This is a genomic window from Algoriphagus aurantiacus (assembly GCF_035156405.1).
Classification (GTDB): Bacteria; Bacteroidota; Bacteroidia; order Cytophagales; family Cyclobacteriaceae; genus Algoriphagus; species Algoriphagus aurantiacus.
Map to the genome: position 1 here is coordinate 1 of NZ_JAXRUT010000026.1, position 57,671 is coordinate 57,671.

Sequence of the window (57,671 nt, forward strand, 5' to 3'; positions counted from 1 at the left end):
CTGCTTGTATATGTTTGAATTTCAGATACTTAAATATACTCAAGTACACTGGTTCTATCTATATTCACCTCCCAATAATTCTACATTTTATTAATCGAACTCAGGTTCGTAATAATTCCGGTATTTTTTTGAGAATTGAATCATCAACCCCTTTATTCTTCCAGAAATTTCCCCATTTTCCGGTATACCATCTTTAGATTCTTTAATTATTCCTACAAAATCAATTGCTCCTGAAGTTTGTGAAATTTGGGCGGTAAAACTTATCCGTTTACTATTTAAGAACTCAGAATCAGATTCATTGTACCAATAAAAGCCATACCATATCCCTTCAATTTCAATATGTTGGGTTCGAAAAAATGAATGAGTTTTTTTAAAGAGACTTCTCACATTATTATAAGGTAAATTAAACAGAATGTTTCTATTTATGGAGTTAATGTCAACTGTGGAATTCACCATATTTCTTCAAGAGTTCTACGATTAGCTGATTCGAAACTCTGAAATTTGTTTCTAGCAATTTTTCAAGAACGGGTTTTAACGCTGGAATAAGACCTTCACTTTTGGCTTTTGCTAGTATTCCAAGAGTTCCTGTGAATTTCAATTTTAGCAATTTGGCTATTTTCCTCCCTTTTAAATCATCAAGAATTAAAGTTGAATCAGGGATTTCATGAGCTAAAGCGATTGCACTTGCCTCTCCTAGATCTAACTGAAGTTCAAGGGATTTTTTCAGATCTAGATTTTTCACTTTGATTACTTGAATCCAATCTGGCAAAGGATTACCAAATTCATAAACAATTTCAGGGGGCGTAATTATTTGGGAGTATAATTGACGTAGAAGGTCAAGTTGACCAATTTTGGTGAGGACAATTAGGCTGCTTGTGTCTGATATCACAATGCTGCTAGGCATTTGCAATATCAGAGTTTAAATCATCTATCGATTCACTAAAAAGTGAGACATTGTATTTGCCAAGAGTTTCGATGAAGGTTTGCTTAGACACACCAACCAACTCGGCAGCCTGTCCAGCAGAGAATTTTCCGTCCTCATATAGCTTTGATGCCAAAGCCATTAGATAATCATGTTCTGACAATTCAAAGCTTTCCGGCACTCTCAGTGTTATCGTCTTCATAGTGAAATTTACATAAAAATGTTCTTAAAAGTTTCAAAGATGTTAATATGGCCTTTCAGATTAGTTAGTTTCTTAAAAACTGATCTGACCACAATTTGTAATTCTAATTTGTTTTTACCTTAATCTCTTTAAACATCACCTCATTTTCACTCACTCTCAATTCTTTTCCACTCGAAGTAGTCACATTCTTTAGACTTACTTCCTTTGTCAGCACGTAAGGAAACTTTTCTTGGTAAGAATCATCTTTCATTTCTGGATTGAAATTTCCGAAAATAGCAGGGCCCTGATAGTCCTCAGGATGATTGGAATCGTCGATATGAAGATTTTCGATAGTGATCTGTTCTGGCATATAGCAGGTGTAGCCGAAATCATGCTGACCAGAATTGGAACCACTGATCAGTGATGCGCTGATTGGTCTGCTACCTGCAGGTACGAAGGTACAATCCCGGATAATTAACTTTCCTTGCCAAGTACTGCCATAGTCGGGGCGTAGATTGATAAGGCTTCTGCCACTGATGATACTATTCTCTACAGTAAATGTCCCACTGCCAATGGCATTGATTCCCATGTGACCGAGCGTTGAGTTGCGGATGGTGGCATTGGCTACGCCCATGTGTGCATCGAAGCGGGACAAGGTGCAGTTATCAAAAAGTAAGTTTTTGCTGAAATTTGAACCCATTATGCCCCAGAAGGTTCGGTCATCGATATCATTGGTCTGGCTACAATTAATAAAAGAAACATTCAAGGCTTTATTTACTATAATATCATAAGAACCCATAGAAACTGGCTTTCCAGCCGAACCAATGGTTTGGTAGGTTTTGTGTCCTGTCAGGATGGTGTTTTTCACAGTTACGTTGGTGCAGTTACTGATATTCAGAAAACCGCTATAAGGGGCACCTTGCTCTCCCTCGCCTTTGATGCGGTGTGCTAGACCATCCACGATAACACTGGAGCGCTGTATGGATATGTTTCGGCTGTAATAAGTGTATTTCGATTCCTCTTGATTTGCAATTGTGATAAAACGGCCTCCTGTGATATTGAGCGTTTTCTCGTCTATTGGAAGAGCAGTAATTTCTGTGATCTGGTCGAAGTCCCAAATAATAGGAGCATTCCTGTCAACATTGCCATCTTTATCAACCAGAAAAATATCTGTCTGGGGAGCCCCGTTGTTTTGGTTCGGGCCAAAACGAATGTATCTCATGGTTTTAGAATCAGTAACTGTAATCAATGAGCGAGCTGGTAATGCGATGTCGATTTTCTCCTGATTTTTCTTAAGCGAGGTTATTCCTTCGAGTTTATATGGGGCAAGGCGTGAACTGACCTTGAAAATAGGTGCAGTACGATTTTCTACTTCAGTATCGTCAATTAAGAATGATGCTGTCCCAAAATCGGTATCAGTTTGGATAATGGCTGTGCGATCCTTTCCACCAATGTAATACGTGGCTTCATCGTCGGCTTTCACCATCAGCCTATGTTGGTTGGCAAAGGAGTGGGCAGCAGTGATAGCATCCATATCATCAGTCTTGCCATCACCATTGGCACCGAAGTCACTGTAGTGAACTTCTCCCGCGGCTATTAATTTTGCTGCAAAATCAGGATTTGTAGATTGTCCAACTTGTATTTTATCTTTATCAGAAACCCAAAGCAGTGGAAATCTCACAGGCATATTTCGTATGACTTCAGGCGTATCAAAATCAGCATCGAGTGAATTCCAGAGTTTTAAGTATTTCTCCTGATCGTACGCCAATCCACCAAAAAGTAAGAAGGAATGTCGCACAGGCCAATTATCCCAATACATTACGTCTTTTTTGTAAGGCCAATAGTCTTTATCCACCACATAAGGGTAGAGATATGAGATCCCTAAGGCGAGTGATTTGCCGTCAGGAGTTTGGTAATTGAATAGGTTCTCGGTATCATCTGCATAAACCTGACAGAGCGTAGCCATAGCATCAAGGGTGAACAGAGAATAGCCATAAGATTTGGTGCGTTTGAGTTCTAGTGGGAAGCTGCCGTCGTCCGCCATTTGATCGGGGAGAAGCACCTTTTTATACATTTCTCTGCAATATTCCAGCACTTCTTGATTTCCGACAAGTCTTGCGAAAACCGCCGCTTGCATCGCCCAACACACACTGTGATTGTTGCCATGATCCCGTTCATCTATTCCATAAGGATGGGCTGTGATCCATTTCAGATACTCTGCAAACCAGTCTTTCATCTGCTGAATTTCTGAACTTGGAATTACTTCCGAGTCTTCCACGGCTTCGATTGCCTTGGCCACTTCCATAAGTTGGATCGTGTCGATGATACCAATGCCACGTCCTGTTACCTTGCCTTTGATGGCTTGGGCGTAGAGTAGATTTGGATTCATCTTTGTGCCTTCGTCTATGAACCATGCCTTGAGATGTGGGGCCAAAGCTTTAACATAGTCATCGTCATTAGTTACCAGGTATGCTGAAGCAAGTGCTCCGGAAATCTGACTTAAACGAATCATGGCTTCACGGTGCGCGGTGAAATTATCTGGATTGGTCAACCCGTCCCGCTGAATGTACGGGCCATCTGGATTTTTTGGGTCTAGCCACCAATAATCTCCTTCAGAATAGAAATCATGGATTCCCCCTGCACTTCGGGGACTGCTTTGGGCAGTCACAGTAATGGGTTTTAGGCTTTTATATTCTTCTGCAAGGCGGATAACTCTTGCTCGTTCATTTGCGAAATAGTCTGTTTCAGCGGCCCCGAACTGGTGGTGATTTATAAAAAAGGTGAATGCTAAAAGTAGGATATTAAGGTTTTGAATCATTTTGGATATGGGAATTAAAGCAGTCTTTAAGATGCAATTTATTCGGGTGATTTGAAAGTCAAACCTACCTCCTCAAGAGCCTCTTTTAGTTTAGGTATTGAGTTTTTTCCCATTCCATGAAGTAAGAGGATTTCCTTTTCAGTGAACTCTGCAAGTTTTTCCACTCTGTCAATTTGCTTTGACTCCAATGCTCGGCGGGCTGGATCGGAGAGTTTAGACATAAAACCTTCAGCGGGTTTTCTGTCTTTTTCGCATATCGGGCAAGTAGGACAATCACTGGTTTTATAAAATTGATGTCCTTTTTTGCAGGTTTTGAGGGGCATAGAAATGAGCTTTTCTTTTTAAATATAACATTATAAGTAATTCAAGTGGTCTGATAGAATTTAGATCCAGATGATTAGGGGAGTGCTGAAAACTTTGCTAAATTAAACTAGATACGATAACCTTTCGTATTTTTATATAAAACTATAAAGTCATGAAATCGAGCATGACGCAGGCGATACACCAAGGTATGTTTATCAACCATGCGAGATTCCATGTGACCTTAAAAATCAAAATATAAACACATGAAAGTCACTGCTTTAATTGAAGATGAATTGATCCAAGATGTGATGGAAATCTCAGGAGCTAAAAATATTACTGAAGCACTAAGAATTGCTTTGAAAGACTACCGATCCCGAAAACTAATGCGGAATTATTCTGATAGCATTGCAGCGGAGCCTTTGGAATTTACTTATGGCGCTCGGCAGATTCGTGATTTGAATCAGGAATGAATCGGGTATTGATTGATACTTCCGTCTGGATAGAGTTTTTTAAGGCAAACCCGCTATATTTTGAGACCTTCTTGGATGTCATTGATCGTGCGCAAATTTTCTCAATAGAATTGATTTTTGCAGAACTCATGCAAGGAGCAAAAGGCAAAAGGGAGATTGAAATGATTGATAGGTTTTTTGGGCAAATGATTATTCTGGATAGCCCTGGATTAATATATCAAGCGGGAATTTTTTCAAGAGAAAATAAGCTTTTGGATCGAGGAATAGGATTGATTGATTCTATTATTATTTCGACGTCAATAAGTCTTGACTTAGAAATATGGACTCTGGATAAGAAAATTTTAGGGTTTGTGGACAAGAAGTATGTTTTTTCAGGCTTTAGGTGATTTTCCGGTCAACCAGTTTTTTGACTAGCTGGTAGTTTTCCTTTTGATTTTTTGGAAATCATTCCCTAACTCATATGAAAGCTCCAGCCTTATGACAAGCAGAAGATCATTTCTCCATAAACTCAGTGCAGGAATAGCCATTCCAAGCTTAGTCTCCTTTAATTTTCCAACTCATATTACTCCAAAATCAATAAATCACTTTCTGCAAGGAGAAGAATTTTGGGGTGATTTACGTAAAAAATTTCCCTTGCAAGACAATAGGGTATACTTGAACAACGGAACCTTTGGACCTTCTCCAACTGTGGTTTTGGAAGCTTTGCAAAATTCCTTTGTCGAGACAAATACCAGAGGAGAATATGGTCATATTGAGTCTGAGCGGGAGAAGTTGGCTGCATTTGTGGGAATCAAAACTTCTGAGATTTCACTTACCCATAATACTACTGAGGGTATCAATATTATGGCTTGGGGACTTCCGCTGCAAACGGGAGATGAAGTGATTATCACCTTGCATGAGCATGTGGGGAATGCATTGCCTTGGCTAAATCGAGCAAAATTGCATGGAATTGTCTTGAAGCCTTTTGAGCCCAAAGCTACACAAGCAGAGAATCTGGACTTTATCAAAAGCCTTGTGACTCCCAAAACAAAAGTGATCGCAATACCACATATCACTTGCACCACAGGATTGGTTTTTCCGATCAAAGAGATTTCAGCTTTTGCTAGAAGAAAAGGGATATTTACTGCGATTGATGGAGCACATGGATCAGGAACATTTGATCTTAACCTGAAAGAACTGGGTTGTGACTTATATGCAAGCAGCTATCATAAATGGGTTTTGGGGCCAAATGGAACAGGATTTCTATATGTGAGGGAGGAGATTTTAGAACAAGTTCAAGCTTATCATGTTGGGGCATATTCTGATTTGGGTTGGGATATGCATCAAAACCCGCCAGAGTTCAAAGGCTATGTGCCTACTGCACATAGGTTTGACTATGGAAGCCAAAGTTTACCCATGATGGTAGGTGCTGTAGCAGCCACGAATTTCCATAGGGAAATAGGTAAAGGGAGAATTGAAAGCAGAGTACGGGAGCTAAATCAATACTTGTTTGAAGGGCTAGCTGAAATGAATTCGAAGTTGGCTATTTTAAGTCCTCGTGAGCCAGAATCCCGCATTAGTATGGTTACATTCAAACCGAAGAATATGGATTATCAGCAAGTTGCCGGTTTGATAAGCCAGGAAGGTTTTCGAATACGTCAGGTCCCCGAGAGTAAACTGGATGCGATTCGAATTTCCACTCATATCTACAACAGCAAGGAGGAAATAGACAACTTTCTAGCAGCGTCTAAAAGGATATTGAGTTAAGGTTTTTGCTTTTTGAGTTTTACTTTTTCTTCAACCTCAAGAAATCTAAACTGGCTAATTGCCATGATTAAATCAAGCGGTAAGGGTTTGTCCAGTGGGAATTGAATGGCACCTTTAGAAGTCACGTATTTCTTAAGTTCTTTTTTGAATTCGCTTACACCACTGTTCGTAGGATAAAAGCCGATGTGCTTTTTTGCAGCTGCGAAATAAACCAACACCTCAGAGGTTTTATATGCTGGCATATGGTAGCTGATTACTTCTTTGGCTTTAGGGATAGCCTTCAAGATAGTCGCCCGCATTTGCTCAAGCTTTTCCCGAATTTCAGGAGAGCACCAGCTAAGATATTCTTCTACGGAGGAGGGTTTTGCGTTCATCATGTTCTAAAGTAGTTAGCTATTAGATTTTAGGCTTTTATTCTCATAAAGTTTTAAAAATCAGTTTTTGACTTTAGTCTAGCTCATCTGCAGCAGGCACCAATTTAGCACTCAAATCCGGATCTTCCATGTCCTTATCCAAAGGGAACATAGGGCGATTGATACGCTTATAACCTAATCTCTCTAGATCCTGGTCTACTCCGCCAGGTGTTAGTGCCATAATCCAATCTGCTCGCATTTCATACAATTCAGGGACTAAATAGCCGATTTTCACTACTACGATATCAGCTTCTCGTGGTTTTAAACCAAGGTTTGTAAAGTCACTTTCGTTATGATATGGCTTGCGCTTTTTGGTCACGATCACATGGACTGAACCAACTTTCACGACAACCTCAACTTCCGCTACTCCGTCACCTTCTTTGATTGCTTCCACAGTTCCTTTCAGCATTACCGGAGGAGCAAATCTATCATCAATTGCCGCTCCCGCTGTGCCTTCTACTTTCCCACCTACTCCCGCTGCTATTGCTTTTTCTACGAAATCAGGACCCGGGATAGAAGCATAAATCAATGTTGGGCCATTTTCTGATTTGAATTCAGGTCTCTTTAGTATTTCTGTCAACGTCCAGGTTACATCTCCAGCTCCACCTGCAGTCGGATTATCCCCCATGTCGCTGATCATAAATGGCTTTTTGTCACTGGCAATCGCCATATCCAAACTTTCTTCCAAAGTAGCAACTGGCGCTACAAATTCAAATTCATTCCGAACATCCCAAAAATTCTGTGCAAGTTCCTCGGCTGACTCCGTCACAGCTTTTTCATCATCCCCAGTGACCATTACCACTGCATGATTTCGAGGTTCATCCGCCCAGGCATAGCCGATCCAAATCGCCGCATCGATTACGCCGTCTTTTTTGGTCATGGGATCTACTTTCGCATAGAGACTTTTACCGGGATCAATTCTGGTACTTGTTTTTTCGCCGGGTAGCAGGATCGGAACAGGGACCCAAGCTTTATAAGCAGGTTTTCCTTTTCCACTCTCTAATCGATCTATCATATTTTCCACTGCCCGTTGCTTCGATTCCAGCGCATCTTCATGAGGAGCCATTCTGTAGCAAGTGATCAGATCTGTGTTTTCAGCCAATCTCCAGGAGACATTTCCATGTAAATCCATAGAGGTTGAGATTAACGTTTTTGGCCCTACCACTTCACGGACCCGAATGATAAAATCCCCTTCCGGGTCATCCAATCCCACCACACTCATTGCACCATGAATATCGAAGAAAAGGCCATCGTAAGGCAGGTTTTCCTTAAGCATATCTAATGTTTTGCCTACAAGCTCTTCATAAGCTTCTCTAGTTACGATCCCCCCAGGAATGGCATGGCCTCTCAACGTAGGAAACCATTCTGCTCTTGCTCTATTTTCAGAAGCTGAATCCAGGAAGGGATAATAATTAAAAATATCTGCTCCTTCTCTGGTACGGAAGGCGGCCACATCACTGGTAGCAGGAGAAAAAGTGCTTGACTCTATCGCTAAGCCTGCGATGGCAATACGAGGGAACCTTGTTGAATCTTCCTTGGTGGAGCAGGATGTAGTATATAACAGGATAAATAGAAGAAGGGAAATGTAATTTCTCATGAGTTAGGGAGTGCTTTTGTTTTCCGATGAAAAGGATAGGTATACATTTACAGTGTTCAAGTTAAGATAGTATACCAAAACATTCACAAAAATTTCTAAGAATAGTTTGATTCTAATTTAATAATTTATGAAAAGCACTACGGTTTAACATTCTTCTGATTAGCCAATACCTGTGTGGTATGTGCAAATCTATCCAGCCAACCTCGGTGATCCTTTCGAATAAAAGTCACCATTACAGTTCCGAAAAACCATATGGCCAAGAAAAGTAGATATAGGAATAGATAGAGTTTATCGTCAAAGCGGGTGTCAATCAAGAACCTAGAAACTTCTCCCACTAAGAAAGGGAGAATCAAAAATATACCATATCTCGCGATCAGATCTTTATAAGTCAACTTAAGACCATCCATTCTGATAATCCGTATTCCGAGTAACTTTTTGCCCAAAGTCTGCCCATCGGTAATTTTACTAACGAAAATAAAATAGAAAAAAATGAGGCCTATTTTCATCAGAGATAGTAGCCATATATTTTCAGAAAGTCCCTCTATGATGTATGAGGCAAATAATATCACCAGTAGCGAGTCAACGAAAATAGCTAAGAATCGCTGAGTCAAGGTGACTTCTGACAGATTCATCAATGGTTTACGAGATACGTTTGGTAGTACGTTAGAATATCTAGCAATCACAAATCCAATAAAGCATCCAAAAGTATTGGTAATCAAATCATCTACTTCAAAATGCCTATATCTACAAGGGTACAATCCATAAAGGGCTGTGAGTTGAGTGATTTCAAAAAATAGCGAGGCCAAGAATCCAATCATAGCTGCTATGCCTGCATTTTTAATTTGAAATAGGTATCTAAGAAAGAAGCCAAGTGGCATCAGCAACAAGACATTGAATGCAGTAACCATAAAGGTTGAACTTTTTACAATACTAAAAAGTGAAATATTGCCCCGAACTTCTCTGAACGTATCTTTTACAAATCGAAACGGAAAGAAACTCGGGATGACTTTGCCAATTCTTCGTTCACAAAAACCTTCTGTAATCTCGGGAAGTGGAAGAACGGTTAGAAAGAATGCAGTCATTGCATAAAATGCGAAAATGTAGAATACTAAACTTCTGTTAAACTGCACATAGCCAGTTTTCCTATACTGGAAATAGACAAAGGGCACAATGCTTAACAAAGCTATCAAAGGAAAATAAAGAATTGAAGTTCGAATGGCTTCAAAATAATTGTTCATGAAATCTGTTTTTGCTGATGTAATGGACTGGAAGTTCCACCATCTTTCTTCCCATTTATCAAAAGAATGTTTTTCTGCAATAACCGATCCTTTTAGCTGAAGATTTGACCAATTGTAAATATATAGAATGTTAATTTTGGCAAATCAACTTAAATACTATGAAAGAGGATATCACTATTTCAGAAGCACAAGAGCAAGTAGATCAATGGATCAAAACAGTTGGGGTTCGCTATTTCAATGAGTTGACCAATATGACCATTTTGATGGAAGAAGTAGGGGAATTGGCGCGGATCATGTCCAGAACTTATGGAGAGCAATCTTTCAAAGAATCAGACAAAGGAAAGGATCTTGCGGATGAAATGGCGGATGTGATGTGGGTTCTGATTTGTCTAGCTAATCAAACGGGCGTGGACTTAACCGAAGCTATGAAAAAAAACTTCGAGAAAAAGAATATCAGGGACATTGATCGACACAGGAACAATGAGAAATTGAAATAAGAGAAACCTTACTTTTTGTCGTACAATCCCGTATTTCCTTTTTCCAGCAAAGGCAACAATTCAGCGACAATTTCAGGATTTTCTGCTGCAATATTCACTGACTCTAGAGGATCAGTCTGATGATCATACAATTCAATAGTTGGCTCAGCTTCTCTAAAGTATTTTGTGAGTCTATAGCGATCTGTACGCATAGATATTCCCTTGTTATAGTAAGAATAGGCTATGTTTCCCATCTGAGATTTTTTGGTTTTCAGCAAATTGGCAAAACTTTCTCCGTCCAATCCAGAATGACTCTCAATTCCTACCAATTCCATAAGTGTAGGATAAATATCCACAGATTCCACAATGGAATTATCAATTTTACTGACTTTAGATCCTGGGATTTTAAATATTAAGGCGCTGTTTAGTGCATTTTCAAAAAGCGTATGCTTCCCCCAAATCTGCTGTTCACCTAAGTGCCAACCATGATCTCCCCAAATGATCACAATGGTGTTTTGATCCAAATCTAGCGCTTTCAGCTCATCTAAGATCAACCCAATCTGCGCATCTGAATAACTAGCGGCAGCATAATACGCATGCTTGATTTTCCTGGCATAAGCTTCAGAAAGTTGCTTATTCACTCCGGCTTTTTCTTCACCAAGCGCATATTGGTTAAATTCACTGCTTGGCATCAGACTAGTGGTAGAAATATGTTGAGGTATTGCGGGATTTTTGGCCAGAGGAATATCTTCCTCATTATATAGATCCCAATATTTTTTGGGAGAGGTGAAAGGTAAGTGAGGCTTGAATAGTCCGACACCCAGAAAAAATGGCTCTGATTGATCCTTTAGTTTTCGTAGCGTTTTGATTGCCAATTGAGTAGTAAGTCCATCTGGATAGCCAAGATCATCTACTTCACCAGCTTCGTAAGGTTTGACTTGCTTTTTCATGCTTTCACGATTTCCCCCATCTGCATATCCTAAAAACGCATTCCAGCCAGTTCCCCATTTCCCACTATCGAAAAGTAATTCATCCCAACTATAAGGCAATTCTCTTTGCTCAGAAACCGCCTCTTCGTACCCGTAAACATAGCCATCTGTGGAATGGGAAATCTTCCCGATTCCTACAGTGTAATAGCCGTTTCTTCTGAGATGATGGATGAATGTTTCTGGTATTTCCGAGTCAGGTTTATTGGGGAATTCATCGAACATGATGTAATTACCCAATTCAGCTGTTCGGATAGGTCTTTTACCAGTGAGAAAAGCTGCACGGGACGCACCGCAAGTCGGAACCTGTACAAAGTGATTGATGAAACTTACTCCCTCGGATGCTAGTTTGTCGAGATTTGGAGTGATGATGGAGCTGTTCTCAAAATGTCCCAATTCAGCTCTCAAATCATCTACAGCAATAAAAAGGACATTGGGTTTATTTGTTTGGGCAAAGCTTGGCAAATAGCTTTGGCCTAGGAATATAATGACAATTGCCTTTTTTAAAAGTTTAAAATCCATGTTCACCTTTGTTTCAACAGCTTAAGCTAGTGTGTTTGCCGGTAAGATGAAAGGTGAATTGAAAAAGCCGAAAAAATAGATAAGAGGTGGTGAATACTTCACCACCTCTTATCTATTTTAATTCACCTCAGTCCACACGGAAACTGATCCTGGTGCGCAGTGAAAATCTGCCCAACCTGATTCATTTACCCAAACCTCATCGGGAATTTTCCCTAGCATATCTTTGAATTTCTTTCCAGCAAAGCGAGATCCGATTTCCATGGAAATTGTAGCACCATCAGCATTTGAAAGTACAACTGCACAGCCACCGTGTTCATCGTCTCCCTCACGTGTCCAGCCGATAGCATTTGGCTGATTGAAGTAATCCCGCTGTGTACCAAAAGCAAAATCTTTTCTTGCATAAAGTATGGGTTCTAATTCATCCACCCTATCGATAAATATCTCGTAATCCTTACCGTCTTCTCCTTTGTCCCAGTAGCTTGCACCGAAGAGATCAGGATAGAAAACGCAAGGGTATCCGTCTTGGCGGAGTAAAATCAAAGCATATGCTATGGGCTTAAACCATGATTCAACAGGCGCTTCTAGCGCTTGAAGTGGTTGAGTGTCGTGATTGTCTACTAAAGTGACCGCTAATTTTGGACTATGGGAAGCAAGTGATTTGGTGAAAATCTCTCTCATGTCAAACTGACTGCCCATTGTAGAGGCCCTATGAAAAGTATCCTGCAAAGCGGAATCGAATAAACTCATTGTGCCATCTGTAGCCTCAATATATTTTGTCAACAACTCTAGATTTCCTGGAGCCCAATATTCTCCAACAGCAAATATGTTTTTGCCTGTTCTCTCTCTGATGAAATAAAGTAGTTCCTTGAAATAGCCAGGCGCTATATGCTTTACTGCATCAAGTCTCACGCCGTCGTAATGGGTAAGTTCATGGAGCCAAAGTGCATATTTTAGAATTTCGTCTCTTACCGCTGGATTTCTAAAGTCAATGTCACAGAACATAAGGAAATCATAATTCCCCTTTTCGTCATCGACCATTTTCTCCCAATCGTCCCCATACTCGCTTAGCAGATTGAATATACCGTGCTCCTGATTGCGATGATCATAGTCTACACCAGTGAAGCAATGTCTATCCCAAATAAAATCCGAATAGATGCCATTTCTTCCGGGGAATTTAAATCGAGTATATGCCTCGATTTCAAAAGGTTCAGAAGTGTTTTTCAGACGATTTTCTTCTTTCACCCGCACGGCTTGTACTAATTCTGATTCATCTCCACCGGCTTTGTGGTTTAAAACAAAATCAACAATAACCTGAACGCCGCGATCATGCAATGCTTGAGTTGCTTCTAGGAATTCATCTTTAGTGCCATATTTAGTTCTTACACTTCCTTTCTGGTCAAATTCCCCCAAGTCGAATAGGTCGTAGGAATCATATCCTACGCTCATACCTCCAAGTTGTCCTTTGGAAGCTGGAGGAAGCCAAACGCTAGTGATTCCCAAATTCCCCAGATATTCTGCCTTCTCTTTTACTTCTTTCCAAAGCGTATCTTCTGGGGAATACCAATGGAAAAATTGCATCATTGTACCGTTTTTCATGTGTTTATAATTTTCTTTCAAAGGCCATAACCTGTCCCGTGACGAAGGAAACGGGATGGAATCTCGCATGGCAAATAATCATTCCTCTGTGTGTCGCTTCCGTCATGCTTGATTTCATAACTGAAAGTTGGGTGGTTTAGTGGTTAAGTTTAACGGTAAACGCCAAATCCAGTGGAGAGTTTAACTAATTCCTTGTGAGGCAATTAGTTGTTGAAAAATCGGTGAAATCAGGGGCAAAAAGCAAAAACCCAATAGGAATACTATTGGGTTTTTGAAGCGATGTTTTTTTGGTTTGGTTTTTACCAGCTTTCAATCGCTAACAAGGTCTCGTCCTCTACTTTTCCCACTAATGAAAACAGATCCAAAGTCAAGCAAAAGTCAATATCTGAATCGATGTTATGATTTTGAAGTCGTTTGGCGTGTGAAGCTTGGGATAGAAAACCTTTCAAATCATGACCTTCTTTCTCATATAGGGATTTCATTGCGATAGCCCCGTCATCCTCCGCATCATGAGTCGCTTCAAGGGCTTTTACCAATGCTCCGGCATAAAGTGAGTCCTCCAGATTGAATTTTCCTTTCCAACCCGCACAATGGATCAATACGTCCTTATTTCTAGATTGAATGTAATTGACAGTTGCTTGAAGATTAGGAAAAGCACCCACTAGGATTTCGTCAGCCCCAATAGATTTAGAAATTGCCAGTGTGCCATTAGTCGTCGTCATAGCGAGCTTTTGGTTTTGAAAATCACCAGAAAGATAGGCTAGTGGAGAGTTTCCTAATAGGAATCCCTCTGCTCTTATACCATTTCTTTCGCCTGCAATTAAATAACCTGCGGATGCCATGGCTCTACATTCTTCGAGGTCAGCGCAGGTCTTTATTTCAGAAATTCCATTTGCCAACGCTGCTACCATAGTGGACGTGGCGCGAAAAATATCAACCACTACTACCAGTTTGTCTTGCAGCTCATGCAAATGAATTAATTCCGGACTAAAGCAGATTTCTACTTGTTTCATCTGTTTACAATTGTTTTTCAAAGGTCATCCCATCCCGATAATTATCGGGAGCTATCGGGAGGGATCTTGCAGTTCTTAAAATCATCCTTCTGTGTGACGCTGAGTCATGCTCGATTTCATTTTTTGGCTTTCAATAGTGGGAGTTTTTCCACTTGAGCTTTAAGGTTCTTGTTTCTTACCTGTATGAAAATTTCCGTTCCAGCTTTACTGAAGTCAGTTTTCACATAACCTAAACCGATTCCTACGCTCATGCTTGGAGATTGTGTCCCTGAGGTTACTTCTCCGATCACTTCACCGGCAGCATCCACTATAAGATAATGACCTCTTGGAATACCTCTTTCCTGCATGACAAATCCTACCAATTTCTTTGAAACACCTGCTTCTTTCTGAGCTTTTAGTGCTTCAGAATTAGTGAAATCTTTGGTGAACTTGGTGATCCAACCCAAACCAGCTTCCAATGGAGATGTAGTATCTGTGATATCATTTCCGTATAGACAATAGCCCATTTCCATTCGGAGGGTGTCTCTTGCTCCAAGGCCGATTGGCTTGATGTCAAAATCTTTTCCAGCTTCGAAAATTGCCTTCCAAACCTTCTCAGCATCTTCATTTTTCACATAGATCTCAAAACCACCAGCTCCGGTATAGCCAGTTCCAGAAATAATCACATCCTGAACTCCGGCAAATTCTCCTACAGTGAAATGATAGAATTTCACATCAGAAAGGTTAATGGGGGTCAAGGCTTGTACTGCTTCAATAGCTTTTGGCCCCTGAATAGCAAAAAGTGAAATCTCGTCTGAGATATTAGTGAGCTTAGCACCCATGGTATTGTGCTTATTTACCCAATCCCAATCTTTGTCAATGTTTGACGCATTCACCACAAGCATGTATTTCTCGTCTTCAAATTTGTAAACGATCAGATCATCTACGATTCCTCCTGTTTCATTTGGAAAGCAGGAATACTGGGCTTGTCCATCAACAATTTTGGAAGCATCGTTTGAAGTAACTTTTTGGATCAGGTTTAAAGCCTCAGGGCCTTCTACCATGAATTCACCCATGTGGGAGACATCAAAAACGCCAACGCCATTTCTCACACAGAGGTGCTCTTCATTGTCAGAACTGTATCGCACAGGCATGTTGTAGCCTGCAAAAGGCACCATTTTGCCACCAAGGGCAACGTGCAAGTCATTGAGTTGGATTTTTTTGATTTGCTCTTCCATAATCTGGGTTAAATTTCTAGTGCGCAAAGGTAAGGATTGAGGTGAAAAATGTACTAAAAAAGGCAACCTGATGGGGTTGCCTTCTAATAAATTAGATAGAATTTCAGTTTACACGGAGAAGCTTTCTCCACATCCGCAGGTTCTACTTGCATTTGGATTGACAAATTGAAATCCTTTGCCGTTGAGTCCATCGGTAAATTCCAGCGTTGTCCCTGCTAGGTAAAGTAAGCTCTTCCTATCTACTAGGATTTTCACTCCTTTATCCTCAAAAACGTGATCTGTATCTACTTGTGCACCATCAAATCCCAAATCATACATCAGGCCTGAACAGCCGCCACCTTTCACCGAAACACGTATATTTTCATTTTCTGCGCGTCCTTCCTCTTTTTTGAGCTGTAGGATACGCTCTTTGGCTTTGTCAGAAACGATTATCATATCTTTACTTTGTCTTAAATTGAAGTATGGGGAAAACAGACATTTCCCTGAAAAGATTCATTGCAAATATAGCAAATTTAAACATGAGGAAAATTGAGCACATCGGCATAGCAGTGAGGGACCTGGAGAAATCCAATGCATTGTTTGCGAAACTACTGGGGAAGGGGCACTTCAAAACTGAGGAAGTGGAGGGAGAAAAAGTGTCTACATCTTTTTTTCAAGTAGGAGAAACCAAAGTTGAACTGCTTCAAGCGACAGATGAAGCAAGTCCGATTACCAAATACTTAGGAAGTAGATCTGAAGGGGTTCATCATATTGCATTTGATGTAGAGGATATTTTGGCTGAAGTAAAAAGGTTAAAAGATGCGGGTTTCGAAATCCTGAATGAAACGCCGAAACTAGGGGCAGACAATAAATTAGTGGTATTTTTGCATCCTAGAAGCACGAATGGGGTATTGATTGAGTTGTGTCAGGAGAGGGATTGACTTCACTATTCATCATTCATCATTATCAATTCAAAATTGGAAGATTTGAAAATTGGTTTCAGCAACATCGAATTGCGAAAAATTAGTTGATTTAAAACTTAGCGCCTCTGCGCCTTTACGGGAGGGAAAAATATGTCAGAAAATAGAACAGAAATAAGTGATTTGGGTGAGTTCGGCTTGATCGATCATCTGAATGAAAAAGTAATTATTAAAAATCCCAGTACACTAAAAGGTATTGGAGATGATGCCGCAGTGATTGAAGCTGGAGATATGGTCAAGGTTGTTACCACAGACCTATTGGTAGAAGGAGTACATTTTGATTTGTCCTATGCTCCTTTGCCTCACTTGGGTTTCAAGGCTGTTGCCGTGAATGTATCCGATGTAGCAGCTATGAATGCTGTTCCTAAGCAGGTCACTGTAAGTATTGCGCTTTCCAATCGGTTCTCTGTTGAAGCGATTGATGCCCTATATGAAGGTATTCATGCGGCATGTGAGCATTATGGTGTTGATCTGATCGGTGGAGATACTACTGCATCTAGGAGTGGTTTGGTGATCTCTGTGACTGCCATCGGTGAAGCTAAACCTGAGCAAATTTCTTATAGGTCAGGAGCAAAGGAAAATGATATCCTTTGTGTAACCGGTGATCTTGGTGCTGCCTTGGTTGGATTACAGGTTTTGGAGCGTGAAAAGGAAGTCTTTCTGGCCAATCCTGATATGGAGCCAGACTTGGGGAAATATACCTTAGTGACTGCTCGTCAGCTTAAGCCGGATGCCCGAGTGGATATTATCCATGAACTTCGTGAGGTGGAAGTAGTGCCTACCAGTATGATGGATATTTCGGATGGGCTGGCTTCTGAGATTTTCCATATCTGCAAAGCTTCTGGAGTGGGAGCGATGATCTATGAAGATAAGCTACCAATCGATAAACAGACTTTTGATACTGCTGTGGAGTTAGGTCTTGATCCGATCACCTGTGTGATGAATGGAGGAGAAGATTATGAATTGCTATTCACTATTGATCAGAAAGACTTTGCGAAGCTAGAAAAGCATCCCGATATCCACTTCATCGGACATATCACCAAGGCAGAAGAAGGCAAATTCCTAGTTACAAAAAGTGGAACTGCTGTGCAAATCAAAGCTCAAGGCTGGAAGCACTTTTGAAAATTAAAAAAAATACTCTGGTTCAAGTCTTCAGACTTGGACCTTGCCATATCTTAAGGATTCTTAAAAAAAACTCTTCAAAATTAATTGAAGAGGTTTTTTTATAATTTAGAATCTAATTCGGATTAACCGATAGATACTCTTTTGAATGCAGAAACAGTCATTCCTTTGCTGATACCATCAAGGTATTGAGCTATAGTTTTGTTATTGTCTTTTACAAAAGACTGGCTCAACAAGGTATTTTCTTTGTAGAACTTGTTCAGTTTGCCCAAAGCGATTTTTTCAAGCATTTCTTCAGGTTTGCCTTCAGCTCTTGCTTGCTCTTTTCCTACTTCGATTTCTCTTTCTACTACGGAAGAGTCCACTCCGTCTTTATCAAGAGCCACTGGATTCATGGCAGCAATTTGCATTGCAACGTCTTTACCAGCTTCTTCTACGTCAGTTCCGGCCGTGTTAGTCAATCCTACCAATACACCTAATTTACCATTAGAGTGGATGTAAGGAACTACTGTTTCAGCTTCGATGATTTCGAAATGAGACACTTCGATTTTCTCACCTATTTTGCCAGTCATTTCAACGATTTTCTCAGCAACAGTTATGTTTTCGATAGGAAGTGCATAAAGTTCTTCAACAGAAGAAGCACCTTTTGCTACTGCAAGATCTAGCAACTCATTAGCAAAGCTTACGAATCCATCATTTTTAGCTACGAAGTCAGTTTCACAAGTCAATGTAAGCAATACGCCTTTAGCACCATTTTCAGACACTTTAGTTACAGCTACACCTTCTTTAGTCTCACGATCAGCTCTGGAAGCAGATACTTTTTGACCTTTCTTTCTGAGGATGTCAACAGCTTTTTCGAAATCGCCTTCTGATTCTGTCAAAGCTTTTTTGCAATCCATCATACCGGCACCGGTCATTTGTCTCAATTTGTTTACTTCTTGTGCAGTAATTGCCATTGTGTTATCAGTTTAAAATAAAACGGGATAAATTTTTTGGAACCTTAGGGTTGCTTCCGGAAGAAAGCAAATGCCCGAAGGATTATTATAGATACTTCTCGGTGGCTGGCACCTCGAAGGATAGGATAAAACAAAAAAATTGAACATAGGCCGAAACCTGATGTTCAATTTTTATTTATTTCAAATCAAGGTGTGGATTATTCTTTTGTTTCGGCGTCCACAGCTTTCTTAGCCTCTTCCTCTTCAGAAAGTTTAGCTTCTTCTTTGTCTTTCTTACGCTCTGAAAGACCTTCTTCGATTGCTGTGCCGAACGCTTTAACTAGTAAAGAAACGGACTTGAAAGCATCGTCATTAGCAGGGATTGGGAAATCTACCTCGTTCGGGTTAGAGTTCGTATCTACTAATGCGAAAACAGGGATACCAAGCTTTTTCGCCTCAGCAATTGCAATGTGTTCTCTTTTGATGTCCACGATGAAAAGTGCAGCAGGTAGTCTGCTCAAGTCAGCGATACCGCCAAGAACATCTTCCATTTTGTCTTTCTGACGGGAAACCATCAAACGCTCTTTTTTCGCAAGGTTCTTGTAAGCTTCCTCTTTCATCAATTTGTCCAAACCGGACATTTTCTTCAATGATTTACGGATAGTCGCGAAGTTGGTCAACATACCACCTAACCATCTTTCAGTTACGAAAGGCATGTTAAGTCTTTTCGCTTCAGTAGCTACAAGATCTTTCGCTTGCTTCTTAGTAGCAACGAACATCACTTTTTTGCCTGAACGTACGATTTGCTTGATTGCGTTAGATGCTTCGTCGAGGCATACAAGCGTTTTGTTAAGATCGATAATGTGGATACCATTTTTCTCCATGAAAATGTATGGAGACATTCTTGGATCCCACTTTCTCGTCAAGTGTCCGAAGTGAACACCAGCATCTAGTAAGTCTTTATATTCTAATTTTGCCATTATAAAATGTGTTTTTCTATATAAGGAAGAACCTCCAGATTAACGTTTAGAGAACTGGAACTTTCTTCTTGCTTTTCTACGTCCTGGCTTCTTACGTTCTACCATTCTTGGATCACGAGTAAGGAAGCCTTCTTTTTTCAATGCAGGTCTGTGTTCAGCATCGAATTCGCACAGAGCTCTAGAAATAGCCATACGGGCTGCTTCTGCCTGACCTGTGATTCCTCCTCCGTCTACATTGATCTTGATGTCGTAATTGCCATCCACGCCTACTAGAGCTAATGGCTGCTTCACTACGATCCTGTGCAGTTCGAATGGGAAGTAAACTTCCAAAGATCTGTTGTTTACGGTGATTTCACCTTTTCCCGGAGCCATGTAAATTCTGGCTACAGAGGTTTTTCTTCTACCGATTTTGTTGATCATTTCCATGATAGACAATTAAAGAGTGATGGCTTTAGGCTGTTGTGCAGTATGCGGATGCTCAGATCCTTCATACACGTACAAGTTGCCGTATAATTTTCTTCCCAATCTGTTTTTAGGCAACATGCCTCGTACAGCTTTCTCGATCAAGATTGTTGAAGATTTCTCTTTCAATAGTCTTGGCGTAGAAATACGCTGTCCACCCGGATAGCCAGTGTGTCTCACATAAACTTTGGAGTCCCACTTGTCACCGGTTAATCTGATTTTGTCTGTATTGATTACAATGACATTGTCACCGCAATCAACGTGAGGAGTGAAGCTTGGCTTCGTCTTACCTCTTAAGATTTTTGCTACCTCACTAGCCAATCTACCTAAAACTGCAGCTTGGGCATCCACTACCACCCATTGCTTTTCTACAGTTGCGGCATTGGCTGATACGGTCTTATAGCTCAAAGTATCCACTGTGTAACTGTTTAATATTTAGCTTGTTAAATTTATTTCACCCTCAAAAAGGGACACAAAGATAGGAGTATTTTATTTTTGATGCAAAATATTTCCAATACTAAGTCCTAATTTTCACAGGCTTAGCATTTTACAACCAATCAAAATTGGGTAATTCTTCCGTTTTTTCGATGGAAATTTCTTAGCTGGTTTTCTCTAGTTGATTGACCAAAACCTTGAAATCCTTCGGATAAGGCGCATTCACGAATATTTCCGTGCCGTCCAAACCCTCAAATCCAATCGAATAAGCATGAAGTGAAACCCGCTGCATAATTGGTAATTCTTCTGTCTCTTTTTTTAAATTGAAGCGACGCTTGATAGAAGAAAGGTATAAAGGGTTGCCGCCGTATAAGGTGTCTCCGCAAATGGGCGACTTGAGGTAAGCCAAATGAACTCTAATCTGATGCAGTCTCCCAGTGATGGGTTTGCACTCGACTAGCGTATGTGCGTAGTAGGTCTTCAACGTATTGAAAATTGTCTGCGCTGGCTTGCCGTCTTTGCTTACTTTGGCGATTCCTTTGTTGTTGGCTAAAAGATTTCGGTCCACCAGCTCATCGCTGAATTCCTTAATTCCTTCCACCACTGCATGATAGACTTTGTTAACTTTTCTGCTTTCAAACTGCATGGCCAAATGCCTGTAGGCCGCTGGATTCTTGGCAATCACTAGACATCCTGATGTTTCCTTATCCAATCTATGACACAGTTGGGAATCGGGGGTGTGTGTCTTGGCTAAGTCTAGGATGTTCTGCGCTTCGTGCCTATCGTCTAAGCTTGATAGATACGGCGGTTTATTGATTACCAGGTAATCCTCGTTTTCAAACAGAATAAGATTTTCAAAATCTACTTTCTTCATGGATTCTCCTGCCTCTTCAATTGAGGCTGCAAAAGTATAGAAAAAAGGATGGCTAAAAAACTTCTGTGGGTTTTATTATTAGGGAGTTATCACTTTAAGTTTTTCTTGGGGAGAATCGATTTTCACCAAAGGAAGTGAAAAGCTGAAAATAGATCCTTTGCCCACCGTTGAACTAACGGAAATCTTACTTTTATGACCTTCCAAGATGTGCTTTACTATAGCTAATCCTAAGCCGGTGCCGCCTTCTTTTTTGTTTCTGCTTTTCTCAACACGATAGAATCGCTCAAAGATTCGCTTTAAATCTTCTGGAGGAATCCCCTGACCATCGTCTTTTACATCTACTTGGATGCTATTTTTGTGTGTAGTCATGGAGACTTTTATTCCACCGCCATTTTGATTGTATTTCATGGCGTTGAAAATCAAGTTTTGGCATACACGATAAATCTTTTGTCTATCACCATTCGTCAGGTAATGCTTATCAGGCTGCACATCAAATTCAATGTGCATGTCGCGCTTAGAAGCCTTGTGCTCTAGTTCCTCCATTACTTCTTCTAAGAGCTCTTTCAGGTCAAAGTCAGTGAAATTGAATTTGATCACACCACTTTCCATCTGATTAAGTGTCAGGAGATCCTGTACTAATATGTCTAATGAATCTAAGCTTTTGGCAGCCCGCTTGAGAAATCTCATTCTTACTTGCTTGTCGTCAATGGCTCCATCCAAAAGCGTATGGATATATCCTTGCGTTGCGAAAATCGGAGTTTTTAATTCATGGGAAATATCAGCGATAAATTCTCTTCGGAATACAGCGTTTTTCTGTAAGGTGTCAATTTCTTTTTGTCGGGCTATAGCGTAGGAATTGATGACTTTATTGATTTTTCGCAAGGGAGAAATAGATCCTTTGCTTGATTTTTCACTGATTTCAGAGAGGTCTTTTCGCTGGATTTTTTCAAGAAGGGAATAGATATCCCCAATTTCCTTGAAAATCAAAAATTCAAGCATGAATGAAATCAGCAAATAGGAAGATGAAAACGATACACCCCAGGCTACAAAGAGCAAGATGGGTGTGGCACCATCGATTAATGACAAAAAAGCCGCCACCAAAGCCGAAATGGCTAAAGCCAAGATCAAAGAAATCCCTTTGGAAGTGGTAAACATTTATTGCCCTAATTCGAATTTATAGCCTACACCTTTTACAGTAGTGATGTAGTCTTCTCCGATTTTCTCACGCACTTTTCTGATATGCACATCTACAGTTCTAGCCAATACGAACACATCTGCACCCCAGATATTCTGAAGAAGTTCATCTCTACTGAAAACTATATTAGGGTTTTTGGCCAGGAAATACAAAAGCTCGAATTCTTTCTTCGGAAGGGTGATCGTCTTTCCAGCTTTATCTATAGTATAGCTGCCTCGGTCAATTATAAGGTCTCTGATTTTGATTTGAATCTGCTCTTGTTCTTTTTTGGACTCACGTCTAAATAGTGCTGAAATTCTACTCATCAGAGCTCGTGGCTTGATAGGCTTAGTGATGTAATCATCTGCTCCCACATCAAAGGCCGCCACTTCAGAATATTCTTCCATGCGTGCCGTCAGAAAAATGATAAACGTATTCTTGAGTTCGGTGATCTGTCTGATCTGAAGGCAAGTTTCTACACCATCCTGATTAGGCATCATGATGTCCAGCAGAATCACATCGGGTAAAAATTTGGCAGCGATCTTTACCGCTTTCATTCCATCTTCCGCAGTCGCTACCTCATAGCCTTCTTTTTGGAGATTGTATTTCAGGATTTCAACAATATCAGGTTCGTCGTCAACTACCAGAACTTTGATTTTTTGCTTATCGCTCATCAGTGATTTCTTAATGTTTGGATCAAAATTAAGGAATATTTAAGGATTGAAGCCAAATAAAAGATTGCCAATGATGCTGCGCTTCAGCGAAAAGGACAAGGATATTTGGCAAATGCAGCACAATGTTACCTTTATGTTATGTGATTTAGAATTAATTATTTTTCAAACCCTTCGCCGAAATGATATCTAAATTCAATGAGCCGATGAAGAGGTTGGCCTTGATTTTTACAGGTATTTTGTTCTGATCCTTTGTTACCCAGACCTTCACTGGGAATTCTCCTCTGAAAAGTTTGTTCTTCGGCAATTGAGGTGAAAAAATATAAGTTTCTTTCTCGCCAAGGTTGGTGTCTAAGGTTTCAGTCCCCTCGTAGATTAACTTTATGTTATATATTTCTTTATCAAAGAATCCCCTGATTTCTATGGATTCTCCCTGCTTCATATCTTTCAAATCCTGTGATCTCAGGAAATAAAAGCCGCTTACCAGATCTTGCACTTGACCAGGCAAATCAAAATCCTTTGTTTGTTTCAGGTTTCTATTCTCTCTGTCAAAAAGCTTCATAGTAGCTTTCTTATTTCTTTGGTCAAAGTGGACGAACTCGTGTTTTCTGTATTTTCCCTCCTCGATATGTCTATAGGATAAAGATGGTAACATGGTTTCCCCATCGAGGTAAGTACCCCAGTTGTCATTTACCTTCCCAAAAATAGTTGCGGCCCCTTTGGTCTTGCCGTACACATCTATTTTATAGTGCGGTTTATCATTCTGATCTTGCGGCCTTTTAGCAATCTGAAGTTTAGCTTCGGCAAGATTCAACCATCCATAGGAAACCTCAAAGGATAATTCCTCTCCATAAGTAAAAGGGTGACTGCCCGCTGAATCTTGTGCAGACAGATCAGAATGGGTTAGAATAATAAGAAGTATAAGTGATCCGAGGATTCTTTTCATAAATTATAATGACAATACCTGACGAAAAGGGCAGAATTCCATAGGTATTACGAAAAAGCGTGCCGAAAGGCGATTAAAATTACGAATATAGTATCCTAAAACAATAGACAAGTCCACCTTGGTAATGGTCTGTTGTTTATTTACTTTCACTTATCAATTGATTTTACAAATACAAAACGCATGAGTAACAACGCCGAAAAACTAAAAGCCTTGCAGCTTACTATAGATAAGTTGGAGAAAACTTACGGAAAGGGCACCGTAATGAAGCTTAGTGACAATAAAGTAGTAGATATCCCAGCTATATCTACAGGCTCTTTGGGGTTGGATATTGCTTTAGGTATAGGAGGCATACCTCGTGGCCGAGTAATTGAAATATATGGGCCTGAGTCTTCTGGTAAAACTACGTTGACTTTACATTGTATTGCTGAGGCTCAAAAGGCTGGTGGCTTAGCGGCTTTCATTGATGCAGAGCATGCTTTTGATAAGAGCTATGCCGAAAAGCTGGGGATTGACACAGAGAATCTTCTGATCTCTCAGCCAGATAATGGGGAGCAGGCACTTGAGATCGCTGAGCATTTGATCCGATCTGGAGCAATTGATATTATTGTAATTGATTCCGTAGCTGCATTGGTACCTAAAGGTGAACTGGAAGGCGAAATGGGCGACAGCAAAATGGGCTTACAGGCCAGGTTGATGTCTCAGGCTTTGCGAAAGCTAACAGGAGCGATCAACAAGACAGGATGTTCCTGTATTTTCATTAACCAGCTTCGTGAGAAGATCGGTGTAATGTTCGGTAATCCTGAGACCACCACTGGTGGTAATGCACTGAAATTCTATGCCTCGGTTAGATTAGATATCCGCAGAATTGGTCAGATTAAAGAAAGTGCTGACAATATCCTTGGTAACAGAACGAAGGTGAAAGTTGTGAAAAATAAAGTAGCTCCTCCATTCAAAGTTGTAGAATTTGACATCATGTATGGGCAAGGTATTTCCAAGGTGGGAGAAATCATTGACCTTGGTGTTGAGTTGGATATCATCAAAAAGGCTGGTTCTTGGTTCTCCTATAATGGCGAGAAACTTGGTCAGGGCCGTGAATCTGTAAAAACCCTTCTATTGGATAATCCTGAATTGATGGAAGAACTTGAGGTGAAGATCAAAACAGCTTCCGGGTTATCATCAAAAGGAGCAGCTAAAGTTGTGGAGCAAGAATAAGCTTTTTCGATTTTCACAATTCTGCATAAAAAAAGAAGTTGCTAAAATTGAGCAACTTCTTTTTTTGTTTTGGGCTATTTTTAGGGATATGAAAGGTCGGATTATTAGGTGGTTCTGATGGCTTCCACAGGATCCATTCGCGCTGCAAGTGTAGCAGGTACGATCCCGGAAACTACTCCAATGATGGTGGAGACTCCGAGCCCAAGCATAATGTTACTGAAGGAAAGTATGATTTCCAAACTACCCAACTTGATAAAGGTTAGGAAAAAGACAATGACGATCCCTGCAATACCACCGATCAAACTCAAGCAGACTGATTCGAAAAGAAATTGGAATAATATAAAGTAGTTTTTTGCTCCCAAAGACTTTTGGATGCCAATGATATTAGTTCTTTCTCGTACTGATACGAACATAATATTTGCAATACCGAATCCTCCAACCAGAATCGAAAAGCCTCCGATTACCCATCCTGCCACAGAGATCACATCGAAAATCGATCCAATGGCATTCTGAATAAACTCAGTTTTGTTCAATGCGAAATTGTCCTTATCTCTTGGCCGTAAGCCTCTTTTAGCGCGCAGTAGTCCAGTCATTTCATTTTCCAAGGCCACTAGACCAATGTCCTCTTCCATACCTTGAACAGCTATGGTTGGCTCCATTCCATTTTTACCTGTATAATACATTTTGCTAAATGCTCCATAAGGTATCAGACATGCTTCATCCTTCGAAGGTGCATCAAATAGTCCTTCACCCTCTTCTTTAAACACACCGATAACGGTGAATTTCATTCCTTTGATTTTTATAGGCTTTCCAATTACTTCTTGCTCTGGATACAGTGTATTGGCTATTTCTTTTCCAATGATGGCAAAGTTTCTAGAGGCATTGATCTCTGACTGAGTGAAATATCTTCCTTCTTCTATTGAAAGTTCATATACATCCTGATACGAGTAAACAGCACCAGTAAGGGCCATTCCCTGATAGGCATTACTTCCTGCTTTTACAGTAGTGGTAGCTGAGGCTGAAATAGTGACTGCTTCTGCAGATGTAAGTCTCTGCTGTAAAAATTCATATTCAGGAACAGTTCCCGGAGGTCTGCGGAAATATTCCCACCAAGGAGTATTTGGGCCACCGTCGAATGGGAATCTATCTACTCGCATCACATTGGTGCCTAAAAAGGAAAAGGAAGATTTAATGTTGCTCTCCAGTGAATCGACTAATGTGAAAACTGCAATGATGGCGAAAATACCAATCGTAACCCCTAATAGGGACAATATGGTTCGGGTGAGATTAGTTTTTAATGCTGAAATCGCAAAGCGAAAACTTTCCCATGTAAGTTTGAAAAAGAGCATGTGTTTATAGTTGGTTAAAACAATTTGTTAAGTTAGCTGAAATTGCCTGATATTGTTAGTATCTTTGCATTTTTTAGAGTTATTCTAAATCACTCATGCTAATCACTCAAGACATCTAAAACTTATCTATGAAATTATCGGATTTCAAATTTGACGTTCCAAAGAAACTAATCTCTCTTTATCCTGCAGCAAATCGGGATGAATCCAGATTGATGGTACTCCATCGGGATACAGGTAAAATTGAACACAGAGTTTTTAAAGATATTACCGAATACTTCGGTGAGGGTGATGTCTTTGTTACCAATGACACAAAAGTATTTCCTGCAAGACTATACGGAAATAAAGAAAAAACCGGAGCAGAGATTGAAGTTTTTCTTTTGAGAGAACTGAACGCAGAATTGAAACTTTGGGACGTTCTGGTAGATCCAGCACGTAAAATCAGAGTAGGTAACAAGCTGTATTTCGGGGATTCTGATCTAGTCGCTGAAGTAATTGATAATACTACTTCTAGAGGTCGTACCATTCGTTTCTTGTTTGATGGGACTGAAGAAGAATTCCATAAGACCATCGATACGCTCGGTGAAACGCCGCTTTTGAAAGAATTTATCGAAAGAAAGGTAGAAGCAGAAGATAAAGAGAGATACCAAACTGTATTCGCTAAGAACGTAGGAGCTGTAGCAGCGCCTACTGCTGGACTGCACTTTACTCCACATTTGCTAAAAAGGCTAGAGCTTCAGGGTGTTGATGTGACTCCTATTACACTTCATGTTGGCTTGGGTACTTTCCGCCAGGTAGATGTGGAAGACCTGACCAAGCATAAAATGGATTCTGAGAACTACAGCATTCCTGATGGGACAGTAAAATTGGTGAATAGATCACTGGATGCCAAGAAGCGCGTGGTGGCAGTAGGAACTACTTCTTTGAAGACTATTGAATCATCAGTAACTGCAAATGGTCGATTGAAAGCAAGTGCCGGCTGGACGGATAAGTTTATCATTCCTCCTTACGAATTTAAGATTGCAAATTCATTGATTACAAATTTCCACCTACCAGAATCTACATTGCTGATGACAGCAGCGGCTTTTGGAGGGTATGATTTGGTGATGAAAGCATACAAAGAAGCCATCAAAGAGAAATATCGATTCTTCTCATACGGAGACGCGATGTTGATCCTTTAATACTGAAAGCTCCAAAATGGAGCTTTTTTTATTTTCACACAGATATAACTTTGCAGTAAAACCTGAGGAGATTTGAATTCTTACTTTTGCGAAAAATAAGTATGATTAAAAAAGCTGCAATCCTGGTAGCAGGTGGAAGAGGTACGAGAATGGGTGGGACGATTGCTAAGCAATATTTGCCTGTTGCTGGCCAACCCGTACTGATGCGCACACTTTCTGTTTTTTATCGGGTGGATCCATCCACCGATTTAATCCTAGTATTGCCTGAGAATGATTTTTTATACTGGAAGGAACTGTGCGAGGAATATAAATTCACTATTCCTCATCGTGTGATAGGAGGTGGTAATTCCAGGTTCCAATCAGTAAGAAATGGGTTGAATGCACTTAATTCTGAGACTAAGCTGGTTGCGATACATGATGGTGTGAGACCATTTGTAGCGGAGACGGTTATTTCAGAAAGTTTTGAAGTAGCCGAGCGAAATGGAAGTGCCATAGCTGTGATTGCTTTGAAAGATTCTATTAGAAAACTTAGGGATGACGGAAAGTCATTTTATGAGGAGCGACAGTATTTCCGATTGGTACAGACTCCCCAGACTTTCCAAGTGGATAAAATCAAGAAAGCTTTTGCCGTGACCGAACTTCAGCAGTTTACCGATGATGCAACTGTCTATGAAAATCAGGGTTGGCAAGTTACTTTGATTTCGGGGAATCCGGAAAATATAAAGATTACTTCTCCTGAAGACATGAGTTATGCAGAATTCATTGCAGCTAAGCAATTAACAGATCGGTAAGATTTCTAGATTAGATTTTACCGACTTTTTAGTAAGGTTCACCGACTATTTGGAGGAGTTGACCTTTTACTTATTTCAGAATGCTATCCAGCTGTGTACTTTCGATCATCAATAAAACAAAAAAGTGATGAGACAAAAATATAGAAACAATAATGATGGAGGTGTAATCTTCGGATTCATAATCATTGCGGTAGGTGTCCTGATTTTACTTAGGAAGCTGGATGTTTTTTATCCTGATTGGTTGCTTTCATGGCCAATGATATTAATTGCCATAGGGGTGATTACCCTTGTCAAGCATGAGTTCAAAAGCTTTTTTGGAGTAATAATGCTTGGTCTTGGTACGTACTTTCTACTGGAACGGGAATTTAATTTTGATTTTGGATTGCAGCGCTTCATATTTCCAGTAGCCCTGATATTGGTGGGGATTTATCTAATTACCCAAAAGCGGAAGGAGCAGCAGGTTCTTAATGATATTCAGGAAAAAATTCGAGCGAAATCTAATCCTTCACCCAGCCCATCCATTTCTTCCGAAGAATACAACAAAGGAGAAAAGACTTCATTCTCTAACGAATCTACAGGGGCAAAATCCTACGCAGGTATGTCAGGAGTTTCTGGTACTAGCTACTCTGACAGTGTTTCCATAGATTCTATTATGAGTGGAATCAATAAGCGAATGCTGACTAAGAATTTCCAAGGCGGAAAACTGACCGCTGCTTTTGGTGGAATTGATCTAGATCTTTCCCAGTCAGATTTTTCTGGGATTGTGACGCTCCAAGTTGATGTGATATTTGGTGGGATCAAATTAGTAGTGCCTCCTCATTGGGATGTGCGTGTGGAAGTAACCAATATTGCTGCAGGAGTAGAAGACAAACGAGTATATCGCCAGTCTGAGGTAGATCCGGATAAAGTGTTGGTCATAAGGGGGACAGTCTTTTTTGGTGGCTTGGAAATCAAATCATATTAACGAAATTCCTTTCTTTAAATCACCGAAATTTTGTTTTCGAAAGCATTTTCAAACCCTACTAAGAGTATTTGGATAGTACAAGGAGCCGGAGTAATCTGGTTCCTTGGTACGTTTGGATTGCTCATGTTTTATGGAATTGAACAATCTACGGCTATTGTAGATTCCCTGGTTTTTGCCTTACTTTTCTCTCTGGGGATAAATATGCTGGATCGGGTTTTCGGCTTTTATATTCCCAAAGGAAGTAATAACTGGTTGCTCTTAGGATTGCCCCTCTTGTTTAGTCTCGTTGCAATTTTAGGTCATCAATTCTTACTTAAGTGGGTGTATTCTGATAATCAAACGTATCTGGTTTTTCTCAAATCTCACTTTTATCTTCGCTGGGCTATTTTGGGTTTAGCGGAGGTTCTAGTGGCTTTGATCGCAATCGTTGTGTCAAAGCTAGAGCAGCAGGGTGAAGCTCAGAAAAGAGAGGCGATGATGAATGAACTTTCTAGGGAAGCAGAATTAACACAGCTGCGTCAACAGCTTCAGCCTCACTTTTTGTTTAATAGCCTCAATTCGATCAGTGCGCTGACGGTATCACAGCCTCAGAAAGCAAGGGAGATGGTGCTTCAGCTTTCGGATTTTCTACGTGGTACGATCCGAAAGGATCACCAGCAGTGGGTGAGTCTAGACGAGGAATTAGGTTACCTGAAGATGTATCTCGATATCGAGCGTGTACGCTTCGGACATAGGTTAGAGGTGGTATTTGAAATGACTGATGAGGTTGCGAAGATGCGCCTGCCCCAATTGTTGATACAACCTCTCCTCGAAAATGCAATCAAGCACGGACTTTATGGTATCACTGAAGATGTAAGGATAACGCTTCAAGCTTTCAAGGAACAAAATTATTTGATGCTGAAAATTGAGAATCCATTCGATCCTGAGATGGCTGCGCCAAAAGGCACCGGTTTCGGATTGAGCTCGGTTGACCGCAGGTTATTCTTGCTTTTTGGCAGAAAGGACTTGCTGGAGTCTAAATCAACAGCCTCACTTTTTACCGTAATTTTAAAAATCCCCCAACAGAAATGATCAAGACTTTAATCATCGATGACGAGCCATTGGCTGCGAGTATTGTCCAGGAATTTTTAGCAAATTTCCCTCAATTTGAACTCGTTGCTGTATGTCAGAATGGATTTCAGGGACTTAAAGCCATACAAGAGCATGAGCCCGATTTAATATTTCTGGATGTGCAAATGCCTAAAATCACAGGTTTCGAAATGTTGGAATTACTTGATTCACCTCCTGCGGTAATCTTTACTACGGCCTTTGATCAATATGCTTTGAAAGCTTTTGATGCGATGGCCATAGACTATTTACTCAAACCGTTTTCCCAGGATAGATTTTCTCAGGCCATAGAAAAGTTTCTTGCTCAGCAAGGTGTCGATGAAGTATCCAATCAGAAACTGAATGAATTGGCAGAGAAGCGAAATAGGTTAGTCGTACGTGTCAAGAATGAGATCAAAATCATTCCTACGCATGAAGTAAGTTTTTTTGAAGCTGAAGATGATTACATAGCCATATATACAACTTCTGGCAAATACCTTAAGAAAATGACGATGAAGTCACTTGAGGAAGCGCTTGACTCGGCCAAGTTTGTTCGAGTGCATAGATCCTATATGATCAACTTGAACGAGATCACCAAAATAGAACCATATGAGAGAGATAATTACTTGGTCATACTACGTGGTGGCCAAAAAGTACCTGTGAGCAAGACGGGCTATTCCAGGCTTAGGCAGGTGCTTGGATTGTAGAAAGTGAAAGTAAACAGTTATCAGTCCAAGTATTCAGTTTGAATAGATGGTATTTGGCGCAAGTCTCATGGCTTGTGCCACGGCTTGATGCAGTCTTCGGACTGCTATGGTTTTTAACTTTTCATATACTCGGCTTCGCTAATTCAGCCATTGAGTTTTAAGCAGCTATTATTATAACATAAGGTTGAGATCACTTAAAGGCAGTCTGAAGACTGCTATATTTTGGGTCCAAGCCTGAAGACTTGGACTAGAGGGGTCTCTTTTTATTTTTAATAGTGTAAATCTAGTTTATTGGTTGCCAAATAGTAGGCTTCGGTTCTTTGCCATTATGCCTAGATAGCGCTGTCAATATAAAGCTATTAACAGTGTAATCTGAAGAATTAATAAAGTCTATAATGTAGCCTGTTGTCATTTTTGTTAGTGATACGAGGTCAATTTTCCATGTCTCATCCTCTTTATAGAAATGGTAAGAAATGGGTAGTTGTTTCCCGTCGCGTATCATTATTCCTTGAGCAAAACTCCCTTGTAATTTAACATCATCTATTTTTAAGTCTATTATGGATTCTTTGCCGAAAAAGTCATTTTCAGTGGCATATTTTAAAAATGCGTTTGAGTCCATTTTTATTGTTTCCTCTATGGGGAAAAAATGTCTAATAAATAGAACAGTGAACTTATCGAAATAGGGTAAATTATCGACAATAACACTGTCGGACTTAATGGCATGATGAATAATAATATCGTAATATTCAAGTGTTCGTTCTGAAACCAATTCTGCAAGAGCAGTTCCTCTATTTTCTAGGATGGAACTTTTATAATTTTCAAAAGTCTCCAACACTAAACTTTTTTCATTTTGTCCAAATGCGAATTGAGTCAGAAATAAGGAGATGAATATGAGCAATGGCTTCTTCATGTTGCTATTGATAAAATCTTGTTTGACAATTATCCTGAAATTTAGGAAGTACAATATAGTTAATATTAACCATCGTAAAATTGAGGACACTTTTTTTTAGTTTTTAAAAGTTGTTAGTGTAGCGGAGAAGGTTTTGGGATAGAAGATGATTATAGTTTTACCTTTTGAAATTTCGTGAAATCCGACTTTACAATGTACCTATCGCATTTTGGTTAGCTATTGTAGGTCTTTGATTAACTAATTACACTCTCTTATTTGCCTACCAGCACTTCCCCGTCAAACTCAATTCCTTCCCATCCAGCTTGCATAAAGTTTCTGATGTTTTGATGGTCTGAACCATCTGGGTTTTCCAGCACGTCTTTTCTGTGAAAATCCCCAAATAAAACCAGCGTTTCAGAGGGGCTTAAGCCATGAGGCTTCGCGAAGTAAAAGATCTTGCAACTTGATTAGCGCAAGAGACTTCAGTCTTGTGCTTATGATAATGCAGTCTTCAGACTGCTATGTTTTGAAATTGAGATAGGAAGTCAGGAGACTTCATTACTGTAGATCCAAGTCTGAAGAACCAGACTTAGCTATGCAGGATTTCCAGAAAAATTGATTGATGTGCTTTTGATTGAATAGGCTACTAATTGGATATAGTGCAGTCGGGAGACTGCAGCGAGTTAAGTCCAAGTCTGAAGACTTGAACTAAAATTGTAAAATCAGCCTAAAAAGGAAAAGCCCTGAGTGATCAGGGCTTCCAATTAATATTCGTCTTCGTTGAAAAAGAAGTCATCTTTGGTCGGGTAATCAGGCCAAATCTCTTCGATGGTCTCATAAGGTTCGCCATCATCTTCTAATTCTTGTAGATTTTCTACTACTTCCATTGGCGCGCCGGATCGGATGGCATAATCAATTAATTCATCCTTGGTGGCTGGCCAGGGTGCATCCTCTAAATAGGAAGCTAATTCGAGTGTCCAGTACATAGTGTTTATTTTAAAGGAGTTCCGGAGTTTAAGGGTTGCAAAATTATTCTTTTTTTGAAATAATTAGTAGTATGCTGATTATTTAAAAGCAAGTTGTTTCAAAATATAATTTTTGACATCAACTTTCCTCTTCACCGCAAATAATTTTTTCTTCATCATTATATCAAAATCAGCTGACTGTACGCGGAAATTCTCCGTATTGTTTTGTGCCGCTTCCAGCTCAGTTTGATCTCTACGCAATAAATCTTTTAGCAAAGCAGTCTTAATTTGAATTTGCTCTGCCTCAGGTTTTTCATCAAAGTCAGGGTACTTTCCATGAACCAGCTTTTCAAGAAAAGCTTTCTCAAATACGATATCAGAGAAGAATTGGAAAGATCTTACGATCAAATTCGCTTCTCTGGGTTTACGTGGAGGTAGTTTTCTCCATTCTTCCTGAATCACTTTGGCTCTTCCTACGAGTTCGTAAGAGGTAGGTTTTGCTGCAAGACCTTTAATCTCTTCGGTTAAAGTCTCCACCTTCCGCATTAGTTCCCGAGGGTTCATCTGAGGTCCGGTTTGAAGCGTTCTTTTATATCTGGAGAAAATTCGGTTATTCAATTTCGAAAATTCGTCCCAAAGCGGCTGTCTCTTTTCCGCAGGCACTTTCCCAGCTTCCTTCCACTGTCGTTGGATTTTCTTTGAGATATCAAAGGCAATTTTAGCATCAGGGAAATCATGCGCTTCTCTCGCCTGCACTACCAATGCTTCGTACACTTTGATGTTTTCCTCTGCCTGAAGAGCAAGTCCCTCGAAGAAATGTCTTCTATTCTCGAAGAAATGCTGCACAATAGCATTGAAGCTATTTTCTACTTCTTCTTGAAGTTCCTTTTCTACAGGACCGGTTTTGATCCAGCGAAGTTTTAGTTCTTTATAAAACTCAGTGGTTTCCTTCCAGTCGGTATCGTCCTTTCTTTCTTCGGCTTCTAGAATTAAAGCTTTTTTAACCTCAAGATTTTTGGTGCGGTTTACCTGGATAATGTCGTTCAGGTAGTCTTCTTGTTGGCTTAGTTCATTGATAAGTGGTTCGAAATCTCCCAAGGCATCAGATTGCATAAGAGACTCTCTGAGGTGAATAAGTTTCATTAGGAAAGAACCCTTATTCTGGTTTTCCTGAATGTCACTTTTGAGTTTGGCTACTTTTTCTTTGAGTTGTTCGAATCGATCCTCAAAATACTTAATCGTAGAAGCCTCATCTTCTTTTACTTCACCGATAACCCGATCTTCCTGTCCCAAAAATCCCCTCAAATAAACTTTGTCGTTTTTGATATATCCATACGGATGCTCCATTGTTCTACAGTAGGTTAGGTGGCGGTTTTCGAATTTCCGCAAATTAATTAATTCAAAAGCACTTATCCTAAGAAAGAGGTTTTTTTGCCATCTTTGATTCTTAAGTGCAATTTCTAAAGTAAAAATATAACGCATGAGCGCAGAAAAAATCATCTTTTCCATGGCAGGAGTATCAAAAATTTATCCGCCACAGAAAAAAGTACTCAAAGATATTTATCTCTCATTTTTTTATGGAGCCAAAATAGGGGTTCTCGGGTTGAATGGTTCAGGTAAATCCTCCTTATTGAAGATTATTGCAGGAATGGACAAGGAGTTCCAGGGCGAAGTGGTTTGGTCTCCGGGCTATACAGTAGGTATGCTGGAGCAAGAGCCTAAGCTTGACCCAACCAAAACAGTAAAAGAAGTGGTAGAAGAGGCAGTTTCTGAAACGGTCGCTCTGCTGAAGGAATTCGAGGAGATAAACGAAAAATTCATGGATCCGGCCCTAATGGAAGATCCTGATGCCATGGATAGGCTGATCGAGAAGCAAGGAGAGGTGCAGGAGAAGCTTGATGCGGCGAACGCTTGGGAACTTGATGTCATGTTGGATAAAGCCATGGATGCGCTTAGACTTCCTCCTAGTGACTCTAATGTTGCCAATCTTTCAGGTGGAGAAAAGAGGAGAGTGGCACTTTGCCGTTTGCTATTGCAAGAACCAGATGTGCTATTACTCGATGAGCCTACCAACCATCTGGATGCGGAATCCGTGCATTGGCTGGAGCAACACTTGAAAAATTATAAAGGAACCGTAATTGCGGTAACTCACGATAGATATTTCTTGGATAACGTGGCAGGTTGGATTCTTGAGCTTGATCGTGGTGAAGGAATTCCATGGAAAGGAAATTATTCCTCTTGGCTGGATCAGAAGCAAAACCGATTGAAGCAAGAAGAGAAGACAGAATCCAAACGTCAGAAAACACTTGAACGAGAATTGGAGTGGATTAGAATGACTCCAAAAGCCCGTCAAGCGAAGGGTAAAGCTCGTTTGAGTGCGTATGATAGACTAGTGGGAGAGGAGTCTAAAGAAAGAGAAGCGAAACTCGAACTATTTATCCCTCCTGGGCCTCGTTTGGGAGCGAAAGTGATCGAAGTAAATGGTGTTTCTAAAGCTTTTGGAGACAAGCTGCTTTTTGAAAATCTGACTTTTGCCTTGCCTCAAGGCGGGATTGTCGGCGTGATCGGGCCGAATGGTGCAGGTAAATCCACACTATTCAAGCTAATTACTGGGCAAGAAAAACCAGACACAGGAAATTTCGAAGTAGGAGAGACAGTACAATTGGCTTATGTGGATCAAGGTCATGATTCATTAGATCCAAATAAGACAGTTTATCAGACGATCTCCGAAGGGAATGAACTGATGATGCTTGGCAATAAGGAAGTAAACGCAAGGGCTTATGTGAGTAAGTTTAATTTCGGTGGGGGTGATCAGGAGAAGAAGGTCGGCGTGCTTTCCGGTGGAGAGCGCAACAGAGTTCATCTGGCATTGACGCTGAAAGAAGGCGGAAACCTGTTGCTCCTCGATGAGCCTACCAATGACTTGGATGTGAACACACTTCGTGCACTGGAAGAAGCTTTGGAAAACTTTGGAGGCTGTGCCGTGGTCATCTCCCACGACAGATGGTTCCTGGATAGAATCTGTACGCATATTCTGGCGTTTGAAGGAGATTCTCAAGTGGTGTGGTTTGAGGGTAACTTTTCCGACTACGAAGAAAATAAGAAAAAGCGCCTAGGAGATGTGGAGCCGAAGAGGATTCGGTATAAGAACCTTAAATAAAGGCTGAAAGCTGAATTCAAAAAGTGAAAATGTAAATCTCCGGAGTTGGAAAGACTGAAAGAGGTTTTATAATTTTTAACAAAACCTCTTTCAGTCTTGATAATCAGGATTGGAGGAGGCTTTTGTTTTTTATAGATTTAGTTCAATGAGACGATTTTTATTACTTATTGCTTCAAGTTTATTCCTGATTGTTTCAGCATGCAATCAGGAGATTAACGAAATCCAGGATGTTGATGTCCAAGAAATACTTGTAGATATAAAGAGCCCCAGGTCTTTAAAAATGTCGCAACTATTTGATACCTGCTATATCATTCCTTTGGATAATAGAGAGTTAATAGGAACCGTGGATGGGGTGGATTTTGATGAAGATCAACTTCTGATTTTGGATAGCAGGAAGATGCATAAAGCTTACTTGTACAATTGGGAGGGTGACTTTATCAAGTTTCTTGCGAATGAAGGAGGAGGGCCTGGTGAATTTATGTGGCCAAAAGATGCACAGTTGATTAATGACGAACAGGTAGTGATTTACAGTTCGGGAACACATAAGTTACTTTTTGTCGATCAAAAATCCGATAATACCAAAGACGTTTTCCTTGATTCAATTACCAGTTTGTCTGATTTTAAGTTCTTTGACAGTAAATATTATTTCCTACGGGCGAATGCATCTGGTAAGAATGAGTCATTGTTGATAGCTGATGAAGGACTTCAGGATTTCAAAGAGATAATAATTCCTGAAAAATTTCTTTCCAAGGATAAAGCATTTCAATATAGAACTACAAAGAGTCGGTTTATTTATCCCAATTTCTCAGAAAACGGTTTTTATTTTTCTGATGTGGTTTNTGAAAAATTTCTTTCCAAGGATAAAGCATTTCAATATAGAACTACAAAGAGTCGGTTTATTTATCCCAATTTCTCAGAAAACGGTTTTTATTTTTCTGATGTGGTTTCTCCTTATTTTTTGGAATATAGACATGACAGTTTGTACATGGCATACCTTATTAAATTTTCTGATCGGGAAGTAAGTTATGACGATATCGAAGAAGCAACAGAGAGATCTTTATACACTATAGCTTCAAGGGAGAATCTATTTTATTTTAGTAACGATCTTTTTGAGGCTGGTGATTTTATCTTTTTGTATATAGGGGAAGGAGCTACCGTGCGCACAGCTGTCTATGACAAGAAATCAGGAAAATGCATTTATGCAAATGAGATTGAAGATGATCTCACCGGGCTTTTTACAGGAAATGCTTTAGCTGGGAATTCCCAGTCGGGCTATTATGTGAGAGCTATCCCGGCAGAATGGCTAAAAGAAACGCTAGAAAATTCAGCAGAAGAGAATCCGTACCTTGATTTATTGCGGAATGCTGATATTAAGAGAGATGATAATCCTGTGCTGTTAATCTATCGATTCAAGGATGATATTGGTTTAGAGTAAGATTGAAGTTTAGATTTTACCATGGAAAGAGGTTTATTTCAGTTTTCTATAGGATTCGAGGAATAATTAATACTTAAGTTTTTATCTTTTAGCACTTGAAATTTTTAAATAATTAATCATTCTAGAGGTTTATGAAGAAATCAAACGATCTGGATTTTGACAGGATCAGTAAATACTATCATCAAGCTGACAAAGCAGGTTTCTTCCAAGATATTTCCTCCAAGCTTTGGAATGACCTAGGCTTGGATGAGGTTTTTTTCAAAATCGATCATACCATCACCAAATATGGGCAGCAATACCTGTATTCTTCGCTTCGATTGGTGAAACAGGGATCTTTAGTAGATAAAAATTTGGAATTAACAATTCAGGCATTTGAGCAAAACCCTAAGTTTGAATCATTTTTGATGAGTAAGCTAGATGGATTGGCCAAGAATGATTCTTATTTTTTGTGTAATGTTTTTCAAAGAGAGACACCTAAAAATCCATGGTTTATTCTTGTGTTTTATTTCCTTTCAGCTCTTTCATTTATTGGAGTAGTAGCTTCTTTTGTCACGCAAGCGATGATTTTTCCTGCGATCCTGGTGATCACCTGTAATTTTATTATCCACTATTGGAGCAAACTGAATGTGTCTTTGGAATCAGGCACATTTGGGCAGCTGGGTGAATTGTTAGCCACGTCGCAAAGCATTATAGAAGAGTCGAAAAGACAAGAAATTTTCTTGCCCAAACAACCCAAAATCGAAAAGACAGGGTCACTCATTTTTAAGGCATCCGTGCTTAAACCAAGAATGAAAGGGTTTGGTGAATTGGCGGAATTGGCGGGCTATATAACGGAATTGATCAAAGCTGCATTCCTGATCGAAACCCTTCTTTATTATTCTATTCTCAAAGAAATAGGAGAGAAGAGAAGTGTAATTGAAAAGAACTTTGAATGCATCGCTTATCTTGATTTTGCACTATCCATTTCGAAACTTAGGAGGTCAGATCCATCGATCACTTTGCCTACAGAGAGTGATTCACTGCAAATAGATGGCAAAGGAATATTTCATCCCTTGCTTTCAGATGCTATCCGAAATTCAATTCTGATTGATCAAAATGGTGTTTTGATCACGGGTGCAAATATGTCAGGGAAGAGTACTTTTCTAAGAATTATAGGAGTGAATTGCCTATTGGCTCAAACTATTAATTCTGTTTTTGCTGAGGGAATGAGAATTCCAAAGCTGCGAATATATTCTTCAATCCAGACTTTTGATGAGTTGGAAAGTGACAAAAGTTATTTCTACAGTGAGGCGGAGACTATGAAAGAAATGCTTGCTGTCGATAAGGAGCAAGGTTTTAACTTGCTCTTGATAGACGAGATTTTCAAGGGGACGAATAGCCGGGAGCGGCTGGTGATTTCCTCAGAAGTTCTCCAGACACTAGCCAAAGGAAATTCTATAGTGATAGCCACGACCCATGATTTGGAGCTGGTAGATGGGCTACCTGATTTTATGTTTTTCTATTTTACCGGAGAGGATGTGTCTGGCAAATATCAATATGATTTTCAGCTCAAAACTGGAGTGTTACAGAGCACCAATGCTGTTTTTGTGCTGCGAGATATGGGGTATCCAAAAGAGATTTGGGGTAAAATTGCTGATAAATTATACAAGTAGTAATTCAGAAAAGAGCGAGGATGAGTTGGTTCGCCAAGTTGATGCGATTTTAAAAATCGTTTGAAACTACATAGGTTCCCAGATTGTAAAGCCTGTGAGCCAGCACATCAAATTGAATGAAGCTTCATTTCTTCTTCAGCTTGATCACCGTGATTTCCGGCCAAATACCCACCCGGCCCGGAAAGGCCAAAAATCCAAATCCTCGATTGACATGTAAGAATCGGCCTAGTTCTTCGTACAGTCCAGCCCATTTCGGGTAGCGAACGGAGGCGGGGCTCCACTTGATAAATCCGGGGATTTCTATCCCAAACTGCATTCCATGCGTATGGCCGCTCAAGGTGAGATGGATAAATTGGGAGAAATTTTTTACCTGTTCATCAAAGTGAGACGGGTCGTGGCTCATCAATATTTTAAAGCTTTGATCGCTGAGGTTTTCTGCCGCTTTCTTTAGGTTTCCATATTGTCCAAATCCCTTTCCCCAATTCTCTACTCCGATCAGGTCTATGCTAGCTCCATCTTTTTGAAGCTTCACGTTTTCATTGCGTAATAGCCTAAAGCCCAATTCTTCCTGGATTTCACAAAGGTGCTGCAAATTGGCTTCTTTTGCCTCTTTGCTCGGCCATGCCATATAATCCCCGTAGTCATGATTGCCTAAGATGGAGTATTTCCCCATTCGGGCTTTTAACTTTTTGAAGCTTTCAATCCAAGGCTCCATTTCTTTCGCCTGGTTGTTCACCAAATCCCCCGTAAATAGGATCACATCGGATGCTTGTTGGTTGATCAGATCAATACCATACTCCAGTTTCTTTTTATTGTCAAAACTTCCGGAGTGGATGTCTGAAATCTGGGTGATAGTAAATCCGTCAAATTCCTCCGGTAGGTCATCGAATTCCAGCGTATGATTGACGACACGGTAGCGGTATTTTCCTACTAACACTCCATGCAATATTCCCAAAAAAGGAATTGCGGATAGCAATAAGGCTGTTTGGCTGACAAATTTTCTTCGATCCGGCAGAAAATCGCCTTCCTGATTTCCTGCAACAGAATAAAATATCCCTGTAAGAAAACGCAAGATATCTTCTCCAAACATAAAGCCCAGGACGATGAGCTTTGGAATCAGCGACAACACCAATAGGGAAATCATTCTTCCAAAATTCAGACTGAGAATACCCCGGCTGAAGGTCAGAAAACCATAGGCTACAAAGAGATAAACGAAAACACAAAAGACCCAATATCCGATCTTAATCCAGCTTTGTTCGGGAAATACCGTTTTGAAAGCTTGATAGGAATACCAGTCGATAAGGAAGACGAAGATTAGGAGGAGAAGAATGCGGATCACTAACGAACGATGTTTTTACTATAGCGGAATCTCGAAAAGATAGATACCTATTAATTAGGAATGAAAACAAGATTAAACCTAGTACGCAGTAAATATCTGAATGGGCGAAATCCATGCAAGTATTTATTTACCAAAGGTGATGATAGAGATGTATTCCTAGATTTTGGGTTTAGGATTTTAAATCCTGCACAGCAGTTTGTATCAATTGGTATTTATGAGCATACAATTCCACCTGGTGCTTTTTGCATAAAGCTCATTCCAAAATTCAGAATTTAGTAAATTCGCCTCCAAATCCTATTTCTTTTTTAGAGTGTAAATCTACTTTCATTTCTCTTTTTCGTTTCTTTGCACCTGAAATATTTGGCAGTCAGCCTAACAGACCTATGAGACAGTTACTCCTCAGACCCGGAGCGGAAGAATTATCCTATGAAATTCGTGGAATCGTCAAGAAAGCACGTCAGGTAGAAGCGTTAGGCTATGCCATGACCTGGGAAAATATTGGCGATCCTATCCAAAAAAGCAATCAAGTGCCAGAATGGATGAAAGAGATCATTTCAGATCTGCTGAAGGAGGATAAAACCTACGGATATGCCGACTCTAAAGGTGTGTTGGAAACTCGTAAGTTTCTCGCTGATCTTAATAATGAAAGAGGTGGTGCACAGATTACCGCAGAAGATGTTTTGTTCTTTAATGGACTTGGTGATGCTATCGCTAAGTTATATCAGTTTTTGATCCCTACAGCTAGGATTATTGGTCCTTCTCCAGCATATAGCACTCACAGTTCAGCTGAAGCAGCACATGCGAATGCTGCTCCGATTACTTACAAACTTGATCCGGATAATCAATGGCTTCCTGATATGGAGGACTTGTATTTGAAAGTCCGATATAACCCATCGATTGTAGGAATCTTGATTATTAATCCTGATAACCCGACTGGGATGGTGTATCCAAAAGAGGTTTTGGAGGCTTTTGTGAAGATTGCTGATGAATTCAGTCTCCTTTTGATCACAGATGAGATTTATCAGAATATTACTTATAATGGAATTACAGCAGTTCCATTGGCAGAAATTATCGGAGATAGACCTGCGATTTCGTTGAAGGGTATTTCTAAGGAATTCCCTTGGCCGGGCTCACGATGCGGCTGGATGGAATTCTACAATAGAGAATCCTCCAAGGAGTTTTCAAAGCTTTGCCAGACGCTGGAAAATGCCAAAATGATCGAAGTTTGCTCTACTATTTTGCCACAGCTAGCGATACCTAAAATCATGAAGCATCCCGCTTACTTCAAGTATAGGCAAGAAGCAAATGCTCAGATCGGAAAGCGGAGCGACTGGATGCTGGAGATATTGGGAGATATTCCTGGAATCAAGTTTAATCCCACTCAAGGAGCTTTTTATAATACCATTGTATTTGACGAAGGCGTATTGAAGGAAGATCAGTTTCTGCCTATTGAAGATGAAAAGTTGCAAAGCTTGCTGGATTCTTGGCTAGAGGAAAAAGATATGCCTTTGGACAAGCGCTTTGTCTATAATTTATTGGCAGCAGAACAGATTTGTGTGGTGCCTATTTCCTCCTTCTGCTCGGATTTGAGAGGTTTCCGCGTGACGCTTTTGGAGGAAAATGAGGAAGTGTTTAAGAATACATTTAGAAGACTTGGAAGGGCGATTTCAACGTATTTGAAGTCGGAAGTAGAAGTTTAGTGTTCAGTCGCAGTATTCAGGTAATCGGCGCAAGTCTTCGGACTTGTGCCTACATCAATGCAGTCTTCAGACTGCCATTTGTGTCTAAGAGAATAGAAGTCTGAAGACTTCATTATAATAGGTCCAAGTCATGAGACTTGAACCAAATTGTTTGCCGTTGTGACTGCAAACTGCTCACTGCGACTACCTACTAATTATCATGTCCCCTCACTTTGATCTTTGCATCAGGGACAATAATTTCTTCTCCTAGAGGCTCTTTAGTAAAAGTTGACAAGTCAGGCTGACCGGCATTTACCCAGGCGGTAAACCAAAAATCAGCAATCATCTTAATGGATTTCTTCATTTGACGTTCAATTTGACTGTCTAGGGCAAGAGCATAGGCTTCGGTGAATTCCCGTGAGTAAACGCGAACGGTTAAGTTGTTTCTCTCTTCGTAGCTATATTTTTGATCAGGAGAGAAGCTTTTCGTTAGGTCCTTTTCTATAGATAATACGCTATCCACTTGGGCATGAGCTTCGGCTACAGCTTCCCAAAGCGCCAGCTGGGGCTTTTCAATATATTCTGCCTGGCCTACCCATAATGGATAGTCTTTTGCCTGAAGCTCGGGAACGCGACTTTCCCAGAAACCATGAATTCCGACTTGATCGGTCAACTGTCCATTATAATTTACCGTGGTGTGAAGCGGCACGTTTAGATCGCCTATGTAATGACCCAAGTCCGCAGAAAGTCTTAAAATGGCTTCTGAATTTTTTGTTTCAAAAGCTTTCGTCAGGTTTAAAAATGTAAAATATGCTGACCAAGGTCCGATTCCATTGGCTCTTAAGCTATCCTCAGAGAATTTTTCCACTGCCTCATTCCAATATTTGGGCAAAATATGAAGGGCTGAATCTCCATAATAGTCCAGATCGATAAAATGTTTTTCAGCTTCGCCTTCGACCGCATATCTTCTTCGATCAGGGTTTACCGCATTTTCAGTAATGTATTGGATTTGAGGTTTATAAAAACCAATCATTTCCTCAGGAAGAGAAAATACTGCGAGCCTATTTATCAAAGAATGTGCATAAAAACCCCAGGCGATTGGTGTTGCGGAAATTAAAAAAATCCAAAATATCCAGATCAGAAAAATTCTCATAGCTAAAAATAATCAAAATCTTTGTCAGGTAAATGCAGGGATAAAAGGTATATTTGCATCTACAAGGGGTATTTATCCAAATTATTGAATTTGAAAATAGTCTGCCACAAGAGGAATGTTTTAATTTCCTTTGGCGGAATTGATAAATTCTAATAACTTTGCACTCCGATTCGGAATAGGGACACGTAAAGAATTTTATTTAATATTAAGATATGGCAAATCACAAATCAGCTCTGAAGAGAATTCGTGCTAACGAAGCTAAGCGTTTGAGAAACAGATATCAGGCTAAAACAACAAGAACTTTCATCAAAAGATTGAAAGCAACTACTGATAAAGTGGAGGCTTCTGAGCTTTACAAAAAAGTATCTTCTATGTTGGACAAGTTGGCTAAGAAGAATGTGATTCACAAGAACAACGCAAGCAACAAAAAATCAAGATTGGCCAAGTTCGTTTCCGCACTAGGTTAATTACACAAGATTTTATTTCTCTAAAACCCTGCTTGACAGGGTTTTTTTTGTGCTCTTAAGTAATTAAATTCATAGATCATTTTTTAATTGACCACTATGGATAATACTTACTCCTCTATCAAAATCTCCCAGCTCGCAGAAGAAGATCGCCCACGTGAAAAGCTTCTGCTCAAAGGTAGATCGGCATTAACCGATGCCGAACTCATCGCTATTTTGATTGGTTCCGGGACGCCCTCAGTGAGTGCAGTCGACCTTTCGAAACATATTCTCGCAGATGTTAATTACGATTTGCGAGCATTGGCAAAGCTTTCAATTCAGGATTTGAAGAAATTCAAGGGCATAGGTGAGGCTAAGGCCATTTCTATTATTGCTGCGATGGAATTGGGGAGAAGGAGGAAGGATTCTGAGCCGGTGACAAAGCCAAGGATTACCAGCTCTCAGGATATTTACAACTTAATGAGGCCAGAATTGCTCGATGAGCAGATCGAGTATTTTTACTTGATTTTGCTAAATAGAGGTAATCAGGTTATGAAAAAGCATCTGATTTCGCAAGGTGGCACAGCCGGAACAATTGTTGATATGAAGGTCGTTTTTAAAATTGCTTTAGAGCATCTTGCTCAGTCGATTATACTCGTTCATAACCATCCCAGTGGCAATACAAGTCCATCAGATCAGGACAAGAGACTCACCCAGCGATTGGTCAAAATTGGACGGGAGTTGGATTTGCCTGTGCTTGACCATGTGATTTTTACAGATGTTGGCTACTTTAGCTTCGCCGATGACGGCATACTTTGATTATGAAAAACAATACGATTATACTTCTGATTATCTCCGTTGTGGTTTTTGCTGCGATAGTTTATACCTTGACGGGATCTGAAAGTCCTGAAGATTACATTGAAAGGATTGAAGCTGAGCGTGAAAGACAATTTAAATTCATCCGCTTCAATTTTGAGTCGCCCTTGACAGATGAGCAGAAGCTGTCATTTACGAAATTGAATTTTTACCCAATAGATCCAGCCTACAAGGTGAAGGCTAGGCTATTGCCGATAGAAGCTAGGAAGGTGAGAGAGGTTCCTCTCACGGACGGGACAAAGGAGAAATACATTGAGCATTCTTGGGCCGAATTTGAGCTGAATGGAAAGACAGAGAAACTATTGCTACTCCAAGCGATGAATGAACCTGATAAGCGAAATTTCTTTTTGGCATTTGCAGACGAAACCAGTGCTGTTGATACTTATGGCGGTGGCAGATATATCAATGCGCGTCAAGATGGAGAAAACAGTATTACTATCGATTTTAACTTAGCTTATAATCCATATTGTGCCTACAATCCTGATTATGGCTGTCCTCTTCCTCCAAGGGAAAATTTACTGGAAATTCCAATTCCCGTTGGTGAGAAAAATTACGGGAAATAGCCTTTCCGCCTAGTTCAAATCTCTTAAATTTGTGCTCATTATTAAATAAAATGGGGTTTTCGAACCCCTTTTGTTTATCACGCAGATCAATTTTGATTTGCCGTATCTAGAATTACACATGAAAATCTCAATTAATAGATTAAAGAAATACATACCGCATATAGAATCAGCTGAAGAAATCGGAGCGTTATTGACTCAGTCCGGTTTAGAAGTGGAGGGAATAGAAGAATTTGTTTCTGTAAAGGGTGGACTTGAAGGAATAGTGATTGGTGAGGTGTTGACTTGTGAGAAGCACCCGAATGCTGATAAATTGAGCATTACGACTGTAGATATTGGAACTGGGATTTCTCCTATAGTTTGCGGAGCACCAAATGTAGCCAAAGGCCAAAAGGTGTTGGTCGCTACTGTCGGAGCCATGCTTTACCCATCCGAAGGTGATTCATTCCAGATCAAAAAAGCAAAAATCAGAGGTGAAGTTTCAGAAGGAATGATTTGCGCTGAGGATGAGTTAGGTCTCGGTTCTAGTCATGCAGGGATTATGGTGTTGGACACTGACTTACCAAATGGTACTCCAGCTTCTGAATTCATCGAAGTAAGTCAAGATCAGGTTTTGGAAATTGGTTTGACGCCAAACCGAGCTGATGCGGCTTCACATTTAGGAGTTGCCCGTGATTTGAAAGCACTTTTGGGTAGAGATTTAGCGATTGATATAGCTCCTGAATTAGAAGTGGAGGCTTCTGGCCCTACTATTCAGGTCGAGGTAGAAAATACTGCCGATTGTCCACGTTATGCAGGTGTGGTGATTACCGGTTTGAAGGTTGGGCCTTCTCCCGTTTGGCTTCAGAATTTCTTGAAAGCACTGGACTTGGAGCCTATCAATAATGTGGTGGACATTACCAATTTTATTTTGCATGATCTTGGTCAGCCACTTCATGCATTTGACGCGGCGAAGATTTCCGAAGGGAAAATCATTGTTGGTAAACTTCCAAAGGATACGACGTTTGTGACTTTGGATGCTAAAGAACGCAAGCTTTCCGGTGAAGAGCTCATGATCAAAGACGCAAAAAGAGGACTATGTATCGCCGGTGTTTTTGGTGGCGTGGATTCAGGTGTTTCTGATGGGACCACAACTATTTTCTTGGAATCAGCTTATTTTTCTCCAGATATAATCAGAAAGGGCAGTCAATTTCATGGCTTGAAGACAGATGCTTCATTCCGATTCGAAAGAGGAACCGATCCGAATATGCCTGTTTATGCACTAAAAATGGCTGTTAGGCTTTTACAAGAAATTGCTGGAGGAAAAGTAAGTTCTGAGCTGATTGATATTTACCCTGAGCCAGTTGATGATTTTGTAATCGAGGTGAATTATGGTCACATCAACCGGTTGATAGGAAAGAAAATTGAGCCTTTGCAAGTGAAATCGATTTTGGAAAGCCTGGAGATTAAAGTTGAAAATGAGAATGAAGATGGTTTTACAGCCATTGCGAAACCATATAGAGTAGATGTGACACGTGAAGCGGATATCATCGAGGAGATTTTGAGGATTTATGGTTTTCACAATGTGGAGCTTTCCGAGAATCTTCAAACGGATTACCTCGCTGAGCATCCTGTAAAAGACCTGAATAAGGTGCAGTATCGTTTGACAGAGATTTTGACAGGCCAAGGCTACTATGAGATGATCACAAATAGTTTAACGAAGTCAACATACGCTGAAAAATCAGGCTTCCTGAATCCAAAAGAAAGCGTTGTTATCTACAACAAACTAAGCGAGGATCTTGACGTGATGCGTCAGAGTTTGCTTTACTCCGGCTTGGAAGTACTGGCTAGGAATATCAATAGACGTCAGACTGATTTGAAATACATCGAGTTTGGCACCGTTTATCATAAGTCAGAGAATGGATATGTGGAGAGCAGAAAACTTTCACTTTTCCTTACAGGTAAGAAAACAGCCGAAAGCTGGCTGGAACCGACCAAAGGGTTTGCGTTTGCAGATTTGTACTCAACGGTGGAGGGAATCCTAGAAAAGCTTAATGTGCAGCATGGCGATCTTTCGATGGTGGAAACTGCTCCTTATGCTTATGGCTTGAAGATCATGCTCGGTCAAAAGGAATTGGCGACAATAGGTTTGCTTGATGATAAGATTTTGAAGCAAGCAGAAGTACGACAAGAAGTGTGGTATGCTGAGTTGAATTGGGATTTGCTTTGCAAAAAGGCTTCCGGTTTGAAGAAGTTTGAGGAACTCTCAAAATTCCCTGAAGTGCGCAGAGATCTTTCCTTAGTGATAGACAAAAAAGTAAGTTATGATCAGGTGAAATCTGTTGCTACTAAGTTTGGAGGCAAATTATTAAAAAGAATTGGAGTTTTTGATGTGTACCAAGGAGACAAAATTGATGCAGGTAAAAAGGCCTATGCATTAAGTTTTCACCTACAAGATCAGGAAAATACATTGACTGATAAGGTAATTGATAAAACTATGAGTAAATTGATTCAAGCCTTTGAAAAAGAGGTTGGTGCTTTGATAAGAACATAAAAATGATTCAAGAGGAACTGCAAAAATTAGAGAAACTAGCGCTACAGGCTAGTAGTAAATTGCTTGATATAAGCAAGGAAAATCAACAATTGAAACAAAAATTATCTGAAGTAAGTATTGCTTTGAATAAAAAAGAGCAGGAAATCGAACATTTTAAAAATAAAATTAAAATTAGTAACATTGTAGACAACCAACCGGTGAATCCGGAACAGTCAACTGAAATGAGTGACCTAATCAATAATTATATACAAGAAATCGATCACTTAATCACCTACTTATCTGAATGATATGGAGACACTTGCCATCAGATTAAAAATAGGGGATAGAGAATATCCTATGCGCGTGAAGATCGAGGACGAGTCCAAAATCCGTCATGCTGGCAAGCTGATTAATGAAAAATTAAGAAAGTATAAAGAGGAGTACGGACTGGACGACAACCAGGATTTGCTGGCGATGGTAGCCTTTGATTGCATGGTGGAATCGTTAGAAACCAGCCAAGTTAACACGGAAGATTCCGAGCATATTAAATCCAGTATTTCTCATATCAATGCCTTGCTAACTAAGGCTTTGTAATTATTTATAACACAAAAATCAGGAGATTTTCAGATTCCCCAAGGTTTAATTTATATCCAAAATACCTATGGGAGACATACTATATATTGTCCTCGCAGCCCTGATTGGGACTGGTGCAGGAGCGGCCATTGCTGGCGCATTAATAAAAAATAAAAATTCTAAACTAGAGGAAGAAACTCGTGACAGAGTGAAATCCATGCTTCGCGAAGCCGAGATCAATGCAGAAGCGATTAAGAAAGACCGGATTCTAGAGGCGAAAGAAAAGTACCTCAAACTGAAGTCTGAGTTTGATGAGGAGATGAGTAATAAGAAAAATATTATCATCACCAATGAGAATAAAGTCAAACAGAGAGAGCAGCAAGTTTCCAAGGAATTGGAACAGGTGAAGAGAAAAGAAGCTGAATTAGACAGTAAATCAGAGAATCTTAATGCTCAATTACATTCTTTGAAAGTTAAGAAAGACGAGCTTGACAAAGTGACCAATCAGCGTATTGCTGATCTGGAAAAAATCGCTAACCTTACGCGGGAAGAAGCACGTGATCAATTGGTAACCATGCTTACAGAGGAAGCCAATTCTAGAGCATCTTCCCAGATCAAAGACATTCTCGACGAGGCTAAACTTACTGCTACCAAGCAGGCGAAGAAGATCGTCTTGGATACTATTCAGCGAACTGCCACTGAGCATGCAGTAGAAAACTGTGTGTCGGTATTCAATATTGAAAGTGACGACATCAAAGGTAAAATTATCGGTAGAGAAGGTAGAAACATCAGGGCCTTAGAAGCAGCAACTGGTGTTGAAATCGTGGTAGATGATACGCCTGAGGCAATCATTATTTCTGGTTTTGATCCAGTGAGAAGGGAAGTAGCTAGACTATCCCTTCATAGATTAGTGCAGGATGGACGAATCCACCCCGCTCGGATCGAAGAAGTAGTAGCTAAGACGGAAAAGAATATAGAAGAAGAAATCGTCGAAATCGGGGAGAGAACTTGTATAGATCTTGGTATTCATGGACTTCACCCAGAGCTGATCAGAATGGTGGGACGTATGAGATATAGATCTTCATATGGCCAAAACCTACTTCAACACTCTAGAGAAGTGGCTAAGCTTTGTGCTACTATGGCTGCTGAAATGGGCCTTAATGCGAAGATGGCTAAACGTGCAGGTTTACTTCACGATATCGGAAAAGTATGGCATGAGGAGCAGGAGCTTCCACACGCAGTATTGGGTATGGAATTGGCTAAGCGATACAAGGAGCATCCAGAGATTTGCAACGCAATCGGAGCTCACCACGATGAAATCGAGATGACTTCCATGATCTCACCAATTGTACAGGCATCAGATGCGATTTCAGGAGCAAGACCGGGTGCAAGACGTGAAGTGATGGATAGTTATATCAAGAGACTGAAAGACCTTGAGGAGCTTGCTTTGAGCTTTGACGGGGTTAATAAATGCTTTGCAATGCAGGCGGGACGCGAGCTTCGCGTTTTGGTAGATGCGGATAATGTTGATGACACTACGGCAGGTAAGCTATCTTTTGATATTTCCCAAAAAATCGAAAAGGAAATGCAATATCCTGGTCAGATCAAAATCACGGTAATTCGGGAAATGAGATCAGTAAACTATGCGAGGTAATTTTCAATTTGATAATTAGTTAAATGGCAGATATCTTCGGGTATCTGCCATTTTTATTTCGAGCTTATGATGCCTTTGTATAGGATGAACAGCTTTTCAAATTTGATCGTGGAACTCCGATTATTATTTGGGAAAGTTAGATTGACAGCGCTTGAGATTCAGATTCTTGAGCAAAAGTTTCCGTATTATTTTCGGCTTTCAGAAAAACACAAAGGAGAATTCAGAGAAAAGCTGCAAGTAATTCTTACAACCAAGTCGTTTATAGGCAGATCAAATTTAAGGGTGGTTACTCCAGAGATGAAAATACTCATTGGAGCGACCATTGTGATGGTGACTTTCGGCTTCAGCGATCTTCGTCTTCCTCATTTTACAAAGATATTGATCTATCCTGACACGTATTACAGTACTATTTCAAAGCAGTATCATCGTGGAGAGGTGAACCCGAGACATGGGATTATAGTGATGTCATGGAGCTGTTTTTTGAATGGACTGGAAAATGAAAAAGATGGGATAAATCTAGGTATTCATGAAGTAGCCCATGCTTTGAAGCTCGAAAACCAAATTTACTATAATGATGAATTTGAGTTTTTCAACCCTGAGGCTTTCCGCTCTTTTCAGAACGTTGCTAAAGAGGAAATAGCAAGAATTAATGCCGGGATCATTACCGTGTTTAGGTCAAACGGAGGAATAAATGACGATGAGTTTTTTGCGGTAGCTTTGGAGACGTTTTTCGAAAAGCCCCATGAATTTTTTGATTATAACCCAGAGCTGTATGGCACTCTAGTACGTCTAATGCAGCAGGATCCACGAGTTTGGATTAGGAAATGATTATGTTGTCCACCGCTTCGGTGACAGCTTCCACTAATCCTTCATAGCCTCTTAAGTCTTCTCCCCAATAAGCTCTTTCACTCAATAGTTTTTCCACAATCTCATGTGTAGAGTCAAGAGTCCAAGCTGAATTGAATTCGGCCATTAGTGTGGGATTATCATTGACGGGAGTTTCTACTCCATTATAATTTCCTTTGTAGAAAACCAAAAGCGCAGCGAATGAAAGAATTAATTTTTCAGGCCATTCTTTTTTCAACTCATGATAGGCAAGGAGAGATGGGAGTACCCGGACTTTGAATTTGGAGATGCTATTCAAAGCAATGGATTTTAGTTCATGCACGATAAATGGATTGGCAAATCGCTCTAAAACATCATTGGCAAACTGCTCCAATTCTTCCTGAGGCATATTCAGTGTAGGGATAATTTCCCCATAAATGGCCTCTTTCAGAAAAGCTCCAATTTCAGGGTTTTCCACAGCCTCTCTTACCGTTCTCAAGCCTTTGAGATAGGCGTATGGCACCATTGCCGTATGACCGCCATTGAGTATTCTTACTTTTTGCGTGCGAAAAGGCGCAAGGTTATCCACAAATTTGACATTGAGGCCAGCCTTATCCAAAGGAAACTCCTCCATTACCACGTCTGCACCTTCGATGGCCCAAAAGTGATACGGCTCGACCATTACTGCCATGTCGTCTTTGTAACCGGTTTTCTCTTGAATCTCATCAATAGATCCTTTTGGGAACCCAGGTACAATCCTGTCCACTAAGGTATTGCAGAATATATTTTGCCAATCAATCCACTCTGAAAACTCTGTGGGCAACTTCCAAAAAGAAATGTATTTCTGAATGCATTCTTTTAAAGCTTCACCATTCGCTTCTATCAATTCACAGGGAAGGAAAACCAGTCCTTTTGAAGTATCTCCTTTGAAGGTTTTGAAGCGGTGATAAAGTAAGGCGGTGAGTTTGCCTGGGAATGTCTTGGAAATGCTATCTGAATTAGAGTCTGAAGGATCAAAGACAATTCCAGCTTCTGTGGTATTGGAAACCACAAATCGTAAATCCGGATTTTCACCCAGTTTTAGATATTCTTCATACTCCTCAAAAACATTGGTGATGCCCGCTATACATGTGACAAGTGTGGATTCCTGTACCAATTCTCCCTTTTTCAGGCCTTGCTCGATCACGTGAAAAAGACAGTCCTGATCCTTCATGGGATTGTTGCCAGACTTGCTATGTACTTGTACGATGTGAATGTCTCCGTCAAATACATTGGCTTTGTTTGACTTTTCAATCATCCAATCGGTAAATCCCCGTAGGAAATTTCCATTTCCAAACTGAAGGATTTTGACTGGACGTTGCGAGGGGGCAAGCGAAGATCTGGATAGTAGTTGCATTGAGGAAAGATTTAAAAAAGCGTTAGTTTTTCCGGTGGTTGATCGACGAGTTACGTATGATCAGCTCTGGTTTTAGTATGGTTTTTTTCGGGATGTTACTTGTTTGGTCCTTTTGGCCAAGGATTTCAAAAAAGGTTTCTGCAGTAATATTGCCCATCGGGATACTTTTTTGATTTACTGTGGTTAGGGTAGGTTCTGTGAAGGAAGTAAAGGGTTCATCTCCAAAACCGACCAATTTTACATCCTGGGGAAGTTTGTAGCCATTTTCCTTCAGCACTTGCATCGCTCCCATGATGGAGTAGTCTGAAGCCGAAAAAACAGCGTCAAAGGAGATCTTCTCATCAATTACTTCTTGCATTGATGCTCTGCCATCTTCAAGTTGCAGCTTGCTGAACCGGATTAACTTTGGGTCTATAGCGATTCCGTGCTTTAACAGGGCGTCTTCATATCCTCTTTTTCGCTCCTTGTAAATATTGATGTTTTGGGAACTAGAGAAATGTACGATTCGCTTACATCCTTCATTTATCAGATGTTCAGTCGCCTGGAATGCTCCGTAATAATCATCGATCACGACTTGGCTTACATCCAACTCATTGGTTACCCTGTCAAAAAGGACCAAAGGAATACCTTTTTTAAGGATTTTCTTAAAATGATCTACGTTTTCCGTGGTCTTGCCTATAGATGCTATTACCCCGTCAACTTGTGCATTAAGCAAAGCTTCAACGGTCTGCATCTCCTTTTCATAGTCATCATAAGATTGGGTAATGACTACTTTGTAATTCAGGGAATTGGCTATTTCTTCAATACCCCGGATTACAGAGGAGAAGAAATTTCTATTGGCAGTAGGAACCACCACACCTATCAGTCTGCTTTTCCCACTTCTCAAAGCAGATGCGATATTGTTCGGTTGATAATTGAGCTCCTTAGCGACTTTTAATACTTTTTTCTTCGTGATATCAGATATCCTAGGGTTGTTGTTCAACGCCCTAGAGACTGTAGAAGCAGTTACTTGTAGCTTCTCTGCAATATCGTGAATGGTGGCTTTCCCGTTTCTCATTGACTAGTTTAGTGTTGAAGGAAAATGATTTTGGAAATTCTAAGATACTTATTCACCAGCTGGTTTGCCTATTGTAGCGAGAATTCCCCCGTCTACATAGATGATTTGGCCATTGACGAAATCACTGGCTTGGCTAGCCAAAAAGACAACAGCCCCTCCAAGATCGTCAGGATTCCCCCATCGTCCAGCAGGAGTACGGTTGACAATAAAGTCGTTGAAAGGATGTCCATCCACACGGATCGGAGCAGTTTGCTCAGTAGCAAAATATCCTGGGCCGATTCCATTCACCTGGATATTATATTTAGCCCATTCTGTAGCCAAATTTCTTGTCAGCATTTTTAATCCCCCTTTGGCAGCGGCATAAGCACTTACTGTGTTTCGACCGAGTTCACTCATCATGGAGCAGATGTTGATTATTTTCCCACTGCCTCTCTTCACCATAGTTTTGGCTACTCTCTGAGATACAATGAATGGCGATACCAAATCTATATCGACCACTTTACGAAAGGCTTCAGGATCCATTTCTAAAGCAGGGACTCGTTGGATCATTCCAGCATTATTTACCAAAATATCTATTTCACCTATTTCTTCTTCGATTTTAGTGATGGCAGCATCTACAGCTTTTGCATCACTTACATCAAACAAATATGGGCGAGCTACTATGCTTTCTGAAGCATAATCTGCAATTGCAACTTCCATTTTGGCAGGAGTATGTCCATTAATGACCAAGGTGGCACCTTGATGTGCCAGGGCTTTCGCCATAGCCATACCCAATCCATGAGTTGCTCCGGTGACTAGTGCTACTTTGCCCTTCAGTTCAAAATTTGGTTTCATCTGTTTATAATTGTTTTTCAATGGTCATATGGAATCTCGCACGGTGAATGATCATCCTTCTGTGTGTTGCCTTCGACATGCTCGATTTCATGTGTTTATAATTTGATTTTTAAGGCCACATGGAATCTAGCTTGGTTGATAATCATCCCAATGTGTGTCGCTTACGGTATGCTCGATTTCATCTGTTTATAATTGTTTTTCAATGGTCATATGGAATCTCGCACGGTGAATGATCATCCTTTTGTGTGTCTCTTGAGTCATGCCTGCCTGTCCGGTAGGCAGGCTCGATTTCATAATTATTTTAATTCGGAAGGTTTTACCATGTCCATGTCGCCATAGTTCATGTTTTCACCAGCCATTCCCCAGATAAAGGTGTAATTGGACGTTCCTGCTCCACTATGGATGGACCAAACGGGCGAGATTACTGCCTGATGATTTTTTATCCAAATATGCCTTGTTTCATCTGAAGTACCCATAAAGTGTGAAACTACGTTTTCCTCTTTAAGATCGAAATAGAAATAAGCTTCCATTCTTCGGTCGTGCACGTGTGCTGGCATGGTGTTCCATACAGAGCCAGGTTTCAGTTCCGTCATTCCCATTTGCAGTTGGCAAGTATCTACTACTGAATTGACCAAAAGTTTATAAATCGTTCTGTGATTTGAGTTTTCAAGCGAACCAAGTGTCACTACTTCAGCATCTGCCTGAGTGATTTTTCGCATAGGGTTAGTAGCGTGGGCAGGTGCCGAATTGAAATACAGGTACGTGTTACCTTTTTGAGCCGGGTGAAAGACTACTTCCTTTACACCTTTGCCAATATATAGCGCTTCTTTGTGGCCTAATTTGATGGATTCTCTATCTACATCTATTGTAGTAGAATCGCCTACATTGATAATTCCAATTTCTCGTCGATCCAGAAAGTTTTCAGCTTTCAGTTGGTCAATAGTTTCCAATTTAACGGGTTGATCCACAGGATGAATACCGCCTACAATCAACCGGTCTTCCATGGTATAGGTGCCTGTGATCTGATTTGGGACAAAGATTTCCTCCAGTAAAAATTTTTCCCGGATTTCAGTTGTAGGGTAATTTTTGAAGTCTTTAGGGTGCGATGAATAGCGCGTTTCTATTTTAATACTCATAAGGGTCTATGTAATCGTTTGCGCAATATAGTATATAAATCTAATTATTCTGATTTCAATTTTCATCAGATTTTCCAAAAAACCAAATTATTATTTGTCTATCTTATAGATTTATATCTACATATGCTTTATTTAAAAGGAATAACTTGCTAATATTTTTTTTTCAAATTATTATTTTTAATATGCAATCGATTGCTCAAATATCTTATGAATCTAGTGTATCATGCTTTTCTGACCAGATGAACTTTTGAAAGTAATTAGTTGTAAATAAGTTGATTAATGATCCAAAACCCAATAAAATCTGTACCTGTTTTTAAACGTATTTTGCCTAGTTGCGCAATAGTTTTACTTTCCTTTGCATTACCTGCTTGTCAAAGTGAGGTGGGCTCAAAAAAGGACGAGTCAGCTACTGTCATTACTATGACTGTGGAAAACCCACTTGATTTTTCACGTAAGCACTCCTTGATTCATATTGATAAAGAAAAATTGAAATCAGATGTGGCTCAGGATTACGATTCTTGGAAAGTAGTTATAAATGGGACGGAAATTCCTTCGCAATGGAATACAAAGGGGCCAGAAATGGGGTTGACTTTTGTTTTGCCGGAGATCGAAGCCCATCAGAAACTTGATATTGAAATCCGGAATGTACCAGCTTCCTCAATTTCCCCATATACAAAACTTACTCAGGCAGAGCTTTCCCATAAGTTTGGAGGGGAATTTAAAGACAGGGAGTATCTAGGCGGACATTTTGAGAATGTAGATTTACTGCATGTTCCGGCCGAGCATACAGATCACTCCTGGTTTATCCGCTACGAAGGGCCAGGATGGGAGTCTGATTTAGTCGGTTATCGTTTTTATCTGGACTGGAGAAATGGCATAGATGTATTTGGAAAGAAAGTAAACACTCCGGTATTACAGAATGTGGGTCAGGATGGTTTTGATTCTTATCATGAGCCAGCTGACTGGGGCATGGATGTGTTGAAAGTAGGGAAGACATTGGGGCTGGGGAGTATAGCCACTTGGGAAGATGGAAAAGCCAGGCGAGTGGATGTGACTGACAGTTTGTATGCAGAAATAATAAGCAATGGACCAGTTTATTCCGCTGTCTTTACCAAATATTCCGGCTGGGACTTACCAGATGTTAAAACAGATATTTTGTCTACTATTTCCATCCACTCAGGTACCCGTCTATCCCGAATGGATCTAGAATCAACCCATGCGATAGCCAATTTCGCAACCGGTCTTATTAAGGACAATAAAGCTGAGGTTTTGAAGAGTGATGGGGATCTTGCATATAGCTATCTGGCTACGTATGGTCCACAAAGTCTGGCAGAAGACAAGTTGGGAATAGCGGTAATTTACCCTACAGGTCAATTGACTCAAGCGACTGAAGATGAACTTTCCCACGTATTGGTCTTTGATGGCAGTTCCAATAAACTGAGTTATTTTTTTTTGGCAGCTTGGGAGCAAGAGCCAGAAGGAATAACTTCTCAAGAAGAATTTAAAAAGTATTTGGATCATGAAATCTTAAAACTTTCTAACCCTTTGAAAATAGCTTTGAAGTAATTTTCGATACAGAATATCTACCAGTAAACCCACGATAAGCAATGCTTAAACTAATTAAATATTCATCTTTAGCTCTTGTCTCGGTCGCCATTTTATTTTCCTGCTCTGCAGGAAAATCAGAGGTAACTGAAGACACGGAAATGGAAAATGATCCAGATAAACCTTATTCAATCTGGATGGCGGATTCAGAAATTGCCCGTAATCCAGAGGGTTGGACAATTGACTTCAACGAAAAGCCAAAATGGGAATATACTCATGGACTGATCATGTCCTCAATGCAAGCAGTTTGGAAAGAAAAAGGCGAGGAGAGATTTTACGACTACACCAAGAAGTTTGCGGATTTTATGGTTGACAGCACTGGCACTATCCTGACTTATAAGAAGTCAGATTTCAACATTGACCGGGTCAACGGAGGTAAGTTCCTGATCAATCTCTACGAAGAATCAGGTGAAGAGAAATACAAACTTGCGGTAGAAGAACTGCGGGATCAGATGCGAAATCATCCCAGAAATAAAGAAGGCGGTTTTTGGCACAAGAAAGTATATCCACATCAAATGTGGCTAGATGGTATCTATATGGGTTCTCCATTTTTGGCCCAGTATGCAGCTACCTTTGATGAGTCAG

Annotated in this window: 56 protein-coding genes and 1 pseudogene (1 of these 57 running past the window's edge); 25 read left to right on the forward strand and 32 right to left on the reverse strand. The window is 40.2% G+C overall.

What is annotated here, in order from left to right; genetic code table 11:
- Positions 1-436: 436 nt before the first annotated feature.
- The 5 genes and pseudogenes from SYJ56_RS20585 to SYJ56_RS20605 all read right to left on the reverse strand — a co-directional run bounded on the left by SYJ56_RS20585 (position 437) and on the right by SYJ56_RS20605 (position 4,244).
- Positions 437-904 carry a PIN domain-containing protein gene (locus SYJ56_RS20585; RefSeq protein WP_323837462.1) on the reverse strand — a complete coding sequence of 156 codons (468 nt, stop codon included), beginning with the start codon at positions 902-904 and terminating at the stop codon, positions 437-439.
- The gene (locus tag SYJ56_RS20590) at positions 897-1,124 is read right to left on the reverse strand and encodes a UPF0175 family protein (RefSeq protein ID WP_323826224.1); all 228 of its coding nucleotides are present in this window, start codon (positions 1,122-1,124) and stop codon (positions 897-899) included. Before SYJ56_RS20590 ends, SYJ56_RS20585 begins: the two co-directional genes overlap by 8 nt.
- Positions 1,125-1,227: 103 nt before the next feature.
- Positions 1,228-2,790 (reverse strand): hypothetical protein, encoded by a 1,563-nt coding sequence (locus SYJ56_RS20595; protein ID WP_416377823.1) that lies wholly within the window; start codon positions 2,788-2,790, stop codon positions 1,228-1,230.
- A gap of 162 nt (positions 2,791-2,952) precedes the next feature.
- Positions 2,953-3,921: pseudogene (locus SYJ56_RS20600) on the reverse strand (alginate lyase family protein); the annotation flags it as partial.
- A gap of 38 nt (positions 3,922-3,959) precedes the next feature.
- The gene (locus SYJ56_RS20605; RefSeq protein WP_323837464.1) at positions 3,960-4,244 is read right to left on the reverse strand and encodes an RNA polymerase alpha subunit C-terminal domain-containing protein; all 285 of its coding nucleotides are present in this window, start codon (positions 4,242-4,244) and stop codon (positions 3,960-3,962) included.
- A 243-nt stretch (positions 4,245-4,487) separates the two neighbouring features.
- Between SYJ56_RS20605 and SYJ56_RS20610 the strand changes: the two genes are divergently transcribed.
- The 3 genes from SYJ56_RS20610 (at position 4,488) to SYJ56_RS20620 (ending at position 6,440) form a co-directional block, all read left to right on the forward strand.
- Positions 4,488-4,694 carry a type II toxin-antitoxin system VapB family antitoxin gene (locus SYJ56_RS20610; RefSeq protein ID WP_323837466.1) on the forward strand — a complete coding sequence of 69 codons (207 nt, stop codon included), beginning with the start codon at positions 4,488-4,490 and terminating at the stop codon, positions 4,692-4,694.
- The gene (locus tag SYJ56_RS20615) at positions 4,691-5,080 is read left to right on the forward strand and encodes a PIN domain-containing protein (RefSeq protein WP_323837468.1); all 390 of its coding nucleotides are present in this window, start codon (positions 4,691-4,693) and stop codon (positions 5,078-5,080) included. The genes SYJ56_RS20610 and SYJ56_RS20615 overlap by 4 nt, the downstream gene beginning before the upstream one ends.
- Before the next feature lie 91 nt (positions 5,081-5,171).
- Entirely contained in the window at positions 5,172-6,440 is a 1,269-nt protein-coding gene (locus tag SYJ56_RS20620; protein ID WP_323837470.1) for an aminotransferase class V-fold PLP-dependent enzyme, read from the forward strand.
- Here the strand turns inward: SYJ56_RS20620 and SYJ56_RS20625 are convergent.
- The 3 genes from SYJ56_RS20625 to SYJ56_RS20635 form a co-directional block, all read right to left on the reverse strand.
- Entirely contained in the window at positions 6,437-6,817 is a 381-nt protein-coding gene (locus SYJ56_RS20625) for an iron chaperone (RefSeq protein WP_323837472.1), read from the reverse strand. The two genes, SYJ56_RS20620 and SYJ56_RS20625, sit on opposite strands and share 4 nt — an antisense overlap.
- 70 nt (positions 6,818-6,887) lie before the next feature.
- The gene (locus SYJ56_RS20630; RefSeq protein ID WP_323837474.1) at positions 6,888-8,450 is read right to left on the reverse strand and encodes a M81 family metallopeptidase; all 1,563 of its coding nucleotides are present in this window, start codon (positions 8,448-8,450) and stop codon (positions 6,888-6,890) included.
- Positions 8,451-8,587: 137 nt separating this feature from the next.
- Positions 8,588-9,688, reverse strand: a complete 1,101-nt coding sequence (locus tag SYJ56_RS20635; RefSeq protein WP_323837476.1) for a VanZ family protein — start codon at positions 9,686-9,688, stop codon at positions 8,588-8,590.
- A 158-nt stretch (positions 9,689-9,846) separates the two neighbouring features.
- Between SYJ56_RS20635 and SYJ56_RS20640 the strand changes: the two genes are divergently transcribed.
- Positions 9,847-10,185, forward strand: a complete 339-nt coding sequence (locus SYJ56_RS20640) for a nucleotide pyrophosphohydrolase (RefSeq protein ID WP_323837478.1) — start codon at positions 9,847-9,849, stop codon at positions 10,183-10,185.
- 8 nt (positions 10,186-10,193) lie between these two features.
- On the opposite strand, the gene SYJ56_RS20645 is transcribed toward SYJ56_RS20640, so the two are convergent.
- The 5 genes from SYJ56_RS20645 to SYJ56_RS20665 form a co-directional block, all read right to left on the reverse strand.
- Positions 10,194-11,672 (reverse strand): sulfatase, encoded by a 1,479-nt coding sequence (locus SYJ56_RS20645; protein WP_323837480.1) that lies wholly within the window; start codon positions 11,670-11,672, stop codon positions 10,194-10,196.
- A 117-nt stretch (positions 11,673-11,789) separates the two neighbouring features.
- On the reverse strand, positions 11,790-13,268 hold the full coding sequence (locus SYJ56_RS20650) for an alpha-amylase (protein WP_323837482.1): 1,479 nt from the start codon (positions 13,266-13,268) through the stop codon (positions 11,790-11,792).
- 299 nt (positions 13,269-13,567) lie between these two features.
- On the reverse strand, positions 13,568-14,281 hold the full coding sequence (locus tag SYJ56_RS20655) for a 2-phosphosulfolactate phosphatase (protein WP_323837483.1): 714 nt from the start codon (positions 14,279-14,281) through the stop codon (positions 13,568-13,570).
- 116 nt (positions 14,282-14,397) lie between these two features.
- On the reverse strand, positions 14,398-15,498 hold the full coding sequence (gcvT, locus tag SYJ56_RS20660; RefSeq protein ID WP_323837484.1) for a glycine cleavage system aminomethyltransferase GcvT: 1,101 nt from the start codon (positions 15,496-15,498) through the stop codon (positions 14,398-14,400).
- A 108-nt stretch (positions 15,499-15,606) separates the two neighbouring features.
- Positions 15,607-15,933: a HesB/IscA family protein gene (locus tag SYJ56_RS20665; protein ID WP_323837485.1), complete on the reverse strand. Its 327-nt coding sequence runs from the start codon at positions 15,931-15,933 to the stop codon at positions 15,607-15,609.
- A gap of 83 nt (positions 15,934-16,016) precedes the next feature.
- Here SYJ56_RS20665 and mce point away from each other — a divergent pair, with 83 nt between their 5' ends.
- Both mce and thiL read left to right on the forward strand, forming a co-directional pair.
- Positions 16,017-16,418, forward strand: coding sequence for a methylmalonyl-CoA epimerase (mce, locus tag SYJ56_RS20670; protein WP_323837487.1), 402 nt, complete (start codon positions 16,017-16,019; stop codon positions 16,416-16,418).
- A 132-nt stretch (positions 16,419-16,550) separates the two neighbouring features.
- On the forward strand, positions 16,551-17,579 hold the full coding sequence (gene thiL / locus SYJ56_RS20675) for a thiamine-phosphate kinase (RefSeq protein ID WP_323837489.1): 1,029 nt from the start codon (positions 16,551-16,553) through the stop codon (positions 17,577-17,579).
- A 125-nt stretch (positions 17,580-17,704) separates the two neighbouring features.
- On the opposite strand, the gene tsf is transcribed toward thiL, so the two are convergent.
- From tsf to SYJ56_RS20715, 8 genes are all read right to left on the reverse strand, one after another.
- The gene (gene tsf, locus SYJ56_RS20680; RefSeq protein ID WP_323837491.1) at positions 17,705-18,535 is read right to left on the reverse strand and encodes a translation elongation factor Ts; all 831 of its coding nucleotides are present in this window, start codon (positions 18,533-18,535) and stop codon (positions 17,705-17,707) included.
- 197 nt (positions 18,536-18,732) lie between these two features.
- Complete coding sequence (rpsB, locus tag SYJ56_RS20685) at positions 18,733-19,494, reverse strand: 30S ribosomal protein S2 (RefSeq protein ID WP_323837493.1); 762 nt, start codon at positions 19,492-19,494, stop codon at positions 18,733-18,735.
- Between the two features lie 39 nt (positions 19,495-19,533).
- Positions 19,534-19,920: a 30S ribosomal protein S9 gene (gene rpsI, locus SYJ56_RS20690; protein ID WP_323837495.1), complete on the reverse strand. Its 387-nt coding sequence runs from the start codon at positions 19,918-19,920 to the stop codon at positions 19,534-19,536.
- A 9-nt stretch (positions 19,921-19,929) separates the two neighbouring features.
- The gene (gene rplM / locus SYJ56_RS20695; RefSeq protein ID WP_086542575.1) at positions 19,930-20,373 is read right to left on the reverse strand and encodes a 50S ribosomal protein L13; all 444 of its coding nucleotides are present in this window, start codon (positions 20,371-20,373) and stop codon (positions 19,930-19,932) included.
- A 181-nt stretch (positions 20,374-20,554) separates the two neighbouring features.
- Positions 20,555-21,265: an RluA family pseudouridine synthase gene (locus SYJ56_RS20700; RefSeq protein WP_323837497.1), complete on the reverse strand. Its 711-nt coding sequence runs from the start codon at positions 21,263-21,265 to the stop codon at positions 20,555-20,557.
- Positions 21,266-21,343: 78 nt separating this feature from the next.
- Complete coding sequence (locus SYJ56_RS20705) at positions 21,344-22,420, reverse strand: sensor histidine kinase (RefSeq protein WP_323837499.1); 1,077 nt, start codon at positions 22,418-22,420, stop codon at positions 21,344-21,346.
- A complete protein-coding gene (locus SYJ56_RS20710; protein ID WP_323837501.1) occupies positions 22,421-23,113 on the reverse strand; it encodes a response regulator transcription factor in 693 nt (230 codons plus the stop codon).
- 151 nt (positions 23,114-23,264) lie between these two features.
- Entirely contained in the window at positions 23,265-24,056 is a 792-nt protein-coding gene (locus tag SYJ56_RS20715) for a DUF3108 domain-containing protein (RefSeq protein ID WP_323837503.1), read from the reverse strand.
- Between the two features lie 180 nt (positions 24,057-24,236).
- On the opposite strand from SYJ56_RS20715, the gene recA reads away from it, so the two are divergent.
- Positions 24,237-25,268 carry a recombinase RecA gene (recA, locus tag SYJ56_RS20720; RefSeq protein WP_323837505.1) on the forward strand — a complete coding sequence of 344 codons (1,032 nt, stop codon included), beginning with the start codon at positions 24,237-24,239 and terminating at the stop codon, positions 25,266-25,268.
- A 104-nt stretch (positions 25,269-25,372) separates the two neighbouring features.
- Here the strand turns inward: recA and SYJ56_RS20725 are convergent, their stop codons facing one another.
- Entirely contained in the window at positions 25,373-26,617 is a 1,245-nt protein-coding gene (locus tag SYJ56_RS20725) for an ABC transporter permease (protein WP_323837507.1), read from the reverse strand.
- 128 nt (positions 26,618-26,745) lie between these two features.
- Between SYJ56_RS20725 and queA the strand changes: the two genes are divergently transcribed.
- From queA to SYJ56_RS20750, 5 genes are all read left to right on the forward strand, one after another.
- A complete protein-coding gene (queA, locus tag SYJ56_RS20730) occupies positions 26,746-27,795 on the forward strand; it encodes a tRNA preQ1(34) S-adenosylmethionine ribosyltransferase-isomerase QueA (protein WP_323837509.1) in 1,050 nt (349 codons plus the stop codon).
- Between the two features lie 104 nt (positions 27,796-27,899).
- Positions 27,900-28,586, forward strand: a complete 687-nt coding sequence (locus SYJ56_RS20735) for a 2-C-methyl-D-erythritol 4-phosphate cytidylyltransferase (protein ID WP_323837597.1) — start codon at positions 27,900-27,902, stop codon at positions 28,584-28,586.
- A gap of 127 nt (positions 28,587-28,713) precedes the next feature.
- Complete coding sequence (locus SYJ56_RS20740; protein WP_323837511.1) at positions 28,714-29,550, forward strand: LiaF transmembrane domain-containing protein; 837 nt, start codon at positions 28,714-28,716, stop codon at positions 29,548-29,550.
- 30 nt (positions 29,551-29,580) lie between these two features.
- On the forward strand, positions 29,581-30,621 hold the full coding sequence (locus SYJ56_RS20745; protein WP_323837513.1) for a sensor histidine kinase: 1,041 nt from the start codon (positions 29,581-29,583) through the stop codon (positions 30,619-30,621).
- Positions 30,618-31,343 (forward strand): LytR/AlgR family response regulator transcription factor, encoded by a 726-nt coding sequence (locus SYJ56_RS20750; RefSeq protein ID WP_323837515.1) that lies wholly within the window; start codon positions 30,618-30,620, stop codon positions 31,341-31,343. Before SYJ56_RS20745 ends, SYJ56_RS20750 begins: the two co-directional genes overlap by 4 nt.
- Before the next feature lie 283 nt (positions 31,344-31,626).
- On the opposite strand, the gene SYJ56_RS20755 is transcribed toward SYJ56_RS20750, so the two are convergent.
- The 4 genes from SYJ56_RS20755 to SYJ56_RS20770 form a co-directional block, all read right to left on the reverse strand.
- Complete coding sequence (locus SYJ56_RS20755) at positions 31,627-32,253, reverse strand: hypothetical protein (protein WP_323837517.1); 627 nt, start codon at positions 32,251-32,253, stop codon at positions 31,627-31,629.
- A gap of 251 nt (positions 32,254-32,504) precedes the next feature.
- Complete coding sequence (locus tag SYJ56_RS20760; RefSeq protein WP_323837599.1) at positions 32,505-32,687, reverse strand: HopJ type III effector protein; 183 nt, start codon at positions 32,685-32,687, stop codon at positions 32,505-32,507.
- A gap of 309 nt (positions 32,688-32,996) precedes the next feature.
- Complete coding sequence (locus tag SYJ56_RS20765; RefSeq protein WP_024284896.1) at positions 32,997-33,218, reverse strand: DUF2795 domain-containing protein; 222 nt, start codon at positions 33,216-33,218, stop codon at positions 32,997-32,999.
- Between the two features lie 78 nt (positions 33,219-33,296).
- On the reverse strand, positions 33,297-34,544 hold the full coding sequence (locus SYJ56_RS20770) for a DUF349 domain-containing protein (RefSeq protein ID WP_323837519.1): 1,248 nt from the start codon (positions 34,542-34,544) through the stop codon (positions 33,297-33,299).
- A 133-nt stretch (positions 34,545-34,677) separates the two neighbouring features.
- Between SYJ56_RS20770 and ettA the strand changes: the two genes are divergently transcribed.
- Entirely contained in the window at positions 34,678-36,357 is a 1,680-nt protein-coding gene (gene ettA, locus SYJ56_RS20775) for an energy-dependent translational throttle protein EttA (RefSeq protein ID WP_323837521.1), read from the forward strand.
- Between the two features lie 1,566 nt (positions 36,358-37,923).
- Positions 37,924-39,444 carry a MutS-related protein gene (locus SYJ56_RS20785; protein ID WP_323837525.1) on the forward strand — a complete coding sequence of 507 codons (1,521 nt, stop codon included), beginning with the start codon at positions 37,924-37,926 and terminating at the stop codon, positions 39,442-39,444.
- A 124-nt stretch (positions 39,445-39,568) separates the two neighbouring features.
- Here SYJ56_RS20785 and SYJ56_RS20790 read toward each other — a convergent pair whose 3' ends face one another.
- Complete coding sequence (locus SYJ56_RS20790) at positions 39,569-40,783, reverse strand: metallophosphoesterase (RefSeq protein ID WP_323837526.1); 1,215 nt, start codon at positions 40,781-40,783, stop codon at positions 39,569-39,571.
- Positions 40,784-41,166: 383 nt separating this feature from the next.
- Here SYJ56_RS20790 and SYJ56_RS20795 point away from each other — a divergent pair, with 383 nt between their 5' ends.
- Positions 41,167-42,483, forward strand: coding sequence for a pyridoxal phosphate-dependent aminotransferase (locus tag SYJ56_RS20795; protein ID WP_323837527.1), 1,317 nt, complete (start codon positions 41,167-41,169; stop codon positions 42,481-42,483).
- Between the two features lie 190 nt (positions 42,484-42,673).
- Here SYJ56_RS20795 and SYJ56_RS20800 read toward each other — a convergent pair whose 3' ends face one another.
- Positions 42,674-43,615 (reverse strand): zinc dependent phospholipase C family protein, encoded by a 942-nt coding sequence (locus tag SYJ56_RS20800; RefSeq protein WP_323837528.1) that lies wholly within the window; start codon positions 43,613-43,615, stop codon positions 42,674-42,676.
- A gap of 212 nt (positions 43,616-43,827) precedes the next feature.
- Between SYJ56_RS20800 and rpsT the strand changes: the two genes are divergently transcribed.
- From rpsT to SYJ56_RS20840, 8 genes are all read left to right on the forward strand, one after another.
- Entirely contained in the window at positions 43,828-44,082 is a 255-nt protein-coding gene (gene rpsT / locus SYJ56_RS20805) for a 30S ribosomal protein S20 (protein ID WP_057937416.1), read from the forward strand.
- A 96-nt stretch (positions 44,083-44,178) separates the two neighbouring features.
- The gene (radC, locus tag SYJ56_RS20810; RefSeq protein WP_323837529.1) at positions 44,179-44,877 is read left to right on the forward strand and encodes a RadC family protein; all 699 of its coding nucleotides are present in this window, start codon (positions 44,179-44,181) and stop codon (positions 44,875-44,877) included.
- Positions 44,878-44,879: 2 nt separating this feature from the next.
- Positions 44,880-45,497 (forward strand): DUF1684 domain-containing protein, encoded by a 618-nt coding sequence (locus tag SYJ56_RS20815; RefSeq protein ID WP_323837530.1) that lies wholly within the window; start codon positions 44,880-44,882, stop codon positions 45,495-45,497.
- A 118-nt stretch (positions 45,498-45,615) separates the two neighbouring features.
- Positions 45,616-48,027, forward strand: coding sequence for a phenylalanine--tRNA ligase subunit beta (gene pheT / locus SYJ56_RS20820; protein ID WP_323837531.1), 2,412 nt, complete (start codon positions 45,616-45,618; stop codon positions 48,025-48,027).
- Positions 48,028-48,029: 2 nt separating this feature from the next.
- Positions 48,030-48,314, forward strand: coding sequence for a hypothetical protein (locus SYJ56_RS20825; protein ID WP_323837532.1), 285 nt, complete (start codon positions 48,030-48,032; stop codon positions 48,312-48,314).
- A gap of 1 nt (position 48,315) precedes the next feature.
- Complete coding sequence (locus SYJ56_RS20830) at positions 48,316-48,600, forward strand: cell division protein ZapA (protein ID WP_323837534.1); 285 nt, start codon at positions 48,316-48,318, stop codon at positions 48,598-48,600.
- Between the two features lie 67 nt (positions 48,601-48,667).
- Complete coding sequence (rny, locus tag SYJ56_RS20835; protein ID WP_323837536.1) at positions 48,668-50,233, forward strand: ribonuclease Y; 1,566 nt, start codon at positions 48,668-48,670, stop codon at positions 50,231-50,233.
- An 84-nt stretch (positions 50,234-50,317) separates the two neighbouring features.
- Complete coding sequence (locus SYJ56_RS20840) at positions 50,318-51,061, forward strand: zinc-dependent peptidase (protein ID WP_323837537.1); 744 nt, start codon at positions 50,318-50,320, stop codon at positions 51,059-51,061.
- Here the strand turns inward: SYJ56_RS20840 and SYJ56_RS20845 are convergent.
- The 4 genes from SYJ56_RS20845 to kduI form a co-directional block, all read right to left on the reverse strand.
- Complete coding sequence (locus SYJ56_RS20845) at positions 51,051-52,454, reverse strand: tagaturonate reductase (RefSeq protein ID WP_323837538.1); 1,404 nt, start codon at positions 52,452-52,454, stop codon at positions 51,051-51,053. The genes SYJ56_RS20840 and SYJ56_RS20845 overlap by 11 nt on opposite strands.
- A 22-nt stretch (positions 52,455-52,476) precedes the next feature.
- Complete coding sequence (locus SYJ56_RS20850) at positions 52,477-53,511, reverse strand: LacI family DNA-binding transcriptional regulator (RefSeq protein ID WP_323837540.1); 1,035 nt, start codon at positions 53,509-53,511, stop codon at positions 52,477-52,479.
- A 48-nt stretch (positions 53,512-53,559) separates the two neighbouring features.
- Positions 53,560-54,345 (reverse strand): gluconate 5-dehydrogenase, encoded by a 786-nt coding sequence (locus SYJ56_RS20855; protein WP_323837542.1) that lies wholly within the window; start codon positions 54,343-54,345, stop codon positions 53,560-53,562.
- A gap of 296 nt (positions 54,346-54,641) precedes the next feature.
- The gene (gene kduI / locus SYJ56_RS20860) at positions 54,642-55,481 is read right to left on the reverse strand and encodes a 5-dehydro-4-deoxy-D-glucuronate isomerase (protein WP_323837544.1); all 840 of its coding nucleotides are present in this window, start codon (positions 55,479-55,481) and stop codon (positions 54,642-54,644) included.
- A 279-nt stretch (positions 55,482-55,760) separates the two neighbouring features.
- Here kduI and SYJ56_RS20865 point away from each other — a divergent pair, with 279 nt between their 5' ends.
- A complete protein-coding gene (locus SYJ56_RS20865) occupies positions 55,761-57,047 on the forward strand; it encodes a DUF4861 domain-containing protein (RefSeq protein ID WP_323837546.1) in 1,287 nt (428 codons plus the stop codon).
- A gap of 41 nt (positions 57,048-57,088) precedes the next feature.
- A protein-coding gene (locus SYJ56_RS20870; RefSeq protein ID WP_323837548.1) for a glycoside hydrolase family 88/105 protein crosses the window boundary here: on the forward strand, positions 57,089-57,671 show its beginning. Its footprint extends 641 nt past the window's final position; the window shows 583 of its 1,224 coding nt (coding positions 1-583); the start codon lies at positions 57,089-57,091; the stop codon falls past the right edge of the window.

Excerpts from the sequence above, each read along its gene's own strand:
- rpsB (WP_323837493.1), bottom strand. The coding sequence starts at position 19,494 with ATGGCAAAATTAGAATATAAAGACTTACTAGATGCTGGTGTTCACTTC.
- SYJ56_RS20740 (WP_323837511.1), top strand. The coding sequence starts at position 28,714 with ATGAGACAAAAATATAGAAACAATAATGATGGAGGTGTAATCTTCGGA.
- SYJ56_RS20640 (WP_323837478.1), top strand. The coding sequence starts at position 9,847 with ATGAAAGAGGATATCACTATTTCAGAAGCACAAGAGCAAGTAGATCAA.
- SYJ56_RS20840 (WP_323837537.1), top strand. The coding sequence starts at position 50,318 with ATGAACAGCTTTTCAAATTTGATCGTGGAACTCCGATTATTATTTGGG.
- thiL (WP_323837489.1), top strand. The coding sequence starts at position 16,551 with ATGTCAGAAAATAGAACAGAAATAAGTGATTTGGGTGAGTTCGGCTTG.
- gcvT (WP_323837484.1), bottom strand. The coding sequence starts at position 15,498 with ATGGAAGAGCAAATCAAAAAAATCCAACTCAATGACTTGCACGTTGCC.
- SYJ56_RS20585 (WP_323837462.1), bottom strand. The coding sequence starts at position 904 with ATGCCTAGCAGCATTGTGATATCAGACACAAGCAGCCTAATTGTCCTC.
- SYJ56_RS20770 (WP_323837519.1), bottom strand. The coding sequence starts at position 34,544 with ATGGAGCATCCGTATGGATATATCAAAAACGACAAAGTTTATTTGAGG.
- SYJ56_RS20755 (WP_323837517.1), bottom strand. The coding sequence starts at position 32,253 with ATGAAGAAGCCATTGCTCATATTCATCTCCTTATTTCTGACTCAATTC.
- rny (WP_323837536.1), top strand. The coding sequence starts at position 48,668 with ATGGGAGACATACTATATATTGTCCTCGCAGCCCTGATTGGGACTGGT.
- SYJ56_RS20750 (WP_323837515.1), top strand. The coding sequence starts at position 30,618 with ATGATCAAGACTTTAATCATCGATGACGAGCCATTGGCTGCGAGTATT.
- SYJ56_RS20710 (WP_323837501.1), bottom strand. The coding sequence starts at position 23,113 with ATGAGCGATAAGCAAAAAATCAAAGTTCTGGTAGTTGACGACGAACCT.
- rpsT (WP_057937416.1), top strand. The coding sequence starts at position 43,828 with ATGGCAAATCACAAATCAGCTCTGAAGAGAATTCGTGCTAACGAAGCT.
- SYJ56_RS20845 (WP_323837538.1), bottom strand. The coding sequence starts at position 52,454 with ATGCAACTACTATCCAGATCTTCGCTTGCCCCCTCGCAACGTCCAGTC.
- SYJ56_RS20795 (WP_323837527.1), top strand. The coding sequence starts at position 41,167 with ATGAGACAGTTACTCCTCAGACCCGGAGCGGAAGAATTATCCTATGAA.
- SYJ56_RS20830 (WP_323837534.1), top strand. The coding sequence starts at position 48,316 with ATGGAGACACTTGCCATCAGATTAAAAATAGGGGATAGAGAATATCCT.
- SYJ56_RS20615 (WP_323837468.1), top strand. The coding sequence starts at position 4,691 with ATGAATCGGGTATTGATTGATACTTCCGTCTGGATAGAGTTTTTTAAG.
- SYJ56_RS20825 (WP_323837532.1), top strand. The coding sequence starts at position 48,030 with ATGATTCAAGAGGAACTGCAAAAATTAGAGAAACTAGCGCTACAGGCT.
- SYJ56_RS20865 (WP_323837546.1), top strand. The coding sequence starts at position 55,761 with ATGATCCAAAACCCAATAAAATCTGTACCTGTTTTTAAACGTATTTTG.
- mce (WP_323837487.1), top strand. The coding sequence starts at position 16,017 with ATGAGGAAAATTGAGCACATCGGCATAGCAGTGAGGGACCTGGAGAAA.
- SYJ56_RS20625 (WP_323837472.1), bottom strand. The coding sequence starts at position 6,817 with ATGATGAACGCAAAACCCTCCTCCGTAGAAGAATATCTTAGCTGGTGC.
- SYJ56_RS20590 (WP_323826224.1), bottom strand. The coding sequence starts at position 1,124 with ATGAAGACGATAACACTGAGAGTGCCGGAAAGCTTTGAATTGTCAGAA.
- SYJ56_RS20655 (WP_323837483.1), bottom strand. The coding sequence starts at position 14,281 with ATGAAACAAGTAGAAATCTGCTTTAGTCCGGAATTAATTCATTTGCAT.
- recA (WP_323837505.1), top strand. The coding sequence starts at position 24,237 with ATGAGTAACAACGCCGAAAAACTAAAAGCCTTGCAGCTTACTATAGAT.
- SYJ56_RS20800 (WP_323837528.1), bottom strand. The coding sequence starts at position 43,615 with ATGAGAATTTTTCTGATCTGGATATTTTGGATTTTTTTAATTTCCGCA.
- SYJ56_RS20595 (WP_416377823.1), bottom strand. The coding sequence starts at position 2,790 with ATGCCTGTGAGATTTCCACTGCTTTGGGTTTCTGATAAAGATAAAATA.
- kduI (WP_323837544.1), bottom strand. The coding sequence starts at position 55,481 with ATGAGTATTAAAATAGAAACGCGCTATTCATCGCACCCTAAAGACTTC.
- SYJ56_RS20700 (WP_323837497.1), bottom strand. The coding sequence starts at position 21,265 with ATGAAGAAAGTAGATTTTGAAAATCTTATTCTGTTTGAAAACGAGGAT.
- SYJ56_RS20610 (WP_323837466.1), top strand. The coding sequence starts at position 4,488 with ATGAAAGTCACTGCTTTAATTGAAGATGAATTGATCCAAGATGTGATG.
- SYJ56_RS20705 (WP_323837499.1), bottom strand. The coding sequence starts at position 22,420 with ATGTTTACCACTTCCAAAGGGATTTCTTTGATCTTGGCTTTAGCCATT.
- SYJ56_RS20785 (WP_323837525.1), top strand. The coding sequence starts at position 37,924 with ATGAAGAAATCAAACGATCTGGATTTTGACAGGATCAGTAAATACTAT.
- rpsI (WP_323837495.1), bottom strand. The coding sequence starts at position 19,920 with ATGGAAATGATCAACAAAATCGGTAGAAGAAAAACCTCTGTAGCCAGA.
- SYJ56_RS20650 (WP_323837482.1), bottom strand. The coding sequence starts at position 13,268 with ATGAAAAACGGTACAATGATGCAATTTTTCCATTGGTATTCCCCAGAA.
- SYJ56_RS20645 (WP_323837480.1), bottom strand. The coding sequence starts at position 11,672 with ATGGATTTTAAACTTTTAAAAAAGGCAATTGTCATTATATTCCTAGGC.
- pheT (WP_323837531.1), top strand. The coding sequence starts at position 45,616 with ATGAAAATCTCAATTAATAGATTAAAGAAATACATACCGCATATAGAA.
- SYJ56_RS20765 (WP_024284896.1), bottom strand. The coding sequence starts at position 33,218 with ATGTACTGGACACTCGAATTAGCTTCCTATTTAGAGGATGCACCCTGG.
- SYJ56_RS20635 (WP_323837476.1), bottom strand. The coding sequence starts at position 9,688 with ATGAACAATTATTTTGAAGCCATTCGAACTTCAATTCTTTATTTTCCT.
- ettA (WP_323837521.1), top strand. The coding sequence starts at position 34,678 with ATGAGCGCAGAAAAAATCATCTTTTCCATGGCAGGAGTATCAAAAATT.
- SYJ56_RS20620 (WP_323837470.1), top strand. The coding sequence starts at position 5,172 with ATGACAAGCAGAAGATCATTTCTCCATAAACTCAGTGCAGGAATAGCC.
- SYJ56_RS20605 (WP_323837464.1), bottom strand. The coding sequence starts at position 4,244 with ATGCCCCTCAAAACCTGCAAAAAAGGACATCAATTTTATAAAACCAGT.
- SYJ56_RS20630 (WP_323837474.1), bottom strand. The coding sequence starts at position 8,450 with ATGAGAAATTACATTTCCCTTCTTCTATTTATCCTGTTATATACTACA.
- SYJ56_RS20715 (WP_323837503.1), bottom strand. The coding sequence starts at position 24,056 with ATGAAAAGAATCCTCGGATCACTTATACTTCTTATTATTCTAACCCAT.
- SYJ56_RS20850 (WP_323837540.1), bottom strand. The coding sequence starts at position 53,511 with ATGAGAAACGGGAAAGCCACCATTCACGATATTGCAGAGAAGCTACAA.
- SYJ56_RS20855 (WP_323837542.1), bottom strand. The coding sequence starts at position 54,345 with ATGAAACCAAATTTTGAACTGAAGGGCAAAGTAGCACTAGTCACCGGA.
- tsf (WP_323837491.1), bottom strand. The coding sequence starts at position 18,535 with ATGGCAATTACTGCACAAGAAGTAAACAAATTGAGACAAATGACCGGT.
- radC (WP_323837529.1), top strand. The coding sequence starts at position 44,179 with ATGGATAATACTTACTCCTCTATCAAAATCTCCCAGCTCGCAGAAGAA.
- SYJ56_RS20815 (WP_323837530.1), top strand. The coding sequence starts at position 44,880 with ATGAAAAACAATACGATTATACTTCTGATTATCTCCGTTGTGGTTTTT.
- SYJ56_RS20665 (WP_323837485.1), bottom strand. The coding sequence starts at position 15,933 with ATGATAATCGTTTCTGACAAAGCCAAAGAGCGTATCCTACAGCTCAAA.
- SYJ56_RS20725 (WP_323837507.1), bottom strand. The coding sequence starts at position 26,617 with ATGCTCTTTTTCAAACTTACATGGGAAAGTTTTCGCTTTGCGATTTCA.
- queA (WP_323837509.1), top strand. The coding sequence starts at position 26,746 with ATGAAATTATCGGATTTCAAATTTGACGTTCCAAAGAAACTAATCTCT.